General features: G+C 40.9%; 57 protein-coding genes (2 of these 57 cut by a window edge). 20 read left to right on the top strand and 37 right to left on the bottom strand.

Annotated elements, in window-relative coordinates:
* Window positions 1-383: the end of a histone deacetylase gene (locus L3V41_RS11450; protein ID WP_237127759.1), read on the top strand. 526 nt of this gene lie to the left of the window's left edge; 383 of the gene's 909 nt are visible here — the last part of the coding sequence; its start codon lies beyond the left edge, outside the window; it ends in the stop codon at window positions 381-383.
* Window positions 384-463: 80 nt separating this feature from the next.
* Here L3V41_RS11450 and cyoE read toward each other — a convergent pair whose 3' ends face one another.
* From cyoE to L3V41_RS11480, 6 genes are all read right to left on the bottom strand, one after another.
* Entirely contained in the window at window positions 464-1,348 is an 885-nt protein-coding gene (gene cyoE / locus L3V41_RS11455) for a heme o synthase (RefSeq protein ID WP_193988424.1), read from the bottom strand.
* Between the two features lie 142 nt (window positions 1,349-1,490).
* Window positions 1,491-1,850 carry a cytochrome o ubiquinol oxidase subunit IV gene (gene cyoD, locus L3V41_RS11460; protein ID WP_237114882.1) on the bottom strand — a complete coding sequence of 120 codons (360 nt, stop codon included), beginning with the start codon at window positions 1,848-1,850 and terminating at the stop codon, window positions 1,491-1,493.
* Window positions 1,850-2,485: a cytochrome o ubiquinol oxidase subunit III gene (gene cyoC, locus L3V41_RS11465; RefSeq protein WP_193988422.1), complete on the bottom strand. Its 636-nt coding sequence runs from the start codon at window positions 2,483-2,485 to the stop codon at window positions 1,850-1,852. The genes cyoD and cyoC overlap by 1 nt, the downstream gene beginning before the upstream one ends.
* The gene (gene cyoB / locus L3V41_RS11470) at window positions 2,482-4,470 is read right to left on the bottom strand and encodes a cytochrome o ubiquinol oxidase subunit I (protein WP_193988421.1); all 1,989 of its coding nucleotides are present in this window, start codon (window positions 4,468-4,470) and stop codon (window positions 2,482-2,484) included. The genes cyoC and cyoB overlap by 4 nt, the downstream gene beginning before the upstream one ends.
* Before the next feature lie 2 nt (window positions 4,471-4,472).
* Window positions 4,473-5,387, bottom strand: coding sequence for a ubiquinol oxidase subunit II (cyoA, locus tag L3V41_RS11475; RefSeq protein WP_130151029.1), 915 nt, complete (start codon window positions 5,385-5,387; stop codon window positions 4,473-4,475).
* A gap of 237 nt (window positions 5,388-5,624) precedes the next feature.
* Complete coding sequence (locus tag L3V41_RS11480) at window positions 5,625-6,044, bottom strand: hypothetical protein (protein WP_130151028.1); 420 nt, start codon at window positions 6,042-6,044, stop codon at window positions 5,625-5,627.
* 498 nt (window positions 6,045-6,542) lie between these two features.
* Between L3V41_RS11480 and L3V41_RS11485 the strand changes: the two genes are divergently transcribed.
* Both L3V41_RS11485 and L3V41_RS11490 read left to right on the top strand, forming a co-directional pair.
* Window positions 6,543-9,596: an Ig-like domain-containing protein gene (locus tag L3V41_RS11485; RefSeq protein WP_193988420.1), complete on the top strand. Its 3,054-nt coding sequence runs from the start codon at window positions 6,543-6,545 to the stop codon at window positions 9,594-9,596.
* 232 nt (window positions 9,597-9,828) lie between these two features.
* The gene (locus tag L3V41_RS11490; protein ID WP_237127761.1) at window positions 9,829-11,181 is read left to right on the top strand and encodes a M14 metallopeptidase family protein; all 1,353 of its coding nucleotides are present in this window, start codon (window positions 9,829-9,831) and stop codon (window positions 11,179-11,181) included.
* Window positions 11,182-11,220: 39 nt separating this feature from the next.
* Here the strand turns inward: L3V41_RS11490 and nqrM are convergent, their stop codons facing one another.
* From nqrM to L3V41_RS11545, 11 genes are all read right to left on the bottom strand, one after another.
* On the bottom strand, window positions 11,221-11,433 hold the full coding sequence (nqrM, locus tag L3V41_RS11495; protein WP_055020649.1) for a (Na+)-NQR maturation NqrM: 213 nt from the start codon (window positions 11,431-11,433) through the stop codon (window positions 11,221-11,223).
* A 79-nt stretch (window positions 11,434-11,512) separates the two neighbouring features.
* A complete protein-coding gene (locus tag L3V41_RS11500; RefSeq protein WP_237127762.1) occupies window positions 11,513-12,544 on the bottom strand; it encodes an FAD:protein FMN transferase in 1,032 nt (343 codons plus the stop codon).
* A gap of 111 nt (window positions 12,545-12,655) precedes the next feature.
* The gene (nqrF, locus tag L3V41_RS11505) at window positions 12,656-13,882 is read right to left on the bottom strand and encodes an NADH:ubiquinone reductase (Na(+)-transporting) subunit F (RefSeq protein ID WP_062570265.1); all 1,227 of its coding nucleotides are present in this window, start codon (window positions 13,880-13,882) and stop codon (window positions 12,656-12,658) included.
* Between the two features lie 19 nt (window positions 13,883-13,901).
* Window positions 13,902-14,510, bottom strand: a complete 609-nt coding sequence (gene nqrE, locus L3V41_RS11510) for an NADH:ubiquinone reductase (Na(+)-transporting) subunit E (RefSeq protein WP_016708692.1) — start codon at window positions 14,508-14,510, stop codon at window positions 13,902-13,904.
* Between the two features lie 10 nt (window positions 14,511-14,520).
* Window positions 14,521-15,153 carry an NADH:ubiquinone reductase (Na(+)-transporting) subunit D gene (locus L3V41_RS11515; RefSeq protein ID WP_054554281.1) on the bottom strand — a complete coding sequence of 211 codons (633 nt, stop codon included), beginning with the start codon at window positions 15,151-15,153 and terminating at the stop codon, window positions 14,521-14,523.
* Window positions 15,153-15,905 (bottom strand): Na(+)-translocating NADH-quinone reductase subunit C, encoded by a 753-nt coding sequence (locus L3V41_RS11520; RefSeq protein WP_062570264.1) that lies wholly within the window; start codon window positions 15,903-15,905, stop codon window positions 15,153-15,155. Before L3V41_RS11520 ends, L3V41_RS11515 begins: the two co-directional genes overlap by 1 nt.
* Window positions 15,898-17,100, bottom strand: coding sequence for an NADH:ubiquinone reductase (Na(+)-transporting) subunit B (locus L3V41_RS11525; protein ID WP_062570263.1), 1,203 nt, complete (start codon window positions 17,098-17,100; stop codon window positions 15,898-15,900). The genes L3V41_RS11520 and L3V41_RS11525 overlap by 8 nt, the downstream gene beginning before the upstream one ends.
* A gap of 4 nt (window positions 17,101-17,104) precedes the next feature.
* Window positions 17,105-18,448, bottom strand: coding sequence for a Na(+)-translocating NADH-quinone reductase subunit A (locus L3V41_RS11530; RefSeq protein ID WP_062570782.1), 1,344 nt, complete (start codon window positions 18,446-18,448; stop codon window positions 17,105-17,107).
* A gap of 349 nt (window positions 18,449-18,797) precedes the next feature.
* Window positions 18,798-19,991 carry an enoyl-ACP reductase FabV gene (gene fabV / locus L3V41_RS11535; protein WP_130151022.1) on the bottom strand — a complete coding sequence of 398 codons (1,194 nt, stop codon included), beginning with the start codon at window positions 19,989-19,991 and terminating at the stop codon, window positions 18,798-18,800.
* Between the two features lie 110 nt (window positions 19,992-20,101).
* Window positions 20,102-20,413 carry a BolA/IbaG family iron-sulfur metabolism protein gene (locus L3V41_RS11540; protein WP_062570261.1) on the bottom strand — a complete coding sequence of 104 codons (312 nt, stop codon included), beginning with the start codon at window positions 20,411-20,413 and terminating at the stop codon, window positions 20,102-20,104.
* Between the two features lie 73 nt (window positions 20,414-20,486).
* A complete protein-coding gene (locus L3V41_RS11545; protein WP_237114880.1) occupies window positions 20,487-21,074 on the bottom strand; it encodes an alpha-ketoglutarate-dependent dioxygenase AlkB in 588 nt (195 codons plus the stop codon).
* Window positions 21,075-21,116: 42 nt separating this feature from the next.
* Here L3V41_RS11545 and L3V41_RS11550 point away from each other — a divergent pair, with 42 nt between their 5' ends.
* Genes L3V41_RS11550 through L3V41_RS11565 form a run of 4 tightly spaced genes read left to right on the top strand, consistent with a single transcriptional unit; the run spans window position 21,117 to window position 24,860 of the window.
* Window positions 21,117-22,250 carry a methyltransferase gene (locus tag L3V41_RS11550; RefSeq protein WP_237127790.1) on the top strand — a complete coding sequence of 378 codons (1,134 nt, stop codon included), beginning with the start codon at window positions 21,117-21,119 and terminating at the stop codon, window positions 22,248-22,250.
* A 13-nt stretch (window positions 22,251-22,263) separates the two neighbouring features.
* A complete protein-coding gene (locus L3V41_RS11555; RefSeq protein ID WP_237114879.1) occupies window positions 22,264-22,815 on the top strand; it encodes a YajG family lipoprotein in 552 nt (183 codons plus the stop codon).
* A 2-nt stretch (window positions 22,816-22,817) separates the two neighbouring features.
* Complete coding sequence (locus tag L3V41_RS11560; RefSeq protein WP_062570258.1) at window positions 22,818-23,438, top strand: peptidylprolyl isomerase; 621 nt, start codon at window positions 22,818-22,820, stop codon at window positions 23,436-23,438.
* A 42-nt stretch (window positions 23,439-23,480) separates the two neighbouring features.
* Complete coding sequence (locus L3V41_RS11565; protein ID WP_237127763.1) at window positions 23,481-24,860, top strand: MFS transporter; 1,380 nt, start codon at window positions 23,481-23,483, stop codon at window positions 24,858-24,860.
* Window positions 24,861-24,964: 104 nt separating this feature from the next.
* Here L3V41_RS11565 and L3V41_RS11570 read toward each other — a convergent pair whose 3' ends face one another.
* Together L3V41_RS11570 and erpA are read right to left on the bottom strand one after the other, a co-directional pair.
* The gene (locus tag L3V41_RS11570; RefSeq protein ID WP_054562310.1) at window positions 24,965-25,204 is read right to left on the bottom strand and encodes a helix-turn-helix transcriptional regulator; all 240 of its coding nucleotides are present in this window, start codon (window positions 25,202-25,204) and stop codon (window positions 24,965-24,967) included.
* Window positions 25,205-25,922: 718 nt separating this feature from the next.
* Window positions 25,923-26,261: an iron-sulfur cluster insertion protein ErpA gene (gene erpA, locus L3V41_RS11575; protein WP_062570256.1), complete on the bottom strand. Its 339-nt coding sequence runs from the start codon at window positions 26,259-26,261 to the stop codon at window positions 25,923-25,925.
* Between the two features lie 178 nt (window positions 26,262-26,439).
* Here erpA and L3V41_RS11580 point away from each other — a divergent pair, with 178 nt between their 5' ends.
* From L3V41_RS11580 to L3V41_RS20010, 6 genes are all read left to right on the top strand, one after another.
* Window positions 26,440-28,821, top strand: a complete 2,382-nt coding sequence (locus tag L3V41_RS11580) for a diguanylate cyclase (RefSeq protein WP_193988415.1) — start codon at window positions 26,440-26,442, stop codon at window positions 28,819-28,821.
* 102 nt (window positions 28,822-28,923) lie between these two features.
* Window positions 28,924-30,606, top strand: a complete 1,683-nt coding sequence (locus L3V41_RS11585; RefSeq protein ID WP_062570254.1) for a chloride channel protein — start codon at window positions 28,924-28,926, stop codon at window positions 30,604-30,606.
* A 21-nt stretch (window positions 30,607-30,627) separates the two neighbouring features.
* Window positions 30,628-31,062, top strand: coding sequence for a CopD family protein (locus L3V41_RS11590; RefSeq protein WP_062570253.1), 435 nt, complete (start codon window positions 30,628-30,630; stop codon window positions 31,060-31,062).
* A gap of 104 nt (window positions 31,063-31,166) precedes the next feature.
* Window positions 31,167-32,183 (top strand): aspartate carbamoyltransferase, encoded by a 1,017-nt coding sequence (locus L3V41_RS11595; RefSeq protein ID WP_062570252.1) that lies wholly within the window; start codon window positions 31,167-31,169, stop codon window positions 32,181-32,183.
* A gap of 72 nt (window positions 32,184-32,255) precedes the next feature.
* Window positions 32,256-33,536 (top strand): glutamate-1-semialdehyde 2,1-aminomutase, encoded by a 1,281-nt coding sequence (gene hemL / locus L3V41_RS11600; protein ID WP_237114877.1) that lies wholly within the window; start codon window positions 32,256-32,258, stop codon window positions 33,534-33,536.
* A gap of 99 nt (window positions 33,537-33,635) precedes the next feature.
* Window positions 33,636-35,495, top strand: a complete 1,860-nt coding sequence (locus L3V41_RS20010; RefSeq protein WP_193988413.1) for a methyl-accepting chemotaxis protein — start codon at window positions 33,636-33,638, stop codon at window positions 35,493-35,495.
* Here the strand turns inward: L3V41_RS20010 and mrcB are convergent.
* The 5 genes from mrcB to L3V41_RS11630 all read right to left on the bottom strand — a co-directional run bounded on the left by mrcB (window position 35,458) and on the right by L3V41_RS11630 (window position 41,328).
* Complete coding sequence (mrcB, locus tag L3V41_RS11610) at window positions 35,458-37,782, bottom strand: penicillin-binding protein 1B (RefSeq protein WP_130151011.1); 2,325 nt, start codon at window positions 37,780-37,782, stop codon at window positions 35,458-35,460. The two genes, L3V41_RS20010 and mrcB, sit on opposite strands and share 38 nt — an antisense overlap.
* Window positions 37,783-37,867: 85 nt before the next feature.
* Window positions 37,868-38,029 carry a YqaE/Pmp3 family membrane protein gene (locus L3V41_RS11615; RefSeq protein ID WP_083515349.1) on the bottom strand — a complete coding sequence of 54 codons (162 nt, stop codon included), beginning with the start codon at window positions 38,027-38,029 and terminating at the stop codon, window positions 37,868-37,870.
* A 160-nt stretch (window positions 38,030-38,189) separates the two neighbouring features.
* Window positions 38,190-39,419, bottom strand: a complete 1,230-nt coding sequence (locus L3V41_RS11620; protein WP_062570248.1) for an ammonium transporter — start codon at window positions 39,417-39,419, stop codon at window positions 38,190-38,192.
* Between the two features lie 9 nt (window positions 39,420-39,428).
* The gene (locus tag L3V41_RS11625; RefSeq protein ID WP_054554260.1) at window positions 39,429-39,767 is read right to left on the bottom strand and encodes a P-II family nitrogen regulator; all 339 of its coding nucleotides are present in this window, start codon (window positions 39,765-39,767) and stop codon (window positions 39,429-39,431) included.
* Window positions 39,768-40,098: 331 nt separating this feature from the next.
* Window positions 40,099-41,328: a response regulator gene (locus tag L3V41_RS11630; protein WP_062570247.1), complete on the bottom strand. Its 1,230-nt coding sequence runs from the start codon at window positions 41,326-41,328 to the stop codon at window positions 40,099-40,101.
* Between the two features lie 241 nt (window positions 41,329-41,569).
* On the opposite strand from L3V41_RS11630, the gene L3V41_RS11635 reads away from it, so the two are divergent.
* From L3V41_RS11635 to serA, 5 genes are all read left to right on the top strand, one after another.
* Window positions 41,570-43,087: a carboxypeptidase gene (locus L3V41_RS11635; RefSeq protein WP_237127764.1), complete on the top strand. Its 1,518-nt coding sequence runs from the start codon at window positions 41,570-41,572 to the stop codon at window positions 43,085-43,087.
* Window positions 43,088-43,203: 116 nt separating this feature from the next.
* Window positions 43,204-43,767: a hypothetical protein gene (locus L3V41_RS11640; RefSeq protein WP_062570245.1), complete on the top strand. Its 564-nt coding sequence runs from the start codon at window positions 43,204-43,206 to the stop codon at window positions 43,765-43,767.
* A gap of 13 nt (window positions 43,768-43,780) precedes the next feature.
* Window positions 43,781-44,377: a 5-formyltetrahydrofolate cyclo-ligase gene (locus L3V41_RS11645; RefSeq protein ID WP_062570244.1), complete on the top strand. Its 597-nt coding sequence runs from the start codon at window positions 43,781-43,783 to the stop codon at window positions 44,375-44,377.
* A gap of 54 nt (window positions 44,378-44,431) precedes the next feature.
* Window positions 44,432-45,085, top strand: coding sequence for a ribose-5-phosphate isomerase RpiA (gene rpiA / locus L3V41_RS11650; protein WP_062570243.1), 654 nt, complete (start codon window positions 44,432-44,434; stop codon window positions 45,083-45,085).
* Window positions 45,086-45,099: 14 nt separating this feature from the next.
* Window positions 45,100-46,329 (top strand): phosphoglycerate dehydrogenase, encoded by a 1,230-nt coding sequence (gene serA, locus L3V41_RS11655; RefSeq protein ID WP_130151005.1) that lies wholly within the window; start codon window positions 45,100-45,102, stop codon window positions 46,327-46,329.
* Between the two features lie 242 nt (window positions 46,330-46,571).
* On the opposite strand, the gene L3V41_RS11660 is transcribed toward serA, so the two are convergent.
* From L3V41_RS11660 to yaaA, 5 genes are all read right to left on the bottom strand, one after another.
* Window positions 46,572-47,048, bottom strand: coding sequence for a hypothetical protein (locus L3V41_RS11660; RefSeq protein WP_237127765.1), 477 nt, complete (start codon window positions 47,046-47,048; stop codon window positions 46,572-46,574).
* 153 nt (window positions 47,049-47,201) lie between these two features.
* Window positions 47,202-47,489 carry a type II toxin-antitoxin system RelE/ParE family toxin gene (locus tag L3V41_RS11665; RefSeq protein ID WP_193988407.1) on the bottom strand — a complete coding sequence of 96 codons (288 nt, stop codon included), beginning with the start codon at window positions 47,487-47,489 and terminating at the stop codon, window positions 47,202-47,204.
* Window positions 47,476-47,733, bottom strand: coding sequence for a type II toxin-antitoxin system ParD family antitoxin (locus L3V41_RS11670; RefSeq protein WP_062566698.1), 258 nt, complete (start codon window positions 47,731-47,733; stop codon window positions 47,476-47,478). Before L3V41_RS11670 ends, L3V41_RS11665 begins: the two co-directional genes overlap by 14 nt.
* 157 nt (window positions 47,734-47,890) lie before the next feature.
* Entirely contained in the window at window positions 47,891-48,826 is a 936-nt protein-coding gene (locus L3V41_RS11675; RefSeq protein WP_237127769.1) for a mechanosensitive ion channel family protein, read from the bottom strand.
* Window positions 48,827-48,954: 128 nt separating this feature from the next.
* Window positions 48,955-49,734: a peroxide stress protein YaaA gene (yaaA, locus tag L3V41_RS11680; protein WP_062570235.1), complete on the bottom strand. Its 780-nt coding sequence runs from the start codon at window positions 49,732-49,734 to the stop codon at window positions 48,955-48,957.
* Window positions 49,735-49,956: 222 nt separating this feature from the next.
* On the opposite strand from yaaA, the gene tal reads away from it, so the two are divergent.
* Window positions 49,957-50,907 (top strand): transaldolase, encoded by a 951-nt coding sequence (tal, locus tag L3V41_RS11685; RefSeq protein ID WP_237127770.1) that lies wholly within the window; start codon window positions 49,957-49,959, stop codon window positions 50,905-50,907.
* Between the two features lie 187 nt (window positions 50,908-51,094).
* Entirely contained in the window at window positions 51,095-51,286 is a 192-nt protein-coding gene (locus L3V41_RS11690; protein WP_062570233.1) for a DUF3545 family protein, read from the top strand.
* A gap of 34 nt (window positions 51,287-51,320) precedes the next feature.
* Here L3V41_RS11690 and ung read toward each other — a convergent pair whose 3' ends face one another.
* The 8 genes in view from ung to L3V41_RS11730 are tightly spaced (at most 9 nt apart) and all read right to left on the bottom strand, a layout consistent with a single transcriptional unit that may run on beyond the window.
* Window positions 51,321-51,995 carry a uracil-DNA glycosylase gene (gene ung / locus L3V41_RS11695; RefSeq protein ID WP_193988405.1) on the bottom strand — a complete coding sequence of 225 codons (675 nt, stop codon included), beginning with the start codon at window positions 51,993-51,995 and terminating at the stop codon, window positions 51,321-51,323.
* On the bottom strand, window positions 51,992-52,849 hold the full coding sequence (locus tag L3V41_RS11700; protein WP_193988404.1) for a cobalamin-binding protein: 858 nt from the start codon (window positions 52,847-52,849) through the stop codon (window positions 51,992-51,994). The genes ung and L3V41_RS11700 overlap by 4 nt, the downstream gene beginning before the upstream one ends.
* Window position 52,850: 1 nt before the next feature.
* Window positions 52,851-53,450, bottom strand: coding sequence for a cob(I)yrinic acid a,c-diamide adenosyltransferase (gene cobO / locus L3V41_RS11705; RefSeq protein ID WP_237127771.1), 600 nt, complete (start codon window positions 53,448-53,450; stop codon window positions 52,851-52,853).
* Window positions 53,451-53,459: 9 nt separating this feature from the next.
* Complete coding sequence (locus tag L3V41_RS11710; protein WP_237127772.1) at window positions 53,460-54,944, bottom strand: cobyric acid synthase; 1,485 nt, start codon at window positions 54,942-54,944, stop codon at window positions 53,460-53,462.
* Window positions 54,941-55,471, bottom strand: a complete 531-nt coding sequence (cobU, locus tag L3V41_RS11715) for a bifunctional adenosylcobinamide kinase/adenosylcobinamide-phosphate guanylyltransferase (protein WP_193988401.1) — start codon at window positions 55,469-55,471, stop codon at window positions 54,941-54,943. Before cobU ends, L3V41_RS11710 begins: the two co-directional genes overlap by 4 nt.
* Window positions 55,468-56,274 carry an adenosylcobinamide-GDP ribazoletransferase gene (locus tag L3V41_RS11720; protein ID WP_237127774.1) on the bottom strand — a complete coding sequence of 269 codons (807 nt, stop codon included), beginning with the start codon at window positions 56,272-56,274 and terminating at the stop codon, window positions 55,468-55,470. The genes cobU and L3V41_RS11720 overlap by 4 nt, the downstream gene beginning before the upstream one ends.
* Before the next feature lies 1 nt (window position 56,275).
* The gene (gene cobT, locus L3V41_RS11725) at window positions 56,276-57,337 is read right to left on the bottom strand and encodes a nicotinate-nucleotide--dimethylbenzimidazole phosphoribosyltransferase (RefSeq protein WP_237127775.1); all 1,062 of its coding nucleotides are present in this window, start codon (window positions 57,335-57,337) and stop codon (window positions 56,276-56,278) included.
* A gap of 3 nt (window positions 57,338-57,340) precedes the next feature.
* Window positions 57,341-57,671: the 3' portion of an iron ABC transporter permease gene (locus L3V41_RS11730; RefSeq protein ID WP_237127776.1), read on the bottom strand. It continues 659 nt past the right edge of the window; only the last 331 of its 990 coding nucleotides appear in the window; its start codon lies off the right edge, out of view; the stop codon is at window positions 57,341-57,343.

A 57,671-nucleotide genomic window follows, 5' to 3' on the forward strand; every position in this document is an offset into this window, starting at 1 on the left:
CCTATGCCTATACCTGCTCTATCCACTGCGAAAAGAATTTTCCGTTTCGCAAGTCAGCCAGCGATTTAGACATAGGATTAGCACCCAATGCGGCGGATAGTGAATACTTAGGCGTTGTTGACGATACTCTGAGTTATTTATTAAACACCCTTAACCCAGATTTAGTGCTTTATGATGCAGGTGTTGATGTATGGCAAGAGGATGGCTTAGGAAAACTTGATATAAGCTGGAAAGGGATAGAGCGACGCGATCATTTAGTCCTTAAGCGTTGCCTAGAGCGCAATGTACCTGTCGCAACGGTAATTGGTGGTGGCTATGACAAAGATCACCATCGTCTTGCCGCTCGCCATGGCATAGTGGTAGAGCAAGCTGCACGCTTTTAAACAATAACAAAAAAAGGCCCGGTGGAGAAAAGAACCGGGCCTTTGCTACTGTAACATTGGGATATGTTAGCAACTTTTTTCTAAGTTAAAACAAGTAGCTGTGGAGCTACCGAATGGTAATCTAAAGCCATCGCTATACTCAAAACCGTGATGTTTACAATTGAAAAAGCAAACACTTGGCGCGCCCAGCCGCTTACATCAATATTGCGACGATAGCCACGGAGCGCCATTAGCAACCACCAAAAACTCGTTGTACAAGCCACAGCCATAAAAGCTAAACCTGTATAACCACTAATGGTTAATAACATCACAACCAACGCATACACGGCGATATATAAAACAATGTGATGCTTTGCCTTCTCAATCCCTTGCGCTACAGGTAGCACAGGAATTCTGGCCGCTTGGTAGTCGTTATAACGAAAGATTGCAATTGCATATGAATGAGGCATTTGCCATAAACTAAACATTACCAATAAAATCACAGCACCAGCATCAAACTGCCCAGTTACCGCACAATAGCCCACCACAGGTGGAACTGCGCCCGATAAACTCCCTACAAAGGTGCCGTACACAGAACGACGCTTCATATATAAGCTGTACACACCGACGTAAATGACGTAACCAAACGTAGCAAATAAGAGTGCCACTACGTTGGTATACACTGCTAATAATGTGAAACCAAAAACACCAAGCACGATGCCATGTGTCATAGCCGCCTTTGCTGACATTTCGCCAGTGACTGTGACGCGTTTGCGAGTGCGCGCCATAGCAACATCAATATCACGATCAATGACATTATTGATTGCGCATCCAGATGCTACGACTAAAGATAACCCTAGCAAGGTCGCGACCATTAACCATGGGTCAACATCACCACGAGAGGCTAGCAAGAATCCTCCCGCGACGGAGATTAAGTTGCCCATGATAATGCCAGGTTTAGTGACATTTAAATAACGTCGAAACACTTCCTCGACTCCTCTAATATTTCGCACAAACGCAAAATTACGAAAGAAACTAGCTAGTAACAGACTGTAAGAACTGGAGACACAACCTCAAACTAACCAGCTCCTTTCGTAAACTCTTTAATCAATTACAAAGTAATTGTTATTAGTACATCATCATGGCGTTCGATTCGTAGATGATCCACACCGACAAACCAACCACCATTACGATAATGATAGCGCTGAAGATAAATGACAATGAGCTGGCCTTGCCGTCTTCAGTTTTAAAACTTAAATGCAAGAAGTACTTTAAATGCACCCAAATTTGCACAACAGCCATCGTTACAATGCACCATACGGTGGCTGGTTTTGAAAACGACCCACTAATTACAGCCCAAAATGGAATAGCCGTTAAAACCACTGACAGTAGAAAGCCAACTAAATAGTCTTTGATACTGCCATGTGATTGCGCGTTATGTGCGTGTACTTCTAGATTATTAATGACATGTGATTCACTGTGACTCATTACATTGCTCCCATTAAATAAACAACGGTAAATACACAGATCCACACCACATCTAAGAAATGCCAGAATAAGCTTAAACAACTTAGGCGTGTCACTGTTTGCGGGTTTAAACCACGACGTAAAACTTCGATCATCATGATTGTCATCCAAATCAAACCTGCCGTCACATGCAGACCGTGTAAGCCCACTAAAGAGAAAAACGAGGTTAAAAAGGCGCTTTGTTGTGGGCCATTACCGTGCGCAATTAGGTGATGGAATTCATATACTTCCATACCAATAAATACGGCACCAAAGGCAAACGTGACCAGCAACCAAGTTAACGTAGCGGCCTTCTTCTGCGAATGCGCAGAGATCATCGCAAAACCAAAGGTAATACTACTAAGTAGGAGTGCCGCGGTTTCAACCGCAACAAAATCAAGTTCAAAAATATCTTTGCCAGACACGCCACCGGCTGTGTTCATAAACAGTACGGCATAGGTTGCAAAGAAAGAAGCAAACAATAAGCAGTCGGTCATTAAGTACAACCAAAAACCGAAAACCGTGTTGCCACCCGTATCGTGATGCTCATGGTCATGTGCATCAACATGACCTTGAGTATTATCTAAGGTGTTTAAATCAGCAGTGATAGAACTCATGCATTCACCCCTTTAGTCGCGGCGGTATTGTGCGCCGTTTCAAGTTCAACAATTTCATCTGGTTGCACGTAGTAATCAACATCCGCCGTATAACAACGTTTGATAAATACCGCGATAGCGCCCAGTAAACCAAAGGCTGCAAGCCACCAAATATGCCAAATCATGGCAAAACAGAAAGTTGTTAAAGCTGCGCTCATTAATACACCTGCCGATGTATTTTTTGGCATGTGAATTGGGCTATAAGAGGCTTCTTGCTTGTAAGCTAGGCCTTTTTCTTTCATGTCAGTCCATGCATCAATGTCATCAACATGGGGGATTTTTGCAAAGTTATAGTACTGCGGAGGTGAAGCAGATGCCCACTCTAGGGTATGACCGTTCCACGGATCGCCCGTTGTATCGTCAAGTTGCTCGCGGTTTTTGAAGCTCACCACAAGTTGTACTACTTGGAACAAGATACCGAACATAATGATCACCGCACCGCCAGCTGCAATGTATAACCAGATGTTCCAATCAGGGTTGTTTGTGTGGTTTAAGCGACGTGTCATACCTAAGAAACCAAGTACGTATAACGGCATAAATGCTACGAAGAAACCAATTAACCAACACCAGAAAGATCTTCTGCCCCAGCTTTCATCAAGTTTGAAGCCCATTGCTTTAGGGAACCAAAATGCAAAACCAGCTAAATAACCAAACACTGCGCCACCAATAATGGTGTTATGGAAGTGAGCGATTAAGAATAAGCTATTGTGTAATACGTAGTCAGCACCTGGAATGGCAAGTAACACACCGGTCATACCGCCGATAGTGAAAGTCACCATGAAACCTAAAGTCCAAAGAACTGGCACCGTAATACGTAAACGACCACGATACATAGTGAATAACCAGTTGAAGAGTTTCACACCCGTCGGTACTGCAATGACCATGGTCATCACACCAAAGAAGGCATTCACATTAGCGCTTGAGCCCATAGTAAAGAAGTGGTGAAGCCAAACGATGAACCCTAAAATAGAAATCGCACCGCTTGCGTAAACCATCGACTTATAACCAAACAGGCGTTTACCAGCAAACGTTGAGATAACTTCTGAGAAAATACCAAACGCAGGTAAGATCAGAATGTAAACTTCAGGGTGACCCCATGCCCAGAATAAGTTGATGTACATCATCGCATTACCACCTAATTCATTCGTGAAGAAGTGGAAATCGAGATAACGATCAAGCGTTAGCATTGCCAGTACAGCAGTTAAAATTGGGAACGATGCTGCAATTAAGATATTTGCCCACGTACAAGCCCACGTAAAAATAGGCATTTTCATTAATGTCATGCCTGGTGCACGCATTTTGAATACAGTCGCTAAGAAGTTTACTGATGTTAATAAGGTACCCAAACCGGATATTTGCAAGGCCCAGATATAATAATCGACCCCCACACCCGGACTAAACGACAGCTCAGATAATGGCGGATAAGCAACCCAACCCGTTTTAGCAAATTCACCGAAAAACAGTGAAATATTAATGAGTATCGCACCACCAGCAGTTAACCAAAAACTTAGATTATTCAAAAATGGGAATGCAACATCACGGGCACCAATTTGCAGCGGTAAAATGATGTTCATTAAACCAATCATGAACGGCATCGCCATAAAGATGATCATAATCACCCCGTGTGCCGTAAAAATTTGGTCGTAATGTTCAGGTGGTAAGTAACCACTTGCACCGCCGGTAGCCATCGCTAATTGCAGTCGCATCATAATGGCATCCGCGAAACCACGGAAAAGCATGATAAGCGCAAGAATGATGTACATCACACCTAAGCGCTTATGATCAATTGAGGTGATCCAGTCGTGCCAAAGCACGCCCCATTTTTTATATTTTGTTACTAAGCCTGCCACTAGCAAGCCTAAGACAGCAACCACCGTCATGGTAACCATGATAATTGGTTCATGAAACGGGATTGCGTCTAATGTTAATTTACCTAACAACGACATGATTATTCCTCGTCCTCGCTATGCCCTTTATGAGCTGAGTGCTCTGGCATTGCGTGTTGCATTGCACCGTGTGAGCCATGCGCTTGCATATATTTCATTACGATTGAATGGAACATATCTTTATCAACACTGGCGTAGTATTTAACTGGGTCGTACTCACTTGGCTTAGCAAGTTCAACATAGGTCTGTTTAGTAAGCGCAGAGCCTGTATTTTTAACCTTATTTACCCATGCATCGAAATCAGCTTGGGTTGGGGTAGCAATGGCATTAAACTTCATACCCGTGAAACCAGCACCGCTGTAATTTGCAGAGAAACCTTTAAAAGTTCCTGGTTCATCAGCTATCAAGTGAAGTTTGGTTTCCATGCCTGCCATTGAGTAAATTTGGCTACCAAGCTGAGGTATGAAAAACGAATTCATGGTGCTTTCTGAGGTGATCTTGTATTGAACAGGCACGTTAGCCGGAAAAACCAACTCATTCACTGTTGCAATGCCTTGCTCTGGGTAAATAAATAACCATTTCCAGTTTAAAGACACCACTTCTACAGTAAGGTGCTCACCCTTCCCTTCAAGTGGTTTATAAGGGTCAAGATCTTGCGTTGATTGCCAAGTGATCACACCTAAAATAACCACAATAATAATCGGAATGGTCCATACAACCGCTTCAATCTTGTTTGAGTGAGCCCACTTAGGAGCATAAATTTCTTGGTCTCGTCCATCACGGTATTTCCATGCAAAATAAATTGTCATGGCAATAACTGGGATTACAACAATCAGCATTAATACCGTCGCTACGATAATTAAATACTTTTCGTCAGCCCCAATTTGACCTTTTGGATCAAGTACCCCGCCTTTACAGCCAGACAAAGCCAGCACTAAAGACGCTAGAGCAATATTACAAAGGTTACGAATTGACAAAGGAATATCCTACAACCTAAAAGTTAACACTTGTCGATAAGTACACGACGCTTCTCTGTAGCAAAAAACGGCCACAGACATCCCCAGCCAAGTAACGAGCACAGAAAATCGGCACGCTAAAATGTGGGAATAATTAGGTTAGCTGACTGAAATTTGGACGCAGAAGGCCCACTAGGTGCTTAGTAAAGACAACTTAGTAAACGACTAAAATGGCTGAACTTAAGCAACAAAGCTTATTTACAGACAACCATTTACACGAGGAGGAGCACGACAGCCATGAGCGCTGTGTACTACTAAAGACTTTATCGTTTCACGCGCTGCGAAGGCCGCTTTACGTAAAATGACACCTGCACGACGCGCAGGGAAGAAATGGAAGACCAACCAGCATAAACCAATAAGTAACTGGCAAGACACCACTGGGTAAGCTAAAAAGCTCAACACATTAAGTAATGGTGCTTCGTACAGAGCCCCTTCACTTAATAAACTTCTTAGCCCGTGAGCATCTTCTAATGTACCGTTGATTAGCATGGCTGAATTAATCAGCAGCAAAGCTAAAACAGACATTAGTTCTTTACCAGCAAAAAACGCACGCGCAGCCAATTGCAATCTAGCTAAACTAGACTGTTTGACACCTTGTGACTGATTAATTGCTCGCAAAACTCACGCCTTTTAAAACTTTCACCACATTTAAGGTAGTTGCTCTACCCTATTTTTTAATGCGGTAACATGATCTTCATCAATAAAGTTTCAGTAATTACTGAAATTTCGATGTGGAGTATAACAAAGTCAACTTATCATACAAGAAAAAATTAACAGCGGTCAGTTAACCAGCATTTAATTAAGCTATAAAAAAATGTAAATAACCAATACTAACTTAGATAACCACCTAAAAAATTAGAGGATTTTATATTACAAAGTGAAATAGATAGGAAAGAAATTGTATAAAAACTTCTTAATACTGCAAGGTAATGCAGCTTGAGACAACTGTGTATCAGTACTCAAACCCAGAAGCATTCTAAATAATATCACTTTTTTATTTTTCATTCCCTAATTCAGTTACGCAGCATAATAAAGTATGTTAATTTACTATTACCTCTTGTTGTTGATATACAAGGGTCCAAAACAAAAACGCGAAACTATTTTTAAGGGAATAATATGAAGTTTGCTATTACATCGACACTTCTCAGCTTGATGTTAACCACTCAATCATCATACGCCGACGTAGAAAAAATGAAGCATTTTTCAAGCTTTGATGATTTAAGTAATGTTAGAGTGATCGATATTGATAATGATTCGAATAAAGATATCATTGCAATGATTAATGATGATAGCCAAAGGTTGTATATTATTAGTATCATCGGCAATGATGAAACTGTCAACACGCCAGTAACCAATGCAATAGAGTTTGAGAGCGAAGGAGAATCAATTGCTTCGTTTGAAATTTATTACGATAAAAGTTCAGATAATCACTTTGCTATTATTATTAGCGATCAACGCAACGCACACCTTGTAAATTTAACTGCTAGAAAATATGTAAAAAAGATCCCAAATATAACTGCTGATAACGTTAAATTTAAAGACATAGATAACGATGGCAATATTGAGGTTATGCTAATAAATGAAAGCACTATGTATACGCTAGATATGCATAGCCTCGAAACAAAAGCGCACTACACCCTGCCACATTATGAGTTTACTGTCGGAAAGTTTACCAATCATCTGCTCAATGAAATGCTGACATGGGACGGCGAAATCTACCAAATTCAAGGCAGTGATGTAAAAAAAGTTGGCGAGCTACCCGTAACAAGCAGATACTTATTTGCCAAAGATTTAAATAATGATGGCATGGATGAAGCTGTAGGTGAAAAGTGTACTATCGATGTAAATGAAAACAGCGTTATTTGGCCTTTGGAGAGTACGCTAGAAGATTGTAATCAAGATAATGATTTTTTAAAATACACTAGTAGATCGCCTTACTACAACAACGACCTTTATCAAGATTATACAGCCATTGATAACAATGCCGAGATGTACAGTGATTCGAATCGTAGGACTCACTTTAACTATTTCTATAACTATTTAACAAGAGAAGAAGAAGTCATTGGCAGGAGCGTCACAACACAGGATGGAGGCGATTATCAACCTAATATTCTTCATTATATCTATGAATATTTAGACTTGTATGGCGATGAGCAAAAAGAAACAATTGAGCAAATACAGAGACTCAATGTTAAAGAAGTGAGATTCGGAGAGGTAACTGAACTCGGCTTTAACGGCAATGCTTATTTAGCCATGCAAAATGAAGAGATAAAGATTATTGAAGAGTATAGACAGCTTATTATTACCACAGGTTCGAAGTGGGATCCTGCCTATTTAACAAGTTATACAATATTAAATAGTATTTCTCCTGTCACACAAACTGAATCATGGTCAAAAAGTGTAACTAAAGAGCTTTATGCTTCTGAAGTAGATAAAGTTTCCATAATACCTTTTGGTAGAAACACCGATAATAAAATTGTGTACTCGACTCTAGGTGAGCAGTGGAATCCCGGTATTAGTAAACACTATATATTGAACATGGATGGGTCTAATCATATCGAACAACCTTTTATTGGCTATTTCAAGCTATTGGGTGATATTGACGGTGACGGAAACCAAGAATACCTCTACCAATATTCAGACTGGTATTATGCTGATCAGTCAAAACCATTTGAAGTCAGAGAGTTATACAGTGACAACATAAAATATACGATTTCACTTATCGGTGAGCCTCAACTTGATATATCAGAATTACTAACGACAATTGACTTTGACGGTGATGGTATTAAAGAACTTGTGTTCGAGCATCTAGGAACTAACAAGCAGACAGCCGTCTATAACTTTGTTAAAGACACCCACTCATTACTTGATTTAGGTGATATCCAATCACTTGATACTTTTACGTATAATAATAACGAGCAATTGTATACAACAACTCAGGACGGGGCTTTAGTATCTATTTCCGCCCAAGGAAACAAACAAGAAGTGGCTAACTTCTGTGCATCATCAAAATTAATTGCTGTTGAGCAACACCTTAGTGGCCAACTTCATATCGCCTGCGAAAATGAACTAGGTGTCTTTAATTTGGCAAATGCACAATATAATAAGCTGGTTACTCTTGATGTGGCCGCTACACATTCAGATATTGAAATAGTTAACGAAAAGACCTATTGGCTAATAACACACTCAAATGGCAGAGAACTATTTAAAATCGGCGAAAAAACAGAGCAACCTTATCAACTTAGTGTAACTGAATTTAACACCAATAAGTTCACGCCTGTTGAGTTTAAAGCATTGAGTGAAAAAGATTCCTTCAACTATCGCTTTTATATTTCAAAGGCACCTAGCAAAGGCAATATTACATTTACCGATAGGGCTCTTGGCCACTTTAGTTACACTCCCACAACTGGCGAAGTTGGCCTAGACCAATTTGAGCTTTCTATGTCTATAGGCGGAAGGGCCACTGAAAGTGTGTCGGTTTCAGTCAATATTGATGGAACACCTCTTGTCATTGAGCCTAATCCAATTTCTGCTCATTGGCGCACGCCACTGAGCGAAACTCTCTCCTTATCAGGTGCAGGTGAAAACAGTAATCTTCAACTTAACGTAAAGGTACAGCCAGCATCAGGCGAGTTTGTGTTTAGTAATAATGCAACGGGTGAGTTTACCTATACACCATTAATCTCAACGTTAGAACCAGCTAATTTTGTCGTTAATATAAGCAACGAGATTGGTTTAAATATTGATAAAATGATTACAATAAATCATACCAATACATCCCCACAGACACAGGCTCTGGAATTAATCATCAATCAATCTGAAGCAGCTCAATTCGAACTATTAGCCCAAGATGCAGATTCAGATCCACTTACTTATGAGCTTGTATCTGAGCCAAGCATAGGTTCAGTAACATTAGACAACATCAGTGGAATCGTATCATATACGCCGCAAACTAATACAAGCTACGAAACTAGCTTTCAGTACCGCGTTTTTGATGGTATGAGCTACTCTGAGCCAAGTACAGTTACTATAACCACTAAAGCCGATGATACAGACGATAATGGCGAAGAAACAAAAGAAAAAAGCGGGGGCAGTATGCCCTTCTATATTCTTTCATTACTTGCCATTGTGGGACTGCTGCGTAAATCGAAGTTTTCTTTCACTGTATAAACTTAGCAACTCCAACCTTTACTTGCTCTTGGGAAATATTCCAAGAGCAAGATTCAATAATAGCGCCTCTATTCTGTGTGCTTCTATAAAAAATCAACTAAAGACGCGCGCCGCTAAGTACCCCAAAGTTAAAAAGAATAAAAACAAGAAGATAAGGTTGAACAAAAGTTAGCCAAACGAATGCAAATATAATATTCTTAGCATTAAAACAAAAAGGAATAAAGGATATCTTATGCGGGGCTGTATACTTGCCATGACTTTGCTAATCAGTACACCAATAATTGCCACTGAAATTGAAAATAACGAGGTTGATGGTTTTGATAAAGCAGCGATTAATCTCACAGATATAAAACCTGTTTTAAACCGCATAGCCAAGCATCCTGCAATTACACTACAGCAACTCGGTAGATCGTACCACAGTCAACCCATTTACGCTCTTGATATAGGCTCTGGCACCACAAAAGTGATGATGTGGAGTCAAATGCATGGTGATGAAAACACGGCAACCGCTGCACTTATGGATTTTCTTGATTTTATAACTTTGCCCGAAAACGCTAACTGGCTACAAAACTGGCAAGACAAACTAACGCTCAGGATTATTCCCATGATTAATCCTGACGGTGCCAAAGCTCAAACGCGTCACAATGCACAAGGTATTGATCTAAACCGTGATGCAAAAGCATTGAGGACCCCAGAGGGGCAAACACTCATGCGTGCCGCTAAGGAGTTTAAACCTGACTTTGGCTTTAACTTGCATGATCAGAACGCGTATTACGGTGCAGGAAAAAAAGGGAATCAAGCTACTATTTCTGTACTCGCCCCTGCCTATAATGATGCAAGAGAGATTAATACTAGCCGTGGCGAAGCCATGCAGCTTATCGCTCACTTAGCTAAAACAATTGAGACAATGATCCCAGGGCACCTAGCAAAGTATAACGACAGTTACTCGTATCGAAGCTTTGGTGATACATTTTCCGAAATGGGTATTCGCACTATATTAATTGAATCAGGTGCTTACCCGAACGACCCTCATCGCCAAGTTGCGCGAAAAGTAAATCGTGTACTTTATAAAGAGATAATCGATACACTACAAAATGGCACGTGGAAAGCAGCCAGCATTAACCAATACAATGCAATTCCTTTTAATGCTAGTAATAACTGGGTCGATCTACTTATTGATGATGTGAATGTACAGAGCCATTACGGTGATTACAAAATAGATATAGCCATTAATAACAAAGGTAATGCACCACGTATCAAAGAGCTGGGAGATATAAGTAGCATTCGCCGTGGCTACACTCAAATAGATGCCAACAAGCTCGTTTATAACCCAGGTAAAGGTTTTTCTTTAACAGAACCAATTAAGCTTAATAAGAGGCATTATAAAGAGCTATTAAAGCAAGGTTATAGCTGCTTTTCAGGGGATTTCGCGAAACTAGATAACCGTTCCCACTGGCCAGTTTACCGGTGCCAAGGCGCATTTGATTCACAACCTAAATTGCACGCCTCAGCGGCATTCTTACTTTACCAAGGACAAACCATAAAATACGCAGTACTAGGTTCAGAACTCATAAAACTCAATTAATAAACATTAAAAAAGCGCCTAAAGGCGCTTTTTTTGTGGTTAAAGAATTTGATTCTCTTTCCAGACTTGTTCTTTTGCCATGCGCTTTTTGCGCTTGTCACACGGGTCGTCGCAGTCGCAGGCTTTGTCGATACCAACAGCACCTAGGCCGCCACAACTACTGGCCATAGATTTCTTTTGCACAATCATACCAACAGCCATCGCTGCCACAATTAAAATAAGTAGACCAAATGTAAGAAGAAAAAGTGACATTGCTTTGCCCCTATTGTTCAGCAATAAAAATGAGCCCAACCTGTTGGGCTGTATGCATTATAAACTGCTTCTTGCCCTGCTACAAATAAGGTTTAAAAGCAGGGCTTGAATAAGTGACTAAGCCATTGTCTGACTTACCAATTAAATATACCGGCAGGCTATGTTCTTCAGCATATTTTTGGGCACGATCCATCCCCATAACTGTCAATGCTGTTGCTAAACCATCAGCCGTCATTGCTGAAGGATGCAATACTGTGACCGACACTAAGTCATGACGACTCGGCATACCTGTTACAGGATCAATTAAGTGACTATATGTCACACCATCCATTTCATAAAAAATTCTGTAGTCACCTGATGTGGCAATACCATTGGTACCTGGTTCAATCACTTTATGTACTTTGCGCACGCCAGGCTCTGCATCTGGCTGCTCAATTGCAATTTTCCACGTGATGTTGTCTGGCTTAATACCCGATACACGTAGCTCACCACCTATCTCAACCATATAATTTGTTAAGCCGTGGCTTTCAATAACCTCTGCAACTTTATCTATGCCATAGCCTTTTGCCGTAGCCGAAAACGACAGTTCTAAACCGTCTATCGTTTTCATAAGGCCTGAATCTGTTAATTCAAGCTTATCAACACCAATCTTTTCAATCATCGCCGCTAAGGCTTCATCAGTCGGGCGTTTAGTCGGCTTTTTATCTGGACCAAAGCCCCATAAGTCAATAAGTGGCCCCATTGTCACATCAAGGGTTTTTGTTGATTCACCAAGGCGAATTGACTCAGCCACAACCTTACGGAAATCATCACTAATCGGCATAACCTGCCCTGCTGGTAACTGGTTGAACTGGTTAATTTCTGAATCAGCAATGTAAGTCGACATAGATTGGTTTACATCTTTGAGTGCTTGCTTAATTTCAGAATGTAAATCAGCCCCTTCTAGTTTAGAAGGTTCAGCAAATACCTTGATGTGATAAGTCGTTCCCATGGTTTTGCCTTCGAAATAATGCTCCTCAGCTTTATCTGCTTGGCTACAACCTGCCACGAGTAAAGTAATAGTTAGTAAAAAAAAGGCCATCAAGCCTTGGCGATAAAACACTCTATTCATAGCACTCACCTTTAAAATACCGTGACGTTGATATAAAAATAAAAAAGCCTCGTAACACTAAGTGCTACGAGGCCTGTATTCTAACCAAAACTTATTGTTTTGTGTATGGTGTTAGCCACCGAAGTCATCTAATAAGATGTTTTCGTCTTCTACACCTAAGTCTTTAAGCATGTTGATAACAGCCGCGTTCATCATTGGAGGACCACACATGTAGAACTCACAATCTTCTGGCGCTTCATGATCTTTCAAGTAGTTTTCATAAAGTACGTTATGGATGAAGCCTGTGTAACCTTCCCAGTTATCTTCTGGTTGTGGATCAGACAGTGCTGTGTGCCATACGAAGTTATCGTTTTCTGCTGCTAAGCCGTCGAAATCTTCTACGTAGAACATTTCACGCTTAGAACGCGCACCATACCAGAAGCTCATCTTACGCTTAGAATTTAAACGCTTAAGTTGGTCAAATATATGTGAACGCATTGGTGCCATACCTGCACCACCACCTACGAATACCATTTCTGCATCAGTGTCTTTCGCGAAGAACTCACCGAATGGACCAGAGATAGTCACTTTATCACCTTCTTTTAGTGACCAAATGTACGAAGACATTTTACCACATGGAAGGCTTAGGTCTCTTGGCGGCGGCGTAGCGATACGCACGTTAAGCATGATGATGCCTTCTTCTTCTGGGTAGTTAGCCATTGAGTAAGCACGAATTGTTTCGTCGTCTACTTTAGACTCCAGATCGAAGAAACCGAAGTGGTTCCAGTCGCCACGATACTCTTCTGGAATATCGAAATCAGCGTATTTAACATGGTGTGCTGGTGCTTCAATTTGAATATAACCACCGGCACGGAAAGGTACTGACTCGCCATCAGGAATTTGTAATTTAAGTTCCTTGATGAAGGTTGCCTTGTTATCGTTAGAGATAACAGTACAGTCCCACTTCTTAACACCGAAAATTGACTCTTCAAGTTCAATTTCCATGTCGTTCTTAACATTTACCTGACACGCTAAACGGCAGCCTTCACGCGCTTCACCTTTAGAGATGTGATCAAGTTCTGTTGGTAAGATATCGCCGCCACCTTCTTTGATGTGTACACGACACTGACCACAAGAGCCACCGCCACCACATGCAGATGAAACGAAGATACCTGAATCAGCTAGCGCGCCTAATAGCTTGCTACCTGCTGATGTTTTAATAGCTTTATCTGGGTCGCCATTAATTCCGATGATGATATCGCCGCTTGCTACTAATTTAGATTTAGCACCAATGATAACTAAAACTAAAATAACAACGATAGCGATGAAAACACCAACGCCTAAGAAAATCTCATTCATGATTTATCCTCGCTACCTATTAAAGTGAAATACCAGAGAATGACATAAAGCCAAGACCCATAAGACCAACAGTGATGAAAGTAATACCTAAACCACGTAAGCCATCAGGAACGTCTGAATACTTCATTTTTTCACGGATACCAGCAAGTAAAGTAATTGCTAGTGCCCAGCCCACACCTGAACCGATACCATAAACAACAGACTCACCGAAGTTATAGTTACGCTCAACCATGAAAGATACCGCACCGAAGATCGCACAGTTAACTGTGATAAGTGGTAAGAAGATACCTAACGCGTTGTAAAGTGCAGGGAAGAACTTATCTAATGCCATTTCAAGAATTTGTACCAATGCTGCAATAACACCGATAAATGTCAAGAAACGTAAGAAGCTAAGGTCTGCTTCTGGGTAGCCAAGCCACTCTAATGCACCTGGTGCAAGAACAGCGTGATAAACCAAGTTATTTACTGGTACTGAGATACCTAGTACCACGATAACTGCCACACCTAGGCCGATTGACGTTGTTACTTTCTTTGATACCGCAAGGAAAGTACACATACCTAGGAAGAAGGCTAAAGCCAAGTTTTCAATGAAAACCGCTTTTACAAATAAACTAATATAATGTTCCACTGCTCGCCCCTTACGCTTTTGCTTCTACTTGGTCTTTCTTGAAGGTACGAAGTACCCAGATGAATAAACCAATAATGAAGAATGCACTCGGTGGTAAAATCAATAGACCCATTGGTTGATACCAGCCACCGTTTTGTACAAGTGGGATAATATCAACACCGAATAGTGAACCTTTACCGAATAACTCACGGATGAAACCAACAGTTAGTAGTACTACTGAGTAGCCTAAACCGTTACCGATACCGTCTAAGAAAGACATTAACGGTGGTGACTTCATTGCGTATGCTTCAGCACGCCCCATTACGATACAGTTAGTAATGATTAGACCAACGAATACTGAAAGCTCTTTTGCCGTTGCATAAGAAAATGCTTGCAATACTTGGTCAACCACGATTACTAATGATGCAATAATCGTCATTTGCACGATAATACGCACAGATGATGGGATGTGGTTACGAATTGACGAAATAAACAAGCTTGAGAATGCTGTTACAAGTGTCAATGCGATTGACATGATAAGTGCATTTTTTAAGCTTGATGTTACCGCTAGCGCAGAACAAATACCAAGTACTTGTAGTGCGATTGGGTTATTTGCGAATACCGGACCAAATAGGACCGACTTCATTTCTTTAGTATCAGCCATTATTTCAACGCTCCTTCACGTACTTTCGCAAGGAAAGGACCAAAGCCGTTTTCGCCAGTCCAGAAGTCAACTGTATGATCAACACCATTTGAAGTTAATGTTGCGCCAGAAAGACCATCGATTTGATGTTCATTGCTTGCACCACTTTTCACGATGTTGATTGGTAACTCTTTACCTTGCCATTTAGCAGTCCACTGTGGATTTTGAATTTCACCACCTAGACCTGGCGTTTCGTTGTGCTTGAAGAAATTGATGTTCTTAACAGTTTCACCATCACTCTCAAGCGCTAAGAAGCCATACATTACACCCCAAAGGCCATAACCTTGGATAGGGAGAATGATTGCGTCAGTAGAACCATCTGCTTTTTTCGAGATATAAACAGGTGAATTCTTAGTCATGCGTTGAATACCCGCGATGTCTTTAATTCCCTCTTCTTTCAACGCAAAGCTACGCGCTTGGTCGAATTTAGTTTTCTCGAAATCAAATGAGTTAGGATCTGCGCCTTCAACAAATTCACCAGTATCCATATCTACAACGCGCGCTTCAATTTTGCCATTGAAAGTCTCTGATACAGAGCCTTCAACGTCAATGTCAGCTGCCGCTAGGATATTACGTTGAATATCTTGAGTTTTGTTAGCTTGCTGTAAAGGACGAAGCTGAACTGAAGCAAACGATACGATGACTGCACACACTAAACATAGTGCAACAACAACGGTTAGCGTTTTGCCGATTGATTCGTTATTACTAGACATTACGTGCCAACCTCCGCTTGATATTAGCTTGCACTACAAAGTGATCGAATAATGGTGCAAATAAGTTAGCAAATAAGATTGCTAGCATCATACCTTCTGGGAATGCCGGGTTAACAACACGGATCATTACAACCATAAAGCCGATTAACGCACCGTAAGCGAACTTACCTTTGTCAGTGAATGATGCAGATACTGGGTCTGTTGCCATAAAGAACATACCAAATGCAAAACCACCAAGCACTAAGTGCCAGTGCCAAGGCATCGCAAATACTGCGTTAGTTTCAGAACCAACTGTATTTAGTAAGAATGCCGTTGCAACCATACCTAGGAATACACCTAGCACGATACGCCATGAAGCAATACGCACATAAATCAGGAATAAACCACCGATTAATAATGCTAATGTTGACGTTTCACCTACAGAACCTTGAATGAAACCGTAGAACGCATTCCACCATAGTTCCATGTTGCTGTAATCAAGTGAACCAACGAACGCTTGGCCTAGCATAGTTGCGCCAGAGAATGAATCTACCGCAGTCCATACTGTGTCACCTGAAATTTGCGCAGGGTATGCGAAGAATAAGAACGCACGACCAGCAAGCGCAGGGTTAAGGAAGTTACGACCTGTACCACCAAAGATTTCTTTAGCGATTACAACACCAAACGTAATACCTAATGCAACTTGCCATAAAGGAATTGTTGCCGGCAGAATGAGTGCGAATAGTACAGATGTTACGAAGAAACCTTCATTTACTTCGTGCTTACGCACAGAAGCGAATAGTACTTCCCAGAAACCACCTACAGCAAACGTTACTGCGTATATTGGTAGGAAGAAGCAGGCCCCGTAAAACATTTTCGCGCCCCAACCAGAGTCAGCAGTTAATTCACCGCCAAATAATTGGAACAGACCAACTTGCCATGTGTTTGCTAATTCAAAACCTTGTGCTAATGCACCCGCGGCCTGATGACCGATGTTGAACATACCAAAGAACATTGCAGGGAACGTTGCCATCCACACTAAAATCATCATACGTTTTAGGTCGATGTTATCGCGAACGTGTGTTTTGCCTTTATTTACATAACCAGGCGTGTAGAAAATAGTCGCAGCAGCTTCGTAAAGCGCATACCACTTTTCATGTTTACCACCCGGTTCAAAATGCGGCTCAATATCTTCTAGAAATTTCTTTAAACCCATCTCTCTAGCCTTCCTTCTCGATCGTAGTCAAGCAATCGCGCAGGATTGAACCGTACTCGTATTTACCTGGACAAACGAAAGTACATAACGCTAAATCTTCTTCATCAAGCTCTAGCGCACCTAACGAAATTGCACCATCAAGATCACGTGCGATTAAATCACGTAATAATAGTGTAGGTAAGATGTCTAAAGGCATAACACGCTCATAGCTACCAATTGGTACCATGGCACGGTTCGAACCACCTGTAGAGGTCGTCATGTTAAATAGACGGCTCGGAGTCAGGTGAGATAAGAAGGTACGTGTTACAGAGAACTTATTAGCACCAGGTGCAATCCAACCAAAGAATTCTTTTTCGCGACCTTCAAGTAATACAGATACTTGAACATGGTAACGACCTAAGAAAGCATGTGGACCTTGTGAAGTAGCGCCTGACAGCACAGAACCAGAAATTACACGGTTATCACCGTCTTCTAATTCGCCAGCAACTAAATCATCTAATGATGCACCTAATTGAGTTTTCACTAAGCGTGGGTTTTTAACACGCGGACCAGCAAGCGAAACAACACGGTCTGTGAAGATTTCACCTGTCAGGAATAAGTTACCAAACGCAATAACGTCTTGGTAGCCTAAGTGCCAAACCTGTTTGCTAGCAGAAACGGGGTCTAAATGATGAATGTGTGTACCAACAAGGCCAGCCGGGTGTTTGCCACCAAACTCATGTACTTCTACTTGAGGGATTGATGAACTAGGCACTTGACTACCAGCTTGTTTACAAACAAATACTTTGCCGTCAGTTAAACGAGATACCACAGCTAAACCGGCTTCAAATGCTGGAGTGTTTTCAGCAATGATGACTGCAGGATCTGCAGCTAGCGGGTTAGTGTCGATAGCCGTTACAAAGATAGAGCTAGGATTTGCATCCAAAGCAGCTACTCTGCTGAATGGGCGAGCACGTAGTGCTGTCCATTGACCTGACTGAACTAGTACTTCTTTCACTTTTTCACGGTCTAAGCTTGAAAGCTCGTCGGCCTTGAAAGAGTCAAAGGTGATTTGCTCACTGCCATTAACTTCAATAACAACAGATTGCAGCACACGTTTAGCACCACGATTAATTTCTTTAACTACCCCAGAAGCTGGTGCAGTAAATAAGACGCCTGGGTTCTTTTTGTCTTCAAAAAGTACCTGGCCTTTTTTGACTTGGTCATCCACACGAACATGCATGGTTGGACGCATACCAATAAATTCTTCACCTAGCACAGCTACACGTTTGACGGCAGAACCATCATGAATAACTTGCTGAGGTGCGCCCTCTATGGGTAAATCCAGACCTTTTTTTATGTTGATCATACGCACTTGCATTACATTAACGGAAAGAAACTGAAAAATCGTACCAACCACGTCGCTTCTTGATATGCTCAAGTTAAGTTCTTAGTGTCTAAAAACAGCTTGTTTCACACCCAAACAAGCAACGCAGTAAACTCCTCACATATATTGCCCGAATTTTAACATCAATCAGGGTGACTATGCGAGAGCAAATATGAAATTTATACGACTGATGTGGTTATTTAGACTACAAAAAACCATTTGAATTAATTTCAATATAGACCAAAGTGCTATTGATGCCGTTTTATTTTCTCTTAAAAACAAAAAAGCCGCTTAAAAAAGCGACTTTTCCAAAACCAGCGTTATTTAATCACTAGTCAATCAGCTGTGAAATCGCCACATCAGGATTCACATCTTGCTCGTAATCTACGCTATCAATACCAAAACCGAATAAACGTAAAAACTCATTGTGGTAACCCACATAATCCGTTAATTCGTCAATGGTGTCTGTGTCTACCGTATCCCACACTTTTTGAACACGAGCTTGAACATCGTCTTCTAACTCTTTGTAGTTTTGGAATAAATGACCGCCGTCATCGAAACGTGGCGTTTCGCCGTAAAGGTTTTCAGTGAATAGCGCATGGATTTGTTCAATCGTACCTTCATATGTACCGTCTGCTTTCATTACTTTGAATAACGCAGAGATATATAAAGGCATGATAGGAATTGCTGAACTTGCCTGTGTCACAACTGCATTTAATGAAGAAACATACGCTTCACCATTTAAGCCTTTTGTAGATTCTTTGATTGCTTGTGTTGCGCGATCAAGGTCTTCTTTTGCTTTACCAATCGTTGCGTGACCGTAAATTGGCCATGTTAACTCTTTACCAATGTAGGTATAAGCCGTTGTTTTGAAGTTATCAGCAAGGACATCGGCTGCTTTTAATGCATCAATCCACATTTCCCAATCTTCACCGCCCATTACTTTAATTGTATTGTCGATGTCTTCTTGGCTTGCCGCTTCAACGGTTACTTCATCAATCACACGCTTAGACGTATTTAAGTTTTTCGTTGTGATATCTGAGCCAATTGGCTTAAGCGTTGATGAGTATGTCTCACCTGTATTTGGGTCAGTACGACGAGGAGACGCTAAGCTGTAGATAACTAAATCAATTTTACCTAAGTCAGCTTTAATCGTATCAATTGCTTTTTGCTTGATTTCATTAGAAAACGCATCGCCATTGATATTTTTAGACCATAAACCCGCTTCTTCAGCAGCTGCTTGGAATGCCGCAGTATTATACCAACCTGCTGAGCCTGTTTTACGCTCGCTACCTTCTTTTTCAAAGAAGATGCCTAAAGTCTTAGCGCCACCACCGAATGCAGCTGTAATACGCGATGCCAAACCATAACCAGTAGAGGCACCAATCACTAATACATTTTTAGGCGCATTGCTCAGTGGCCCCTGTGCTTTCACATAATTAATTTGTTCTTGTACATGCTCAGCACACCCTACTGGATGCGCGTTAGTGCAGATAAATCCACGAATTTTAGGCTTAATGACCATTGATCATCCTATATCTATCACAATAAAAATTAGCGCTAGTTTAAAGGCTAATAGTTAAAATACAGGTCTGATCAGTAATATAAGTATAAATTACTAATCAAACCATACGATTAATCGAACTTTGAACCACCCAAACATGTTGGTGATTCAGGAGCCTGCCCTTGCTGTGCAGAAAACTCATCGGGCGTAAAAGTATGAATCGCCAATGCATGTATATGATTAGCTAATTCATCTTGTAATAATTCATTAATTTGACGGTGGCGTGCAAGTAAACGCTTACCAGCGAACTCTTCGCTCACCACAATTACCTTAAAGTGTGATTCTGTGCCACGACTATGCATATGGCTTTCATTAACAACATTTAGGTGCTTACATTCAATACCCGCTGCGAGCTTTTCCTCAATTTGTTGTTGCATTGACATGTGTCATAGACCTTTAATAGCAAAATAATTGGTCGTCACTATATCAAGGGGATGACTCATTTTACCAATAATTTTATATTATCGAGCGAAAGGTTAAATTAATACGGGGATGCATTAGCTTTTGCTGCTTTGGCAAGCTGTGTTGATAGTCACGTTGACTAAAGCCATTCATTATTAAGCAGCTACCACTTTGCAGCAAGATACTCTGTTTTTCATTACTGTGTTTGTGCTTAATTTTAAATACCCGCTCAGCCCCCAGTGAAATAGACGCAATAGTCGGCTGCTCACCAAGCTCTTTTTCATCATCACTATGCCATCCCATACAATCTTGACCGTCACGATATAAATTTACCAACAACGCATTAAATGGAATGCGTAATTGTTGGGATAAGCGCTTTCGCATTGCATCAAGCACCTCAGGCCAAGGTTCAACCACAAGCTGTGTGCCTGAATAAGCATAGTTAATCTGCTCATCAGCGATAAAGCACTGCAAACGAGGAATAGGATGGGTTTTACCAAAAACAGTGATATTGGGCTGTTGCCAATTTAAATGTTGCTGTAAAAAATAAAACAAATCGAGACTTTTTTGAGCACTCAACGCTTTCTGTTGATAATAAAACCCTTCAGGTAAATGATTAGGCTTGGCGTTTGGCTGTTGCATGTTAGAATTTACCCATACTTAAATACTTACCCTAAAACCATGATGACCACCCAAGTACAACTCGGCGATAATACCTATACCCTAGAACGTTTTCCATTAGATCAAAAAAATCGCAGCCTACAAGCTTGGGACTCTGCCGATGAGTACCTTGTCACTTATGTACGGGAGCATCATGCGCAGGCAAATTTAATCCTGATTTTAAATGACAGCTTTGGTGCATTGGCTTGTGCGTTTAATCAATTAACCACTTATTCAGTTAATGATTCGTATATTAGTCATCAAGCAACATATTACAATTTACAAGCAAATGGCTTAGAAACAAGCTCATTGACGCAATTAAACTCTTTAGAGGCATTACCAAACAAGGTTGATTTAGTGATCTTAAAAGTGCCACGAAATTTAGGCTATTTACAACATCAACTTGCTGCAATCAGTGCCGCGCTACCTAAAGATGTTGACATAATTGCAGCAGGCAAAACCAAAGATATTCATAACTCGACAATTAAAGCGTTTAGCCAATTCATTGGCGAAACATCAACAAGTTTAGCCGTTAAGAAATCTCGCTTAATCATCAGTAAAACGAGCCAACTCAATAAACAAGCTGCATTTCCTGTAAGCTGGCCACTTGAAGGCAGTGAGTTTGAGATTCAAAATCACGCCAATGTTTTCTCTCGTGATTCTTTAGATATTGGCGCTCGCTTTTTCTTTAACTACTTGCCACAAACCAGTAAAGCACGCCACATCATTGATTTGGGCTGTGGCAATGGCGTGATTGGACTGATGACACTCAAACGCTGCCCCAAAGCACATGTCACCTTTGTTGATGAATCATACATGGCAGTTGAATCTGCACGCCTAAATATACAAAGTAATTTACCTGAGCAATTAGCTAACTGTGAATTTATTCAAAATGATTGTTTAACAGATTTTGAGCCGCAAAGTGCAGATCTTGTTTTGTGCAACCCCCCTTTTCATCAAGCGCAAGCTGTGACCGATCACATTGCTTGGCAGATGTTTAAACAAGCTAAGCAGGCACTTAAACAAGGTGGTGAATTAAGAATAATAGGTAATCGTCACCTCGATTATCATGAAAAACTAAAACGCATGTTCGGCAACTGTAAACTATTGGGTTCAAATAAAAAGTTTGTTGTTTTAAGTGCAAAAAAGACAACTTAATGGAGCAATATAAATGAAAAAAATACTTCTTTTAAGCATGTTAGTTGCGCTAACAGCGTGTAGTAACCAACCTAACCAACTGATCTTAAACCCTGTTTATAAAGGCGGTAAGGTTGCATCCATCAATGCAAATATCAGTACTAGCGTCATTGATTTGCGTGGTGATAATGTAACCCTAAAAATTATTGAATCAGATAAAGTAAAAACATTGGCAAGTCCAGGCCTGACTGAATCGGTAAAAAGCACTCTTGATAGCGCCCTTAGCCGAAATGGTGCCAGTATCTCTAACCTTGCGACAACACGCTTTGAATTAGATATTCATGCATTACAAGCGATCGTCACCGAAAAAATGATGACACACACGAGTCATGCCAATATTGAGCTGGGTATTCGCGTAATAAGAAGTAACAGTAACTTTAGTAAAGTTTACCGTGGTAGTGCAAACCTTGAAGGGCCATTAAGACACGATAGAGCAAAAATTGAGAGTCAGCTTAATAAGTTGACTGAACAACTAATTACCCGCATTGTATCTGACCCAGAATTAATCGCTTATTTGGAAGGTTAACTATGAAGCGCATTTTTATACTTAGTTTTATCTTACTGTTCAGCCAGAACACCTTCAGTGCAACTGAGGGTAAGTTCATCCAAAAAGACAACATGTTTCCTCGTGTCGAAATTGTCACCACACTCGGTAGCATCATAGTAGAAATGGACCGCTCTCGCGCCCCTATCACAGTCAACAACTTCTTAACTTATGTCGCTGATGGTAGCTACAAAGGGAGTGTATTTCATCGTGTAGAACGTGATGAAGACAACGAACGAGATTTCGTTATTCAAGGCGGTGGCTACGATAAAGATTACGATGGCCTACACGAGTACGATCCTATTTTTAATGAGAGCGGGAATGGTTTAAAAAATGATATGTATAGTATCGCCATGGCTTATCAAGACAGACAACCACACTCAGGGACACGCCAATTCTTTTTTAATATGGATGACAATGATCATTTAAACCCCGGTCGTGACTGGGGATTTGCTGTATTTGGCATGGTTATGGATGGCTATGAAACACTGGATAAAATTATGCGTGTGGAAACGGCTTATAACGAAAAAATAGGTTACAGCTTCGTACCCAAAACGCCTGTGGTTATCTTAAATGTAAAAATGATTGAACCCACTGCACTATAAAAATAACAAGCGAGCTCATCGCCCCACTCATATGGCAGTACTATGACAAAGACGCTTTCTGTTTCAGAGTATTTTTCGTACTTTAAAGACAAACGCTTAATCAATATTTTTCTGTTTGGGATCAGCAGTGGCTTTCCGTGGGTACTCATTGGTTCTGTCATGTCTGCGTGGCTAAAAGATGAAGGCCTCAGCCGAAGTATGATCGGCCTATTTGGCATTGTATTTGGGGCGTACAGTATTAACTTTTTATGGTCACCTTTGGTTGACCGCGTAAAACTGCCAATTTTATTTAACTGGCTTGGTCAGCGCCGCAGCTGGATTTTACTATGCCAATCAATAATTTTTATAGGCACCTTTTCACTTGCAGGGCTCGATATCAAAGCGAACCTTTGGTTTGCCGCCGCGCTGTGCTTAGTCATTGCGGTTGCCTCTGCGACTCAAGACATCGCCATTGATGCGTTTCGTATCGATACTTTAAGTGAAAATGAAAGCCATAAAGCCACGGCGGCTGCAGCCATGGCAACATCAGGTTGGTGGAGTGGTTATGCTTTGCTAGGGGCACTCCCCTTCTACATGGCTGATATCCCCTCTATTGATTGGCCCCAAGTTTACTTTTTCTTATCCGTTATCATGTTGCTATTAATGGGTAGTGTACTTTGGGCAAAAGAGCCCGAATCAAATCGTGAAGTTATTCAGGCTGAACTTGAGTCTACCTATCAGCAAAAGCTTGCCGGTGTAGAACAAACGCGATTTGCAAAAGTAATTGCTTGGTTAGCGGTCACCGTGTTTGATCCATTTAGAACCTTTTTTGCACGCAATGGTGTAAAAACAGCGCTCGCACTTTTAGCGTTTATCTTCCTATTTAAAATTGGCGAAGCCTTTCTTGGCCGAATGTCGATTGTGTTTTATAAAGAAGTGGGCTTTAGCAACAGTGATATTGCCACCTTCTCAAAAGTAGGCACTGCGATTCTTACCATCGCTTTTACTTTCGTCGGGAGCCTATTCAATCAACGCTACGGTATCGTAAAAGGCTTATTCATTAGCGGCATTGCTATGGCAGCATCTAACCTTGCATTTGCTTGGATTGCGATTGCAGGCCCTAAATTAAGCCTCTATGCTTTTGCAATTATCATTGACGGCTTTACACAGGCTTGGTCACTGGTGGCAATGGTCGCCTTTATTTCTATGCTATGTGATCGCGCCTTTAGCGCAACTCATTATGCACTTTTAGCGTCACTTGGAAACTTAGGCAGAACACTCTTGTCCAGTTACAGTGGTGTTGTGATAGATGATTGGCTTTTAGGTAACTGGGCACTGTTTTTTGTACTAACAGCACTCATGGTTATCCCTTCGCTGGTATTTTTATTCTTAATCCGCCACAAACTTTATGCGTTAGAGAACAATTATCACCGAGATAATTAACAAAAAATGTAAAGGTGTAATTGAAATAGACAGAAAAGTGAGGATGACTGTTTAGTGCATCCATGCACTAATTGTATTACTAAAAATGTATTAGTAACAGCAAATTAAGCGTCTTTTAATAGATTAAGACCTTCGTATGGGTCTACTTCCAAAGCATCACAGTAACGCATAAATTCAATAACGTCTAAACGACGTTCTTGGTTTTCAATTTTACCAATGAATGAATGTGGCGTTCCTAAAACTTGAGCAAGGCTGCGCATTGTATGGCCTTTCTCATGGCGTTTTGTTTTAAGCCATTTCGTTAGTTTTGAGTTTTCTTCAGAAGAAACTGTTTTACCCATCATAAAAATACATCTCCTACTAGATGATTTAAGTTAATTAATTAAGAGTGAAATTTTGCCCGTCTCACTCTTGGATACATTATATACTAATAATTTTTTCTGTGAATTAATAATTATACAAATGTCCACGTTTCAGGTATAGACTGCTTTGCTTAGCAAGTCTAGTTTTAAAGCTAAAATTAAAGCAGATGCTCTATTATTAGTTGCTTAACTGTACCAAAAAATCGATCAATTGGAACCGTGTTAACTATAAATATAGCTTTTAAAATTGCATACTTATGCTTAAAGTGTACGTAAATACTGAAAAAGGCTAGAAAATGTTTCGAATATTATTTTTGTTGCCAATTGTACTGTGTGTCATCTGGTACCTATTTCTAAAGCAAAATCGTATACCTATTAAGCAAGGCAAACGAGGATTTATCTATATTTTAATCGCCTCAGCACTGGTATTAGGGTTTTTCCTGTTAATGATTCAGGTTACCCAAAGCTAGTAGCGCTAACATTTATAATAACTACTTGGTGAATGGTACTTATTAACGAAGCTCAGCTTCGCGGTATAATCATATACGAAAGGCAAGCGTTTCTATTAACGCTGTTTTCATTTTCAAAATTTTTTCTAAACGAAAAGCCATTGCTAAGATCAGCACTAAGAATAAAGGCAGGATGATGTAGAAATTAAAGCAATAAAAAAGCCATATCACATGGCTTTTCATAAAATCCGTTAAACGCTGAAGCTAGCTCCGCAACCACAGGTTGTGGTAGCGTTGGGGTTGTTTACAAAAAAGCGTGCCCCTTCGAGTCCTTCGGTGTAATCGACCGTTCCATCAACGAGGTATTGAATACTCATAGGGTCAATCACTAAGGTAACGCCATTTTTTACAATTTCTAAATCGCCAGGGTTGGCCTTTTCATCAAAGGTAAAACCATATTGAAAACCCGAACATCCACCACCTGTCACATAAACACGTAGTTTTAGATCTGGATTCTCTTCTTCTTCAATTAACTGTTTAACGCGAACAGCAGCTGCATCACTGAACTTAATTGGCAACTCTTCAGACATACCAAACCCCTCAAAATCTATAATGCTGTAATTATCTAATACCCGAGTATTTTAATCAAGTATCGACATAGACTCATAAGTATTTGCAAGTACGTATTAGCCAAGTCATTTGCATTGAACTAAGTTTAATTTATACAACTTTTTAATTAATTAAAGTAAGCGGTGAGAGAGTATCACAGTGTTTGACCATTTAAGGCTTCATTTTATTAGCTCTGACTTAAATAGTGCGCAAATAATCCCCGCACAATATGATACTTTGCTTGTCATAGCCTCAGTACTTACCGCCGTATTCGCCTCTTATATTTCTTTTTTACTATCGGCACGAATCAAAAGTTCTCACCTTAAAAATGAAAGCTTGGTATGGACTGTAATGGCAGCCTGCTTTTTGGGTATCGGTATTTGGGGTATGCACTTTATCGGTATGCTTGCTTATACATTACCGATAAATGTAGAGTACAACACCACAATAACCTTAGTATCTGTACTGCCAAGTGTGTTTGCCAGTTATATTGTACTTTCAACTTCACTCAGTCATATAAAAGGGCTTATTTTTCGAAGCGTTCTAATGGGAGCAGGAATTGGCAGTATGCACTTTGTCGGTATGATGGCAATGATGATGCCCGCTCATATGGCTTATGAGCCAAAGCTGTTTTCATTATCAATTTTTGTGGCAATCATTCTTTCTGGCATTGCCCTAAAAATAAATGACCTCAGACAAGCCCAAAAAATACATCAAGTACGCATGAATATGTTAGTGGCTATTGTGATGGGTAGTGCTATTTCAGGTATGCATTACATCGGTATGATTGCTATGTCGGTCTATGCAACCGAGCAAACCGTTTATACTACGAGTCACGATAGCTCAACGCTGGCTCAGCTTGTCATTTCTGTACTACTGGCGTTAAGTCTTTTAGTACTGAGTGTAGTAGAGCTTAGAGCAAGAAGCTTACTTTCCGCTAAACTAAAAGCCGTACTGAATACTGTGCAAGATGTCGTTATTAGCTTTGATAACACGGGTATCATCGAGTTTGCTAACCCTGCTGTTTTGCCTGTTTTTGGCTATAAGCCTAATGAATTAATCGGTAAGCATATTTATACGCTCATCCCTGATAAATCAACCGAACTTGAGCTAATCTTAAATACCTCATCAACGACATCCCAGCAATCAAGTTGCTTTTGTAAAAGCAGGTTATTAAATGCTCATAGAGCGAACCAAAACTCATTTCCAATTACCATGACAATCAGCTCTATAGGTAACAAGGAGATAGGCCCATACGTTGCCACGATTAAAGATTTGAGTGATATCCACAATCAAGAAGCATTTACTCAAACCATATTCGATAACCTACCTATTATGTTGTTTGTAAAAGAAGCTGAGCACTTAACATTTAGCCACGTAAATAAGGCCGGCGAGCAACTCTTAGGGAAAACTAAAGAACAACTGATCGGCCTTAACGACTTTGACATTTTTAATGATGAAGATGCGCTTGGTTATGCGCAAACAGACCGTGATGTGCTTGCAAGTAACGATATTCTGACACTGGATGAAAAGCCTATTACAATTGACGGCCGAACTCACTACCTTCGTACCCGTAAACTCCCTATTAAAGATAGCCATGGTAAAGCACAGTACCTGCTCGATGTTTCAGAGGATATAACAGAGCTTAAGCAAGCCAAAACAGAGCTTGATAATTTACATCAAAGAATGTCAATGGCCGCCGATGCAGCCCAAATAGGAATTTGGGAGTGGAACTTTGAAAGCAACGAACTTATTTGGGATGATTGGATGCATACCTTATTTGAGATCCCCAAATCTCAGTTTAATGGTAATTATGCCGCATGGGCTAATACGCTTCATCCTGATGAATACGAAGCCGTGACAAACAAACTCAAACTAGCAGTTCTCAATAACGAGGATTTTCATGCCGAATTTCAAATTGTTCTCCCCAGCGGGCAAGTACGCTTCATAAATGCCGATGGTAGAATCTACGGAAATAGGATGATTGGTGTTAATTTTGATATCACCAAACGGGTTTTAGCAGAGCAAAAGATCAGACAGCTTGCCCAAACAGATCACCTCACAGGTTTAGCTAACCGCAGTGCACTAAGTAAATTCCTTAAGCATGAGTTTGCTCGTGTAGAGCGAACAGGAACAAAAGTAGCTTGCTTATACTTTGACCTTGATAAATTTAAACCCATTAACGATACCTATGGCCATTTGATGGGTGACTTTGTGCTTGTAGAAATCGCAAAACGATTGCAAGAAACCGCACGAAAAACAGATTGTACGGCGCGTATCGGTGGTGATGAATTTGTTGTTGTGATAACGGATGTTGAAAATAAAGAACATATAAAGCGTGCTCTAACGCGGTTAATTAATGCGATAGAAGCGCCGATAATCAGTGAAGTGGGTATGTTAAACATAAGTGCAAGTGTGGGTTATGCAGTCTATCCTGATAATGCTAAGTCTCTCGACGAACTTCTTAAAAAAGCCGACGAGCAAATGTATAAGCAAAAGCGAGATTGCTCGCTTAAAACAACAAGAATAAAAACCCAGTGACTCTGTGCACTTGTTTAAAGCAGATAATTTTGCAAAATCACAAGGACTTAGTGAATTTGATTTGCTAAACTTGCGTCTCTAAAGTGCTGTGAGGAAAAATGCATGTGGCTTGAAACGCTGAGGCGTCGTCTAGCAAAGCCTAAAACATCTGTGCAATTGTGCTTACTAGGAGTTTGCGCAGGATTAATTGCGGCAGTACTGATTATATTATTCCGCCTCACAATTATGTTTTTTCAAAGTCTTTTTTTGGAAAAGCCCGATGACTTCTCTACCTTAGACACACTAGAGCGTGTACTTCTCCCGATTGGTGCTGCCTTAGTCATCGCTTTATTTGCAGCACTAACAGGTTTTAAGCATTACCGTTTAGGTATTCCTTTCGTTATCCACCGGATAAAAAAGCATTATGGTCATATGCCACTGTATAACACGGTCAATCAATTTGTTGGTGGTGCGCTCGCTTTAATCAGTGGTTTTTCTGTTGGCCGAGAAGGTCCTTCTGTGCATATGGGCGCAACCGGTGCAAGCTTGTTAGCAGATAAACTACATTTACCCCATAATGCCATGCGCACACTCAGCGGTTGTGGTGTGGCTGCAGGCATTGCCGCCTCGTTTAATACCCCGCTTGCTGCCGTTATTTTTGTAATGGAAGTAGTACTGAGAGAATACAAAGTACATATTTTTGTGCCTATTATGCTCGCAGCGGTTACAGGCGCCTTAGCCACTCAATTTGTCTTTGGTGACGCATCTGAACTTGCACTTATCACTATGAACCCTCTAAGTGGCTGGCACTATCCTTTTTTAATTATTTTTGGCATGGCGCTAGGCGCAGTCGCTTATGCATTTAATCAAAATTTAATGTTGATTATTCGTACCTTTAAACCGCTAAGTATGTTTCCTCGCTTATTACTCGCAGGCTTAATTGCAGGGCTAATTGCCTATATGGTGCCTCATGCAATGGGCTCTGGTATGAGTGCCATCACCATTGCCATTGAATCCCCTGATGATGTGCAATTTTTAACAACGATTTTAATCGCTAAATTACTTGCCACACTCTTTGCTATTGGTCTAGGGATCCCCGGCGGTATTATTGGCCCCGTGATTGGTTTGGGCGTATTAATGGGTACCTTAATGGCATTTTTTGCTCAATTTATTAGCCCAGGAACAGATATTGCGGGCACCTATAGCATGCTTGGCATGGCAGGCTTATTAGCGGCCACCCTGCACGCCCCTCTTGCAGCACTAACAACGGTAATGGAGCTAACATCCAGTCCTGAAATTATTGTTCCTGCCATGTTAGTTATTTCTTCTGCGTATGTTACTGCTCTGCAATTTTTTGGCAATCGTTCTATCTTTATGCAGCAACTAGACTTTCAAGGGCTTGAATATCAAATATCCCCTGCAACCGAAGCATTACAGAAGGTTGGAGTGATGGAAGAAATGGATGAACAATTTAAACTGCTATACAGCGACGATAAAGAACAAATAAAAGAGTCATTAGACGCTTTAGATAGTCAAACGCCATTGATTGTTCATGATGATGAAAATGGCTATCGCCTTGCAGAGTATGACTTAAGCCTAATGTCTGACCAAAGTAGTAATATAAAGTATGTCAGTTTGAATGGTTTAAGTAGCCAAGCAACACTTGCCGATGCATTTGATCTATTAAAAGATAAACGAAGTGGTGCTGTATATATTTATAACCTACTGGATAACCAGCAAATTATGGGGCTTTTGCGTTGGGATCAAATCAGGCATATTCTTACCATACGTAACAGCTTGCTATAACAACTAAAAATGGACACAACAATGAGCGCGCTATTAGTTTACAAAACCTTTCATGTATTTTTTATGATTGCTTGGTTTGCGGGGATTTTTTATCTTCCTCGCTTGTTTGTATACCACGCAATGAGTGAAGAAAAAGCCTGCAACTCGATGCTAAAAGTAATGGAACGCCGTTTACTGTTTTTTGTGACACCGTTTGCCGTTTTAACACTCGTGTTTGGCGTACTGACCATTTTTGAATATGGTCGAGATTGGTTTAGATACAGCATGTGGCTGCACTACAAACTCGTGTTAGTGATTATTCTTTATATCTATCATGGCTACTGTTTCAAATTACTGGCTGACTTTAAACATGATCGTAATACTCGCAGTGATCGTTTTTATCGTATTTTTAATGAAGTCCCAGTACTTATTCTATTAGCAATAGTTGCACTCGCTATTATCAAACCTAGCTTATAATTTGCTGCGGTGTACGCTAAAAATTTGCTATAGTACGGCGCAAATTTATGCGGCCTCCTATACAGAGAGCCGGCGCCTTAATAAATGTAATTAGGAACAACCCCATGTTAAGTTTCCAAGGTGAAAATATTCTGTCGGTTAATCAACTTGACCGCGATTGTATTGAACGTATTTTTGCAGTTGCTAAAAAAATGGAGCCTTATGCTAAAAAGCAAAAGCGCACCAATGTATTAGAAGGCGCAATTTTAGCAAACTTATTCTTTGAACCAAGTACACGTACTCGCGTAAGCTTTGGTACAGCATTTAACTTACTGGGTGGTTTAGTTCGCGAAACAACAGGCATGCAAAGCTCAGCTTTAGCCAAAGGCGAATCTCTTTATGACACCGCACGCGTTATCTCAGCGTATGCTGATGCCGTTGCAATGCGTCATCCTGATTCAGGATCAGTTGCAGAGTTTGCAACCGGTTGTGATGTACCTGTCATCAATGGTGGTGACGGCGCAAATGAACACCCAACCCAAGCCTTACTTGACTTACTAACCATTGAACGTGAACTTTCTCGCTTCAACCAAGGTATCGACGGTATGCATATTGCCCTAGTGGGCGATTTAAAATATGGCCGTACTGTGCACTCTTTATCTAAATTACTGTGTCATTATAAAGACGTTAAGTTCTCTATGGTGGCACCAGATGGTTTACAGATGCCGGACTACATTTTAGATGCTGTTGATAACGCAGGTCATAAAATTCAAGTAGTGAATAAAATGGAAGGCAACTTAGCGGCAGATATTGTTTATCAAACCCGTATCCAGGAAGAGCGCTTCCCTTCACAAGAAGAAGCTAACAAATATCGCGGTGGTTTTCGTATCAGCCAAGCAATTTACAATGCACACTGTAAGCCAAACTCAGTACTGATGCACCCACTGCCTCGTGACAGCCGTTTAGAAGCAAACGAGCTAGATAACGATTTAAATAGCAACGACAACCTAGCCATTTTCCGCCAAGTACAAAACGGTGTGTTAATTCGCATGGCGTTGTTTGCTCTAACCTTAGATGTTGCCGACAAAGTTGAGCAATATGAAGTCGACGTGCCTTGGTTTAGCCGTAAGCGTAATAGCTAATACGCTTCATTTTGGGCTCTTTGAGCCCTTGCAAACCAACTCATTTAACGTGACAACCCAATAGGACTATTCATGACAATTAGCCAAGACCTTTTTAATCGCGCGCAAGAATCAATCCCAGGCGGTGTTAACTCACCAGTTCGTGCCTTCAATGGCGTTGGCGGTACTCCTTTATTCATCACTAAAGCAGAAGGTCCTTTTACCTTTGATGCTGATGGCAACCGCTACATTGATTACGTTGGTTCATGGGGACCCATGATCATGGGGCATAACCACCCTGCTATTAAACAAGCAGTCTTAGAAGCCGTTGAAAATGGCCTAAGCTATGGTGCGCCAACTGAAACTGAAATCCTCATGGCCGAAAAAGTAAAAGAACTGGTACCATCAATCGAAAAAGTACGTATGGTAAGCTCAGGTACTGAAGCGACAATGAGTGCAATTCGCTTAGCGCGTGGCTTCACTGGCCGTGACAAAATCTTAAAATTTGAAGGCTGTTACCACGGCCATGCAGATTCACTCCTAGTTAAAGCAGGCTCAGGTGCGCTGACTATGGGCGTACCGAACTCACCAGGTATTCCTGAAGATTTTGCTAAACACACATTAACTGTGTCATTTAACAACCTTGATGAAGTAAAAGCCATTTTTGCCAAATACGCTGACGAAATCGCTTGTATCATCGTTGAGCCAGTTGCTGGCAACATGAACTGTATTCCTCCTGTACCTGGCTTCTTAGAAGGTTTGCGTGAAGTGTGTGATGAATACAAATCAGTGCTTATTTTTGATGAAGTAATGACAGGTTTCCGTGTTGCTTTAGGCGGCGCGCAAGCGTACTACAACATCAAACCAGACCTAACGTGTTTGGGTAAAGTAATCGGTGGCGGTATGCCTGTGGGTGCGTTTGGTGGTAAAAAAGAAATCATGGATTACATCGCACCAGTCGGGCCGGTTTACCAAGCGGGCACATTATCAGGTAACCCTATTGCCATGGCTGCAGGCTTAAAATCTTTAGAGCTTTTAAGTGCTGAAGGCTTACACGATCAATTAGAAGCAAAGAGCAAAGCAATTTGTGAAGGCTTTGAAGCCGCTGCGAAAAAAGCTGGCATTGCACTTACAACAAACTACGCAGGTGGTATGTACGGCTTCTTCTTTACTGACAAAGAAAAAGTAACTAGCTACCAACAAGCCACTGAGTGTGATTTAGAGCGCTTCAAAAAGTTCTTCCACTTAATGCTTGAAGAAGGTGTTTACCTTGCTCCTTCAGCATTCGAAGCAGGCTTTGTATGTGCAGAGCATTCAGAGCAAGAAATTAGCGACACCATAGCAGCGGCAGAACGCGCCTTTGCGAAGCTATAAAATATAATTAGAAAAAAAAGCCCGTAAGGGCTTTTTTTATGAATAAAAACAACGTAACCACAGGTCTACTCCTAATATAATTTCTAACTGGGTGTATCTGTGAATAATCTAATTAAACCTGCTGTTTTCTTAATGAGACAATTAAGTTACAAAGCAAAAATGTCGCTAATGTTTGGCATTTTAATTTTTCCTCTTTGTTTAAGTTTATTTTTTTTACTAAGCGTTCTAAGTAAAGGAATTGAAATATCACAAAAACAAAATCAAGGGGTCCAAATATATCCTCAATTACTCGCTAATTTACTCACTGCAAATCAAGCTGATAATATCAGTATTGCCCAACAAGCGGGTTTTGCGAATACAGCCACTGATGACGACAACATTTTAGAGATAGTCTCGATTGAGTCACAGCTTGCTATTGTAAACGAGCTCAGTAGTAGCTACTTAAATCGTACATTAGTGACCGCTCTACCGCCTCTTATCACACATTTAAATAAAACCATACAAAGTGCAGAAACCGTTTTATCTAGCGGGCAGTTTTCACCGAGTACATTTATTACTTTATCAAACCAAGTTAAAGCTCTGCCGCAGTTAGAGTCACAGTTTTTAATGAGTTTGAATACATCTTTAACTGCAAACGAGAAACTTAAAAACACCCTAACAGAACCCGCAACGCAACTTTCAAGCAGTATTAATGCGCTTTTTCTAGCATTAAACCAAGATCTACTCGAGCCAGATGAAATTGCGCTTACACAGCAGCAGCTTGCAAATTTAAAAGTAAATATTAACAGTAAGATTAATCACTTTATTAGCAACAGTGAGCCAGCTTTATCATTGATGATCTTAACGCAATTAAAACAGCAACGTATGACCCGTGTTGTGGTTATCATTGCCGCTTTAATCAGCCTATTTATAGCAAGTTATTTGATGATGGGGTTTTACCGCTCATTAGTTGATACTTTAAAGCAGTTTTCTAACGCAGCAACAGAGGCTGCAACAGGTAATTTAGGCGTGCGATTAGATTTAAAAGGCAAAGACGAGCTCAACTCAATAAGCTTACTATTCAATGATTTACTAAAATCGTTTACGGCGCTTATCAAAAATGCTCAAAAAACCACTCACTCAGTAAGAAGTACCACTCAGCACGTATTTGAAAGCCGCAATAAAACAACCAATGATGTTACTGAGCAGCAACAAAGCATTAGCGCTATTAATGACTCGCTAGATAACATGAGCCAATCGGCAGAGCATGTTGAAAAAACAGCCTCGCATGCTGTTTTTCTCGCTAATAGTGCCGCCAAACAGGTCCAAAACAGCGCAAAAAATAGTGAGGAGTTAGCGCAACATATCGCACAGTTACAACAAGAGTTTAACCAAGGGTTAAAAGCGCTGGATTCATTAGCGCAAGACACCTCAAATATTAGCCAAGTAAGCAAAGGAATTAGCGACATAGCTGAACAAACAAATCTTTTAGCCTTAAATGCTGCAATCGAAGCTGCAAGAGCCGGCGAGCAAGGACGAGGGTTTGCTGTTGTCGCTGATGAGGTTAGAACATTGGCAGGGCGAACTCAGCTACAAACAAAGGAAATACACGATATTATCGCTTCATTACAAAATGCATTGCAGTTAACACAGCAGAAAATGCAGCAAAGTGTCGAAAAAATGGAGCAAGGGGCAGCATCCGCTAACCAAACAAAAGCAAGTTTAGTTGAAGCCGTAAATACGATGGATGAAATCAGTCAACATGGTGAACAAATCGCGCAGTTAGTTGCTGAGCAAACGAGTGCAACACAAGATGCTTTAAATGATGCCAAGCGGGTAAGCTGTTTAGCCGAAGAGACGCTTAAATCATCAAAAAATGCCTCAGCAAGCGCACACGATTTAACCGCGCTTGCTGAGCAACTTAACGATGCAATGAAAGCATTTAGCGTCGACAACTCGGACGAGGCTCAAACTCACTAGCTCGAATAGGCAGTTGCACCACTTTGCCGCAGCCAGGTGGTGCTTGCAGACCTGTTTCTTCATTTATGAACGCCCAGCGAATAGAAGCTGGGCGAGTATCTGCAATGGCTTCAGGGTTAAGTGGTTTTAGATAACGAATATAGGTTTCTAACGCACCAACACTCCCCGTTAGGCCGGTATTTTTATTATCGTCTCGACCAATCCAAGCAACGGTAACTGTATTTTGGTCAAAACCTGCAAACCAGCTATCTCGTAAGTCATTACTTGTGCCCGTTTTACCCGCTAACTGAATCGATGGAAAGTGGGCATTTAAACGTTTTGCTGTGCCATCTTTAGTTACTCGCTTCATCGCATATTTAGTCATATAAACTGATGCTTCATCAAATCGCTTTTGTGACTCAACATTATGCTTATAAAGTACTTTACCTACTGAATCAGTCAGTGCAGAAATTGATGTTAGTTCACGATACTGTCCGTCAGCAGCAAGTGTTGTATAAAGTTGAGCGACCTCAAAGCTAGACAACTCCAATGCCCCAAGTAGCAGTGATGGGTATTCATCGATGCTTCCTTCAACTCCTAATCGCTTCAAGGTCGTTGCGACAGTGTCGACCCCTACATCTAACCCAGTATTTACCGCAGGTATATTGATACTATTACTAAATGCTTTATAAAGCGGCATCATGCCTCTAAATTGCCTATCAAAATTCTCTGGCTGCCATATTTTTCCTTGCTCATTCGTTACTCTTAGAGGAGAGTCATCAACCAAAGATGCAAGGTTAAACTTGCCGCTTTCAAAGGCACTCAAATAAACAGCAGGTTTTACTAATGAGCCTATATTACGCTTGGTATCTAATACTCGATTAAAACCAAAATAGCGAACATCACGACCGGCAACTAAGGCTGAGACGCCACCTTTTTCAACGTTAACCGAGATCATAGCGGCTTCTAATTCTTCGGTTTTAGGACGTCTTTCAAGGTAAGGTAAGCTTGCCTCAACCGATTTTTCCATTGCAGTTTGTTTTTGTAAGTCGAAATAAGTAAAGACACGCACACCAGCATCCAATACTTGCTGGTCAGGTAACAAACGCTTTAATTCGCGATTAACTAACTCTAAATAACCAGGATACGACTTCTGTAGGCTATCTTTCATAGGTGAAATATCAATTGGACGCTTTAACGATGCGCGATACTCACGTGTATTTATTAAGTTATTTTCGACCATTAAGCGCAGTACTAAATCGCGACGCTCCATCGCACGTTCACTGTAACGGCGTGGGTTGTAGTACGATGGGCCTTTAACCATAGCAACCAGTAACGCAATTTGGTCATACTCTAGCTCGTCCACAGGTTTAGAAAAGTAGAATTCAGCGGCAAGCCCCATACCGTGAACACCCTGATTGTATGATTGCCCTAGGTATACTTCATTTAAGTAGGCTTCTAAAATTTCATCTTTGCTATAGCGGTAGTCTAATATCAATGCGATAAGTGCTTCATTAAACTTACGTACAAGAGAGCGTTCACGTGTTAAATAAATATTTTTAGCGAGCTGTTGTGTTAAGGTACTTCCACCCTGCACTGTTCTTCCCGCTTTAATATTGCTGTATAGGGCACGCATAATAGACCATACCGACACACCGTGGTGCTGATAAAAATCTCTGTCTTCAACCACCAGCAAGGTGTCTTTTAACATTGCAGGAAACTTATCAAGCGGCACAAACTCACGATCTTGATTCGAATCATTACCAATTCGCGCAATTTGCACAGGCTCCAAACGCGCAGAATTTAAGCGTCGACCGAATTTATCCTTAATAGTTGCTAATTTTTTCCCTGAAAAACGAAGCTCAATAACACGAGCATCTTCGAGCCCATCGTAAAATTCAAATTCGCGGCGATACACTTTAATACTGTTAGATGACTTAACATACTGCCCTGTACGACTAAGCTTATTAACTGAAGAGTAGTTTAATCTGTTAAGCTCCCAAAGAACTTCTTGTTGTGATAAAAACTGCCCAGGGTAAAAGCTCATTGCTCGCGCGTATACCTGCGCAGGTAACTGCCACTTATTGCCCTCAAATTGACGCGTTATTTTTGCATCTAAATAAATAAGATACAGCACCATCGCAATCACAACAGCTAAGGATAACTTCCAAAAAATTGACCACGTTTTACGAAAAATACGCGACTTTACTGTCGTATTCGAAGAGGTTTTGCGTTTTTTAGTGGTTCGTTTCGTGGACGCCGTTTTCTTTGCTGGCGTTTTTTTAGCAGGAGTTTTTTTATCAGCCATTGAGTTCGCTATTGGTCAGTTAATTTTACAGGTGTAATCAGCCGCAATTCTATCACCTGTAAAATTAACAGTCACTTAAACTCGATTAGCGGGTACATAACCAAAGCGAGTGAATAACCGCAGGTATAAAAAATATAAAGCATAAAATAATATTAATAACCAAATCTTTACCAACACCGGCTTTTAAAAACACAGCCACAGGTGGTAAAAACAATGACAAAATAATTAATAACAGTTTGTTATCCATAGTATTCCCTTGTTGATTAAGTTATTTGAGCATAGTCAATATTGTTGAAATCGCCTATAAGAAAACACTTATTTTGAATGCAAAAAAGCCCTACCTGAGTAGAGCTTTGATTTGAACACACAATGATTATTGTATGTGCGTGCTGAAGCACGCACTAAAATTAGTTACTGCGAACTGATACAAACTCAGGGTAAGCATCAATGCCACAGTCATGTTGATCCATACCGTTTAATTCTTCTTCTTCGGTAACACGGATACCCATGGTATTTTTCAGAATTGCCCACACGATTGATGACGCAATGAACACAAACCCTAAGATACACACTAAGCCAATTAATTGATTAACGAAGGTTGCATCTGAGTTTGAAAGTGGTACTAGCATGATACCTAAAGCACCACATACACCGTGTACAGAAATAGCACCGACAGGGTCATCGATTTTTGCTTTATCAAGTGCAACAATACTAAATACAACCAGTGAACCGCCGAGTAGACCTAATAGACAAGCAAGTAATGGTGTGGGTGATGCTGGCTCAGCCGTAATAGTGACAAGGCCTGCTAACGCACCGTTTAGTACCATAGTTAAATCAGCTTTCCCCCAAAGCACTTTACATACGAACAGTGCTGCAATAGCACCACATGCCGCTGCTGCGTTAGTGTTTAAGAAGATTTTACCCACTGCTGTTGCATTTTCAGCGTCAGAAACAAGCAGCTGTGAACCACCGTTAAAGCCAAACCACCCCATCCAAAGGATTAATGTGCCTAATGTGGCAAGTGGTAAGTTAGAACCAGGAATTGGGTAAATTTCACCGTTTTTACCGTATTTACCTTTACGAGCACCAAGGAAAAGTACACCTGCTAGCGCAGCCGCAGCACCTGCCCCGTGAACAATTGCAGAACCTGCAAAGTCAACAAAGCCCATTTCAGATAAAAAGCCTGCGCCCCAAGTCCAATAGCCTTCAATCGGGTAAATAAAACCTGTCATAACAACAGTAAAGATCAAAAATGCCCATAACTTCATACGCTCAGCAACAGCACCAGATACAATAGACATAGCCGTAGCTACAAATACAACTTGGAAGAAGAAATCAGACTCTAATGAGTGATTTGCATCAGCTGCTTGCGTACCAATTAACGCACCAAAAGAAGGAACAAAACCGCCTTCAGCGTTATCAACATACATGATGTTATAACCCACAAGTAAGAACATGGTGCAGGCGATCGAGAAAAGTGCTACGTTTTTAGTCAGTATTTCTGTTGTATTTTTTGCACGAACTAAACCCGCCTCTAGCATCGCAAAACCGGCAGCCATCCACATGACTAAAACACCCGACATCAAAAAGTAAAAAGTGTCGAGTGAGAACTTCAACTCTACAATCGTGTTTTCCATAAATCCCCCTTAAATTGCTTCTTCATCAAGTTCGCCGGTACGAATACGGACGATTTGGTCTAGGTCGTAAACAAAAATTTTGCCGTCACCAATTTTGCCTGTTGAAGCAATTTTCGTGATGGTTTCAACAACGCGTTGACAATTTTCGCTACGAGTTGCAATTTCAAGTTTAATTTTAGGAATAAAATCGACTTGGTATTCAGCTCCACGGTATAGCTCAGTATGACCACGTTGGCGGCCAAAGCCTTTAACGTCGACAACTGTCATCCCCTCAATGCCTAAATCAGCCAGTGCTTCACGCACATCATCAAGTTTGAATGGCTTTATTATTGCACTAATCATTTTCATAGTGGCCCCCTTCGGACGCTTATTGTTATCCTGTTGGCTTTAACAATCCAACCTTTGTGCCACTATTTTTTATTATTTATTTTCAACTGGTTAAATACAATTAGTCACTTACAAACAAAAAAAATGCACCACAAGGGTGCATTTTTTTAACAATTAACCAGCACTGGTGCAATTCAAGCAATTAAACCTTGATTATAGCAAAGCAAAAATCTCGTTACTTAGTTATACTTGGTTATTGCTTTGCATCCATGAAGTCGTAAAGCAATTATTTTTCAATCGGCTAGCAACAGCTTTAATCCCTTAAATAATTAAGTATTATTGCGTATTGATACTATAAACGGACCACGCAGTTACGTTGTTGCTGTTTAGCTTGATATAAAGCTTTATCAGCTAAGCGCATTGCGGCTGTGAGTGAGACATGTTGAAATGCGGTCATGCCAATACTCATGGTGAGTGAATAAGGTTCGCCATTAATTGAAAACTGGTGCTCCGCAAGTTGTTCCCTGAAACTATTTAACCTTGCTTCTGCTTTTTCAAGGTCCATGTTGTCTAACACAACTGCAAATTCTTCCCCACCAATGCGAGCAATTGTGAAGTCGTCGAACTTGGTTTTTAAAAAGGTGGTTACTTGCTTTAATGCATGATCACCCGCTTCGTGACCAAACTGATCATTAATCGTTTTGAAAAAATCAATATCGAGTAATGCCAGTACATTCTTTTGTTCTGTTTTCTTTAGGATTTTCTCAGCGTATTGATAAAAATAACGGCGATTATGAAGCCCGGTTAAGTGATCCCGGTATGCGCTTTCTTTAATGTCTGCGATTAGGGCAAGCTGTTCCATCGTCTGCATTACACGGCAATGAAACTCTTCATTCATAAATGGCTTAGTCAAAAAGTCATTAGCGCCGTACTTGATAAAACGTGCCGACAAACCGTGCTTACCTGCACCTGATAAACCTATAATAGCTAAGTCATCACGGCCTCGAAAATTACGCACCGCTTTAACAAGCTCAAAGCCATCCATCGTTGGCATTGCATAGTCTGTGAGTAGCAGCTTAATTTCAGGGTCATCTTTGAGCATTTGCAATGCTTGCTCACCATCGTGGGCATCACTTACATTAAAAAGCTGCTTTTCTAACATTTGCTTCATCAAGGTGCGACTTAATACCGAATCATCGGCAACAAGTGCCTTTGAACCATGGTTTCTAAGTAGTTGTGCAACAAGCTTAATAGCATAGTGGTATGAGTCACGATTATCTTTAACAACATAATCAACCACACCAAGTTCTAGCATTTGTTGACGAATGTATTCATCAATTTTAGACGTTAACACAACGGTAGGAATATTCTTTGATAAGGTGTATTTAGCCACTTCACCGTTCATCGCATCGGGCAGTGTTAAGTCGACTAAAGCGAGGGTGTAGTCATGCTCAGCGATTAAATCTATGCCCTCTTGCAAAGACCAAGCAAAGTCGACATCCACATCTAAATAGTGGGCAGATAAGTGGCGTAACACTTGCTGTACTACTTTACTGTCTTCAACAACTAACACTCTTTGCATTGCAACTTCTCTTTTCTATGCAGATGTACACAAATTACCAACATGCCAAATATACGTTATTTTTTAATCTAGCTAAATGATTAAGCAAAATATCTTTATTAAAAAGTACTTTTTAGTAATTAACCACGCAGTTTAGAGAATCTTCCTATTTAACAGCTATTATTGGTCACTAGTCTCAATAGTTTGTCTTCAAGCGAGCTTTTCTCTTTAATAGCAGCAACTCGAATAATAAGGAATCAACATGAAACTAGTTAGTTTTATTGGCTTGTCAGTAACAGCCCTAACACTGACCTTCAGCACCCCCAGCTTTGCTGATAATGAACGACGCATAGACGTTGACAGCAGTGTTGTTACAGAACATAAAGCACGTATTAACGGTGAGCGCTTCTCTTATACTGCAACAACAGGCACCCAACCAGTTTGGGATGAGCAAGGTAATGCGGTTGCAACGCTGCAATATACTTATTATACCCGCGATAAAGTAGACGATAGAACAAAACGTCCACTGGTTTTTTCATTTAATGGCGGCCCTGGCTCTGCGTCAGTGTGGATGCACCTTGCTTATACTGGACCACGTGTATTAAAAATTGATGACGAAGGCTACCCAGTTCAACCTTATGGCGTAAAAGATAATCCTTACTCAATTTTAGACGTGGCTGATATTGTTTATATCAACCCCGTAAACACGGGTTACTCTCGCGTTCTTGAAAACGATAAAGGAGAGTTACCAAGTAAAGCTGACCAACAAAAAATGTTTTTTGGTGTAAACGCCGACATCAAATATTTGGCTGAGTGGTTAAATACCTTTGTGTCGCGCAACGAGCGTTGGCGCTCACCTAAGTTCTTAATTGGTGAAAGCTATGGTACAACTCGCGTTTCAGGCCTTGCTCACGAATTACAAAACCGCCAGTGGATGTATATCAACGGTGTTATTTTAGTATCACCAACTGAAATTGGTATTAAACGCGAAGGCCCGGTAGAAGCAGCAAATCGCCTACCTTACTTTGCCGCAACGGCTTGGTACCACAAAGCCCTCAGTGCAGACTTACAAGCAAAAGACTTAGATGAGTTACTGCCTGAAGTTGAAGAGTTTACCGTTAATAAGTTCTTACCAGCGATAGCTAAAGGTGGCTTCTTAGCTGCCGATGAAAAACGCGCAATCATCAAGCAAGCAGCAAAATACGCAGGCTTATCTGAAAAGTTTGTTGAACAAAACAACCTTGATATTCCTACTAATTTCTTCTGGAAAGAACTATTACGCGAGCGCGGTCAAACAGTGGGTCGCTTAGATTCTCGTTATTTAGGTATTGATAAACGTGATGCAGGTGAGTCACCTGATTACTGGGCAGAGCTTACCTCATGGTTACACTCATTCACGCCAGCAATTAACTATTACCTACGTGAAGAGCTTAACTACAAAACAGATATCAAATACAACCTATTTGGTAATGTTCACCCTTGGGATCGTACTGGTAATAACACAGGTGAAAATTTACGTTTAGCGATGGCGCAAAACCCATACTTAAACGTGATGATCCAATCAGGTTACTACGATGGTGCAACCAATTACTTTGATGCTAAATACACAATGTGGCAATTAGACCCAAGCGGCAAAATGAAAGACCGCCTAAGCTTTAAAGGCTACCGCAGTGGCCACATGATGTATTTACGTCATGCTGATCTTGAATCATCAAATAATGATTTACGTGAGTTTATCCTTAAATCACTACCAGCTGAAGGCAAAGCAGCTAAGTACTAACTAGACGATGACTCATTTATAAAGAAAAAGCCCGTTTTATACGGGCTTTTGTTTATCCACTAATCTATTTGGGTATATACTCAAGTCATTGATTTAAGGAATTGGATAATCACAACATGGCTGAAAAATTTCGTGTGATGTTTGCAGGGCTAGAAGCCGGTGTTGATCAAGCACACGCTACTGAGCAACTTGCAGCAAAATTAAAAACAAATACAGATAAAGTAGCCACTCTTTTTGAACATAAACCACTCTTTGCACCTAGCGAACAAGAAAAAGCATTAAAGCAAGCAAAGCTGTTGGCAAGCGTGGGGATTAAAGCAAAGCTCCAGCCAGTAAATCAAAACCAAGTTAATCAACAAACGAATGCAAGTCTTGAGGCTAAACAACGTGATGAACGCATTTTTGATGCCTTAGATTACATTACAAGTAGCCTCATTCGCCTTGAAGAAAAGCTTGATGATCTAGAACAGCGTTTGCCTGAAAGTGAGAGTACCAATCCACAAGATAACGAAGATAGCTGGCAAGAAGATGACTTACTGCTGGAAGAAGAGTTAACAGAGCCCGTTAAAAAACGCTCTAATACATTACTTTATTCACTCATCGCCATGGTGATTTTGTTACTAGCTATTCTTGGCGTTGTAGAGCTTTTTCCTGAGTTTTTCTCTTTTTTAGAAAGTTAACACCTATATTGACATGAGCAACACGCGAGCAGAAATTAGACAATCCATTCGAAAAAAGCGCAATTCACTGACTGTTGAGCAACAAAAAAATGCAGCAATTGCGCTGAAAGTGAATTTTACTCAACACTTAAAATCACTAAAAACCACTAAAAACGCCCACATCGGTATTTATTTCAGTAATGATGGCGAATTAGACACCTCATTGTTAATTAAAGAATTATGGATGCAAGAACAGCATTTATACCTGCCTATAATTCACCCCTTCAATGGCACAACTTTGTACTTTCAGAGGTATGAAGAAAATTCACCCATGACAGCAAACCGCTATGGTATCTTGGAGCCCAAGTTGAATTGCAGTCAAATATGTCCTTTAGACAAGCTTGATATTTTACTTATGCCATTAGTGGCATTTGATGATCAAGGTAACCGTTTAGGAATGGGCGGTGGGTTTTATGACAAAACGTTGGCACGGTATTACCAAGAAAACTGGCAAAAACCGATTTTGATAGGCCTTGCCCATCAATGTCAGCATGTTTCAGCATTGCCGATTGAATCGTGGGATGTACCGTTAAAACATATTATAACCCCAGAGAAAATCTACCAATGGTAAGCAAACTATTTGTATACTATGGGCCCTCTCTGACAGCTAACTGAGCACATAATTATGACGCAAGATGAATTAAAAAAAGCCGCTGCCTGGGCAGCACTCGAGTTTGTAAATGAAAACACCATAGTGGGTGTAGGTACAGGCTCAACAGTCAATCATTTTATTGATGCACTGGGTACCGTAAAAGACACCCTTGTTGGTGCGGTTTCAAGCTCTGAGGCTTCAACTGAAAAGCTAAAAGCACTGGGTATTGAAGTATTCGAGCTTAACGAGGTATCAAGTCTTGATGTGTATGTTGATGGTGCAGACGAAATCAACCCACACAACGAAATGATCAAAGGCGGTGGTGCAGCGCTGACACGTGAAAAAATCGTTTCAGCAGTCGCAAAACAATTTGTTTGTATTGTTGACGAATCTAAAGAAGTTGCAACATTAGGGGCTTTTCCACTGCCGGTTGAAGTGATCCCGATGGCACGCAGCTATGTAGCTCGTGAACTCGTAAAACTAGGTGGTGACCCGGTTTACCGTGAAGGTGTTGTAACAGATAACGGTAACGTTATTTTAGACGTACACAATTTAGATATCAGCAATGCCAAAGAATTAGAACTAACAATCAACCAGATTGTGGGTGTAGTAACAAACGGCTTATTTGCCCATCGCGGTGCAGATAAAGTCATTATCGGCACCAAAAATGGGCCGCAAATCAAGTAAATAGGAATGAGGATATGAGTAAGGTATCGTTAGCAAAAGACAAAATTAAAATTCTCTTGCTGGAAGGCGTGCATCAAAGTGCTGTAGAAACGCTTAAGCGTAATGGCTATAGTAATATTGATTACGTAAAAACCTCCTTACCTGAAGACGAGCTTATTGAGCGCATTAAAGATGTGCACTTTGTAGGGCTTCGTTCTCGCACTCATATTAATGAAGCGGTATTAGAAGCAGCTGATAAGCTCGTGGCAATCGGCTGCTTCTGTATCGGTACTAACCAAGTCGATCTGCAAGGTGCCCGTGAGCGTGGTATTGCGGTATTTAACGCACCATTCTCAAACACTCGTTCTGTTGCAGAATTAGTACTAGGTGAAATTTTATTACTCCTTCGCGGTATTCCAGAACGTAATGCTCTCGCGCACCGTGGCGGTTGGTTAAAATCTGCCAACGGTTCATTTGAAGCCCGTGGTAAAACATTAGGTATTATCGGTTACGGCCACATTGGTACACAGCTAGGGATCATGGCTGAAAACATCGGTATGAACGTTGAGTTTTACGATATTGAAGACAAGCTAACACTGGGTAATGCAACACAAGTTCATAACCTCACTCAGTTATTACAGCGTGCCGATGTGATTAGCTTACACGTACCAGAAACACCGCAAACGAAGAACCTTATTGGTATGGCAGAGCTTGAAGTAATGAAGCAAGGCGCCATCTTGATCAATGCGTCTCGCGGTACGGTTGTTGATATCGATGCACTAGCAGAATCACTACGTGATAAAAAGCTAAGCGGCGCAGCAATCGACGTGTTCCCTGTCGAACCAAAATCAAATGATGAAGAATTTGTATCACCATTGCGCGAGTTCGATAACGTAATTTTGACTCCACATATTGGTGGTTCAACACAAGAAGCGCAAGAAAATATCGGTATTGAAGTAGCAGGTAAACTCGCTAAATACTCTGATAATGGTTCAACCATAACTGCGGTTAACTTCCCTGAAGTATCACTGCCTGAGCTTGCAAACCGTAGCCGCCTATTACACGTACACCACAACCGCCCAGGTGTTCTAACGCAAATTAACCAAGCGTTTGCACAGCACGGTATTAATATCGCTGCCCAGTACTTACAAACTGACGAAGCGATTGGTTACGTGGTCATCGATGTAGATACCGATCACTCTGAAGTAGCCCTTAAAGAACTAAGTGCCGTTGAAGGTACAATCAGAGCACGTATCCTTCACTAATCTTTGATATAACAAATAAATAAAAAGCGCAAACAGTTAAACTGCTTGCGCTTTTTTTTGTAGGACAAAAACTTTAACAAAGCTGTAAGCCTTAAGCTGTCAGCAATAAGCTGATTGTGCTCACCTGTTGTTAGAGTGCAATACTTTAATGTAGGCGTAAAATTTATTTCGCGCGAAAAGTTATGTCTAAGAAAGGCCACTACACTTTAACTAAATTAAACATGTAACTATTAGTATTTCACTTAATTTTTACTACTTAGATGCGCAAGAAACTCTTTTAACTTTACAAAACTACCAAGTCCTCGCTCACCGGTTTGAACTTCAGGCTCCCAAAAAGCTACAGCGGTATATTGATACAATGAGCTTTCCAGCATCCAAGTGTCTCCATCCACACCTCGCGTTTTATCTTTTGGAAACTCCAATGCTTTTTCAAGCATTAACAATAAGCTTGAATACTCACCTTCAGTTAACTCAACACTCTTCTCTGACTTAATGCCTTTCCAATTATAGCCACCAGACCCTTCATAAACTGTAGTTAATAGCTGATAAGGTCTCACACTTGTAACCTCATATATTAAAGGGTTTGAGAAAGTTGGAACAACTTTCAGTTTTAAAACGGGTTCCAGATAAAACCCAGGGTCAGTATATTCGATAGTGCTTTGTGTGGACTTACAGCCGACAAGCGAAATTAAAATCAAAAAAATTGAAAAATACTTCATACCCCAAAACGACTCCTTCGATCTGGATAGATTTGATAAAGCCACAACAAATAAATTAGCAGTCATAGAAAATCTATACGAGTTACTGAATTAAACAAAAAGCCTGTCGATATTTTGTTATGTCTGAAGTTAAATTGATTATACATTGCCAATTCAAAGATTAGCTTGAATGTCTTGCCTGCTTAATACTCTCATAATTTCTATATTACCACCTTGAATGCGAAAATAAATGCTATCAACACCACAAACAGTTCGTCGATAACCTTGCCTAATTTCATCGACTGCTGGTGCTAAATAAGGTTGCTTTGCCAATTGCTCAAAACGATCAAAAAACTTATAAATATAAGCATCAGCCTGATTTTCACCATATTGCTCCAAACCACGAAACCAAATTCGCTTCAAATCAACTTCGACTTGAATATTAAGTTTATAACTTCCCATCCTTACTCGCTTCTTCCTTGAAACTAGCTAACATTTGATTTGGTGATTTATCTGAGAGTCCACTTTTCTCTGCTTCAATCAATTTCATACGAATAGCTTCAATTTCAGAAGCTCGCATTTGCTCTTTTCTAATCAAATCTCTAAGTAACTCACTGTCACTCGCATAATTTCCTGAAGCGAGCTGTGCTTGCATCCATTTTTCTTGTTGGGCAGTCACAGTGATACTTTTTTTTACCATCGCCATAATTTACTCATCTTAAGCAGATCAAATCCAGATATAATCCTACTTTGTACTACTACAATCAAGCTTAGCTTATTGGTGCTGGTAATCAACTATACTTAACCTCCCCCCACCTCAAACACACTTCCCTGTGTAAATCACGCCGATGAGTCAGTAAATTTTACTCATCGGTTTGCGGTGCCTCAGCGTCTTTATCTTGGTGCTTTTCGCTTATCATGGCGTTTAATTTCTCGCCGCCTTTGATACCAAAATCTAAGGTGCGGATTGGGAATGGGATGGTCATGTCAGCTTCGCTTAGCGCGTTTCTAACTGCCACAACAGCCTTATGGCGAACGGTCATGAAATCCGCTTCACCTGGGTATTTAATCCAAAACCAAACCAGTAAGTTAACGCTGCTATCACCAAAGCTTTCGGCGTACACGGCGGTTTCTTCTTGTTTAATAACAAAATCAAACTCATTGATTTTTTTAACAATAACTTCTGCCGCTTGCTCGGGGTCGTCAGCATACGAAATACCCACAGGCACTTCGATACGACGCACACCTAATGTACTGTAATTACTGAGTATATTTCTAAACAGAATCTTGTTAGGCACCAAGATAAGTTGCCCATAAAAGTTTTCGATAAGAGTGTTTCTAAGGTTAATCGCCTTGACGGTACCAAACACACTTTCGGTGCGAATTACATCACCTGTTTTAAATGGTTTGCGAATACCCATAGCAATACCTGCTATAAGGTTCTCTGTCATATCCTGAAAGGCAAAACCAATGGCAAGGCCAACTATACCCGCACCCGCGAGTAATGAGGTGACAGTACCTCTAAGCCCCAAGAAATCAAGGGCTACAAATAAGCCTACACATAACACGATGACTTTTACTATCGATGACATTAAATCGGCTATTTGCGAAGACTCTAGCGAGCGGCGTAATAGCTTTCTGAGCATTGAACCAACAATACGCGCCAGCAATGAAAACACGATAGTGATTATTACTGCGACAATAAAGTTTGGAATATGGCTTATGATGATATCAACCCAGCCACCGAGTTTTTCTTCTATCAGCTTTTCAGCTTCACTTACTGACGGAATTTTTAACATTTTTATACCTTGTTGAATTAATTGCTCAACAAAGTATTTAGCAAAATGAACGCCATTTCTAATTTAGTATATTAAAACCATAAAAAAGCCGTGCTTAGCACGGCTCTTCTAATTCATTTTACTAAAAATTAGTTCTGCTCTTCGCGTAAGAAAACGGGCTCTAATTCTTTTGCTGTTGCATCGCTGCTGAAGTAATAACCTGCAACGGTGAAATCTTTTAAATCACTCAATTGGGTAACTTTATTTTCAATGATGTAACGCGCCATCATGCCGCGGGCCTTTTTCGCATAAAAGCTGATCACTTTATATTGGCCGTTTTTACAGTCCTTAAAGTGTGGCGTGATAATTTGTGCATTTAAGGCTTTTTTATCAACCGCTTTAAAATACTCATTAGAAGCAAGATTAACTAAATACTTGCTATCTTGCTCAGCAAGCACAGTATTAAGCTTTTCGGCAATCACGCTGCCCCAAAATTCATAGAGGTTTTTACCACGTGGATTTTCAAGCTTGGTGCCCATCTCAAGGCGATAAGCTTGCATTAAATCAAGTGGCTTCAGCACACCGTAAAGACCAGACAAAATACGTAAGTGAGATTGTGCATAATCTAGCTCTGAACTTGTCAATGTTGCAGCATCTAAACCACCATACACATCACCATTAAAAGCCAGCACTGCTTGTTTTGCGTTATCGGTAGTAAAAGGCTGTGACCACTCAGCGAAACGTGCCGCATTTAACCCCGCTAATTTATCGCTAATTTTCATCAAGCTACCAATTTGCGCTGGTGTTAAATCACGGCAAACTGACATTAACTCTTCGCTGTGCTCGAGTAATTCAGGCTGAGTGAATTTATCGGTCGTGGCTGGTGTTTCGTAATCTAAATTTTTTGCAGGTGAAATAACAGTGATCATAGTTAGCTATTGACTTGTAATTTGTTTGATGTCAATTTCAACATTAATTGAATCAAAATGCACGTTTTGTTTCATCCTGCCTTGATACACTGCATTTTTACACCGTAATGCCTTGGTTTTCTAAATTAAGGACATATAACCTATTAAACACTGTCATAGTGTTGCAGTATTAAGGCCGCTATAATGGATTTTCTTTTAACTTGCTTGGAATGAGGAAAGCAAATGACTTCAGCACTACAAAGGCTTAAACAGCATTCATCTATTGTTGCAGATACAGGTGATATCGAAGCTATCAAAAAGCACCAACCAGAAGATGCAACAACAAACCCATCTTTACTTTTAAAAGCCAGTGAAATTGAAGCGTATAAGCCTTATTTAGATAAAGCGTGGCAATACGCTAAAGAGACCGAGCAAGATGCAGCTAAACAACTTGAGTTAGCATGTGATTACTTCGCTGTATTAATCGGTAAAGAAATTAGCGAAATCGTACCGGGCTATATCTCAACAGAAGTAGACGCTCGTTTATCATTTGATACCCAAGCGACTATCGACAAAGCTCACACTTTACTGAGCCTTTACGAAAAAGAAGGCGTGAGCAAAGATAAAATTCTAATCAAAGTTGCATCAACGTGGGAAGGTATCAAAGCCGCAGAACAGCTTGAAAAAGAAGGCACTAAGTGTAACTTAACGCTGTTATTCTCTGAAGCACAAGCCCGCGCATGTGCCGATGCAAATGTATTTTTAATTTCACCATTCGTTGGCCGTATTCTAGATTGGCACGTTGCTAATGGCATGGAAAAACCAACTGATCCGCTAAAAGATCCTGGTGTGCAATCAGTACGTAGTATTTACGAATTCTACAAACGCCACGGTTACAAAACGGTTGTTATGGGCGCAAGCTTCCGTAACACAGGCGAGATCATCGCGCTTACAGGCTGTGATAAGTTAACGATTAGCCCTGCTCTTTTAGAAGAGTTAGGCCAATTAACTGATGCACAAGAGTACCTACTAGAGAGCGACTTTACTGTTGAAGAAAAACCAGCACCGCTAACTGAAAGCCAGTTCCGTTGGTTACACAACCAAGATGCTATGGCAACAGAGAAACTAGCTGAAGGTATCCGCTCGTTCGCTCAAGCTCAAATTGAATTAGAAGCTCGCTTTAAAGCGATGTAATTTGCACAACAGCATTTTTTTGAAACGCCACCGCTCGGTGGCGTTTTTGTTTCTAAAATAACTAAATCATTGATCTATTCATCTATCAATCACAGTTCTGTAACAGTATTGTCACTTTTTTATTCTATTTTTAAGCAGCCTGTGGTATAGGTATTTCCGAGGTTCAAAAAATCAATAGGAGAAGTTCATGGATAGCCTAGACGATATTTTAGAAATATTAGAAGGTCCTAATAAAACAAGAAAGACCTCTACAAAAAATAAGAAGAGAAAATGGCGTGAAATCGAAGCGTTAAAAGATAAGCATAGATTACGCAAAGAACTACAGGAGTTAGACTACTTTACAGACAGTATTGCTATTGATGAGCTAGACTTTTTGTAAATTCAAAGGCCCAATTGGGCCTTTTGCATTTCTGTTATAGAATTTGTGGTAAAGACCAATTTACTGGCGTTTTATTTTGATCGCTAAGTAGCTGGTTTGCTTTTGAAAAGTGCTGACAACCAAAAAAGCCACGGTGAGCAGAAAGCGGTGATGGATGCGGACCTTGAATCACATGATGACGCGAGGTATCAATATGTTTACCTTTTTTCTGAGCATGTGCGCCCCATAATATAAACACCACCCCCTCACAATGCTGATTGATAAACGCAATCACTGCATCGGTAAATTGCTCCCAGCCAAGGTGCTTATGAGAATGAGCCTGCCCTTGCTCGACCGTCAGTACGGTGTTAAGTAAAAACACACCTTGCTCGGCCCAACTTTGCAAATAGCCATGGTGAGGTACTTCAAAACCATCAATATCGGTTGCCAACTCTTTATACATATTTTTCAAAGAGGGAGGTAACTTTTTAACTTCAGGCAATACAGAAAAGCACAAACCATGGGCTTGGCCTTCTCCGTGGTAAGGATCTTGCCCTAAAATAACCACTTTGATTTCACTTAATGGTGTGGCATCAAAAGCTGAAAATACCTGTTCATCTTTTGGATAAACGCTAACGCCTGCTGCACGTCTATCTGCCACATATTGCAAGGTTTCTTGCATGTAGGGTTTAGCAAGCTCGTTATCTAAAAATGTTTGCCAATCGTTCATTTTGAAGCCTGTATTTGCTGACGAGAAACGTCTATTTTACCACACATATCAGTCAAACCATCAAGCATGCGGGTTGTAAAGCGGTGCAATAAATCTGCATTCACACTAATAAACTGGTTATGCTGCACCGCTGGCATTTCTGGCCATTGTCGCCAATCAATTTTAGGCTGAGGCTTTTTCGATTTTTCATCTGGGATAATGATGACTTCTGGCTCTGCTACCAATACATTTTCAATACTAATGCGCGGGTAGTCTGTATCGCTATTAGCAAACACATTATCCGCATGACAAATGGTTAATAGCTGATTGATCCAAGTATTTCCGCCAACTGTCATCATCGGCTCTGGCCATAATTGATAAAACACCGAAACGGTCGTTTTACCCTCTTGGGCTGCACGAATAGCACTCAGCTTAGCTTCAAACTCTTTAGCCACTTTATTTGCCTTTGTTTGCAAATGCGTAAGCGTGCCTAGTTTACGTAGTTCATCAGCAACATTATCAACCTGATTTGGGTTGCTGTACGCTACCGGAATGCCTAATTTTTCAATGTAAGCAAGATCGTCGGCTTTGTTGCCCGTTTTCCAAGCCAAAACAAGGTCTGGTTTTAACGACAACAGTTTTTCCATGTTGATGCCGTAATAACCGCCTACCCGTTCGATATCATTCGCTTGCTGAGGGAAGTCTGCATAATCAACGGTACCAACAATGCGCTCTCCTGCACCAATCGCAAATAGGTTTTCAACGATATGCGGTGCTAAAGCAACAATACGCTGAGGCTGTTTTATTTCATGAGCCTGAGCCAATGCTGGTAAATAAAATAAAACACCTAAGAGTGCAAACTTGATGGCCTTCATGTTAATAATCGAACCCTTTTTGCGCTTTTATTCCTGCATCAAAAGCGTGTTTTACATTTTTGACTTCACTGACTGTATCAGCTAAGTCGGTCAATTTTCGGTGCGCTCCACGCCCAGTAATAATCACCGATTGCATAGCAGGGCGAGAGCTAATTGCCTCTAGCACTTCATCTAAATCAATATAGCCGTAGGTGATCATGTAGGTTATTTCGTCTAGCATAACGAGGTTAATCGAGTCATCCTTCAGCATTCTTTTTGCTTCTTGCCATGTCACCTGCGCAGCAGCGGTATCTGACTCTTTGTTTTGTGTTTCCCAAGTAAAACCGGTGTTCATAATAACAAATTCAACCCCTGCTTTTTCCAATAGGTTACGCTCACCGCACTCCCAAGTCCCTTTAATAAACTGACACACAGCCGCTTTCATTCCGTGACCAACCGCACGTGCAACAGTACCAAACCCAGAAGTCGATTTACCCTTGCCATTGCCAGTTATAACCTGAAAAATACCCTGTTCTTTTTGTGCAGCAGCAATCCGTTCGTCGACTTTTTCTTTAACTTTTTGCTGGCGTTGTTGGTGCTTATCTTGATTCTGTTCGTTCATTATTGTTCCTTATGCCTCTAAATTGAAATTCTCATAAATATTGATGATTTGTTCAATATCGAGATTCTCTGCTACCACGTTTGCTAAACGGCTTAACTGCTGTTCACGGTTTAAATTAATATCAATGGGATTTATTTGGCTATTTGGTGCAAGCCAAGTTATTAGCTCAGATACGCCCTCAGGGGTATCGAACAAGCCATGTAAGTAAGTACCTGCTATTTGGTTATCATTACTAATAAAGCCATCTACTTTGAATCCACTTGGGTGATTATTAAAACTCAAAAATGGCTTTTCAAATGCCGGCCCTTGGCTTATCCCTGCGTGAATTTCATAACCTGAAATTGCTTTATCGCTATTGTTTAAATGAAGAGTGCCAGAGACTTGGCTTAGTACTTTTTGTTGCCCTAATTGGGTTTCAAAGTCAGCAAGCCTTAGTCCTTCTGCGCTACCTAAATTAGATTCAACAGCATGTGGATCAGCAAGGTAGTTACCTAACATCTGCAGCCCACCACATACTCCGAGCACTTTGCCACCATAGCGTAGATGACGTGTTATTTGTTTATGCCAACCTTCATTTTTTAAAAACGCTAAGTCGCTAAGTACATTTTTACTACCCGGAATAATAATCAGATCAACACTTGGAATAGCCTGAGTATGACGTACATACTGTAAATCGATTTCGGGTTGTAATCGCAAAGCATCAAAATCTGTGTGATTACTAATATGAGGGAGTAACGGCACTGCTATGCGTAATTGCGGTTTATCGACCTGATTAGTTATAGCAACGGCATCTTCAGCATCTAGTGCTAAGTCATGTAAATAAGGTAACACCCCAAGCACTGGCTTATTGGTGTATTGCTCTAACCAATCAAGGCCACCTTGCAATAACGCAATATCACCCCGAAAACGATTGATCACAAAGCCTTTTACTCGCGCTTGCTCTGATTCTGATAATAACGCTAATGTACCGACTAAATGGGCAAACACACCACCTTTGTCGATATCGGCAATAATGATCACTGGGCAATCTACCGCCTCGGCGTAGCCCATATTGGCAATGTCGTTTTCGCGCAGGTTAATTTCTGCAGGGCTCCCTGCTCCTTCAACAATAAGTAATTCAAAACGCTCACTTAAGCGCTGCTGCGAAGTAAGAACCGCATCCATCGCCACTTTTTTGTAGTCGTGATAACTGCCCGCTTCCATATTCGACAGCGCTTTACCATGAACAATGACCTGCGCCCCGGTATCGCTGTTAGGTTTTAATAAGATAGGGTTAAAATCGACTTCTGCGGGCACTTTTGCTGCTATAGCTTGTAGAGCTTGTGCTCGACCTATCTCGCCACCATCGGCGGTTACAGCGCTATTTAATGCCATATTTTGTGGCTTAAAGGGCGCAACCTTAACGCCTCGCTCAGCAAAGATCCGGCAAAGTGCTGCGACAAGAGTACTTTTACCTGCATCTGAGGTCGTGCCTTGCACCATTATTGTTTTCATGATTTTTCACTTTTTAAGGTTTGTGCAAGGCCTGCAATCACAAACTCAACACGTGTAACTTGCTGTGCTAAGGCTTGATGCAACCAGCCAGAATGATCAACAAACTGACGACTTAATTCACCGAGCGGCACAATACCATGACCTACTTCGTTACTAACAAAAATCACTTCACCAGGCAATTTTGCTTGCACATCAAGTAAGGCCGCTTTTTGCTCAAGCCAAAATGTTTCACCATGCTGGCATAAGCAATTACTCAACCACAGGGTTAAACAGTCCACTAAAATACAGTTTTCAGCTTGGCTATACTGTTGTAATGCTTTGGCTAAATACAAAGGCTCTTCAACAAGTTGCCAATGCTTAGCACGCTCTGCTTGATGCCTATTAATTCGGGCTGTCATTTCTTCATCACCTGCATTTGCTGTGGCAATGTAGATAAGCGGCTTGTTTGAATTTATTGCCTGCTGCTCAGCAAAACGGCTTTTACCGCTGCGCGCACCACCTAAAATTAAAGTATGTTGTTGGCTCATAATAAACTCACCAAGCAAAGGTAGGTAGCAAGCTCTGACACTTGCTGGGCTGCTCCTAAGCAATCACCGGTATAGCCAGATAACTGTTTTTCAAACCAGCGCTTTAATAGTAAACGAGTAACAAAAAGCACACTGACGAGTATTAATATTTGCCCTAGGGTGTAGCCAAAAAACAACCATGCAATTGCTAACACCGCACCGCCCGTTGCTAGCAGTATTTGATAACTTTGCGTGCTTAAATGCATCGCTATTGGTTTTACTTTAGATGTGGCGTCCTGACTTACATAGTCCATGTCTGCAATTAAACTTGTTGCGACAACACGGCTTAAGCTTTGCCCTAAAACAAGTGCAATAATCAGAGTACTGGTTACTTCACTAAGTGCGACGAGTGTTTGGTACTTAATTAATAAGGCCATCATTAACGCCGCAGCACCATAGGTACCTAAGCGACTATCTTTCATAATGCTCAGCTTATCTGCAACTTGCCAACCGCCACCAAAGCCATCCCACACATCAGCTAGACCATCTTCATGAAAGGCCCCTGTGATTACCAAGCTAAACGCCATAACTAACGCGACTGCAATGGCTACAGGGAATAACCAACTTAGCAGTAAAAAGCTCAGCGCTAAAAGTACACCTAATAACACTCCAACTAATGCAAAATAACGGCTGGCCTGATTGAGTGCCGTGCTCGATACCTCAAAGTTTAATTTAACGGGGATACGCGTTAGAAAACTAAGCGCCAGCAAAAATAACTGAAGCTGGCTTGGGGTCGTGTTTGAAGTGTGATGTTCAACGCTCATATCAAACTACTTGCTCAACATTAGCATCGGCAAAACTTGCCATGTCATTGTAAAACGCCAAAGATGCTTGCAGTAAAGGTAAGGCAAGCGCAGCCCCAGTGCCCTCTCCTAAACGTAAATCGAGCTGTAATAAAGGTGATGCATGCAAGGCATTGAGCATTATTTTGTGTCCTTGCTCATCAGAGACATGGGCAAATAACATGTAATCACGAGCGTTTGCATTAATACGAGTTGCAACAAGCGCCGCTGCGGTACAAATAAAGCCATCAACGATCACAGCCATACCAAGCTCAGCAGCAGCTAAAATGGCACCGGTGATCTGTACAATTTCAAACCCACCTAATGCCGCTAGCGTCATTAAAGGGTCGTCAAAATGGGCTTGATGTAATTGAAGGGCTTGCTCAACAACCTTGATTTTTTTAGCAATAACCTCGTCACTCACACCAGTGCCTTTACCAACACATTGGCTGGCAGGTAAAGACAACAAAGCAGCCATTAGTGCTGCAGCACTTGTGGTATTGCCAATGCCCATCTCACCAAAGGCGATGGTATTGCAGCCTTGCTCATAGAGTGAATGAACTCGCTGCTTGGCTAATTCAAACCCTTTTTCAACCTGATTAAGTGACATAGCCATTTCAGTATGCAGTGGTGCAGTGATTTCACCTAAACGCTGGTTATGCACACTTTTATCGTGTGCCGTAGTGAGTGTTCCAGCATCAACAACTTCTAGCTGCCAGCCAAGCTGGCGACAAAAAACATTGATCGCTGCACCTCCTGCTGCAAAGTTTGCCACCATTTGTGATGTAACACTGCTAGGAGCAATTGACACCCCTTGGCTTGCCACACCATGGTCGCCTGCAAATACAACCAAAGAGGGGGTTGAAATAACCGGTTTAAAGGCAACTAGTGCCTGCTCACTATCAAGCTGCTTTGAAAAAATAAGCGTTAATTGTTTAGCACAATTCTCAAGCTGACCTAAGGCACCAAGCGGCTTTGTTTTAAGGTCTATTTTTTGTTGAATAACAGCTGAAAATTGCTGGTTAATTGGCATGATATTAAACATCAGCTACCTGCTCTGTTTACGAAAGTAAAGTAAAAATAAAAAGAACACGCTACCGATAGCGGCTGTGATCACACCAACGGGTAGTTCTTGGTTATTCAATAGGGTTCGGCATAACACATCTACCCACACCATAAAAATACCACCGACCAAGGATGTCATAACTAAGTTATGGCTGCTGCCTTGCGGTGAAAAGTAGCGCACAATATGTGGGATCATCAGGCCGACAAAACCAACGCCCCCACACATGGCAACAAGCACTGCTGTAATTAATGAGCTTAGCAGCAGCATCATGATTCGAAAGCGCTGTACATGAATCCCCAAGGTCGCAGCACTT

The organism is Pseudoalteromonas sp. L21 (genome assembly GCF_021728035.1).
Taxonomy (GTDB): Bacteria; Pseudomonadota; Gammaproteobacteria; order Enterobacterales; family Alteromonadaceae; genus Pseudoalteromonas; species Pseudoalteromonas arabiensis.

Coding starts and splice junctions, on each gene's coding strand:
- cyoD (WP_237114882.1), bottom strand. CDS start 1,850: ATGAGTCACAGTGAATCACATGTCATTAATAATCTAGAAGTACACGCA.
- cyoC (WP_193988422.1), bottom strand. CDS start 2,485: ATGAGTTCTATCACTGCTGATTTAAACACCTTAGATAATACTCAAGGT.
- cyoB (WP_193988421.1), bottom strand. CDS start 4,470: ATGTCGTTGTTAGGTAAATTAACATTAGACGCAATCCCGTTTCATGAA.
- L3V41_RS11485 (WP_193988420.1), top strand. CDS start 6,543: ATGAAGTTTGCTATTACATCGACACTTCTCAGCTTGATGTTAACCACT.
- L3V41_RS11490 (WP_237127761.1), top strand. CDS start 9,829: ATGCGGGGCTGTATACTTGCCATGACTTTGCTAATCAGTACACCAATA.
- nqrM (WP_055020649.1), bottom strand. CDS start 11,433: ATGTCACTTTTTCTTCTTACATTTGGTCTACTTATTTTAATTGTGGCA.
- L3V41_RS11500 (WP_237127762.1), bottom strand. CDS start 12,544: ATGAATAGAGTGTTTTATCGCCAAGGCTTGATGGCCTTTTTTTTACTA.
- nqrF (WP_062570265.1), bottom strand. CDS start 13,882: ATGAATGAGATTTTCTTAGGCGTTGGTGTTTTCATCGCTATCGTTGTT.
- L3V41_RS11515 (WP_054554281.1), bottom strand. CDS start 15,153: ATGGCTGATACTAAAGAAATGAAGTCGGTCCTATTTGGTCCGGTATTC.
- L3V41_RS11520 (WP_062570264.1), bottom strand. CDS start 15,905: ATGTCTAGTAATAACGAATCAATCGGCAAAACGCTAACCGTTGTTGTT.
- L3V41_RS11525 (WP_062570263.1), bottom strand. CDS start 17,100: ATGGGTTTAAAGAAATTTCTAGAAGATATTGAGCCGCATTTTGAACCG.
- L3V41_RS11530 (WP_062570782.1), bottom strand. CDS start 18,448: ATGATCAACATAAAAAAAGGTCTGGATTTACCCATAGAGGGCGCACCT.
- fabV (WP_130151022.1), bottom strand. CDS start 19,991: ATGGTCATTAAGCCTAAAATTCGTGGATTTATCTGCACTAACGCGCAT.
- L3V41_RS11540 (WP_062570261.1), bottom strand. CDS start 20,413: ATGTCAATGCAACAACAAATTGAGGAAAAGCTCGCAGCGGGTATTGAA.
- L3V41_RS11545 (WP_237114880.1), bottom strand. CDS start 21,074: ATGCAACAGCCAAACGCCAAGCCTAATCATTTACCTGAAGGGTTTTAT.
- L3V41_RS11550 (WP_237127790.1), top strand. CDS start 21,117: ATGACCACCCAAGTACAACTCGGCGATAATACCTATACCCTAGAACGT.
- L3V41_RS11555 (WP_237114879.1), top strand. CDS start 22,264: ATGAAAAAAATACTTCTTTTAAGCATGTTAGTTGCGCTAACAGCGTGT.
- L3V41_RS11560 (WP_062570258.1), top strand. CDS start 22,818: ATGAAGCGCATTTTTATACTTAGTTTTATCTTACTGTTCAGCCAGAAC.
- L3V41_RS11565 (WP_237127763.1), top strand. CDS start 23,481: ATGACAAAGACGCTTTCTGTTTCAGAGTATTTTTCGTACTTTAAAGAC.
- L3V41_RS11570 (WP_054562310.1), bottom strand. CDS start 25,204: ATGATGGGTAAAACAGTTTCTTCTGAAGAAAACTCAAAACTAACGAAA.
- erpA (WP_062570256.1), bottom strand. CDS start 26,261: ATGTCTGAAGAGTTGCCAATTAAGTTCAGTGATGCAGCTGCTGTTCGC.
- L3V41_RS11585 (WP_062570254.1), top strand. CDS start 28,924: ATGTGGCTTGAAACGCTGAGGCGTCGTCTAGCAAAGCCTAAAACATCT.
- L3V41_RS11590 (WP_062570253.1), top strand. CDS start 30,628: ATGAGCGCGCTATTAGTTTACAAAACCTTTCATGTATTTTTTATGATT.
- L3V41_RS11595 (WP_062570252.1), top strand. CDS start 31,167: ATGTTAAGTTTCCAAGGTGAAAATATTCTGTCGGTTAATCAACTTGAC.
- hemL (WP_237114877.1), top strand. CDS start 32,256: ATGACAATTAGCCAAGACCTTTTTAATCGCGCGCAAGAATCAATCCCA.
- mrcB (WP_130151011.1), bottom strand. CDS start 37,782: ATGGCTGATAAAAAAACTCCTGCTAAAAAAACGCCAGCAAAGAAAACG.
- L3V41_RS11615 (WP_083515349.1), bottom strand. CDS start 38,029: ATGGATAACAAACTGTTATTAATTATTTTGTCATTGTTTTTACCACCT.
- L3V41_RS11620 (WP_062570248.1), bottom strand. CDS start 39,419: ATGGAAAACACGATTGTAGAGTTGAAGTTCTCACTCGACACTTTTTAC.
- L3V41_RS11625 (WP_054554260.1), bottom strand. CDS start 39,767: ATGAAAATGATTAGTGCAATAATAAAGCCATTCAAACTTGATGATGTG.
- L3V41_RS11630 (WP_062570247.1), bottom strand. CDS start 41,328: ATGCAAAGAGTGTTAGTTGTTGAAGACAGTAAAGTAGTACAGCAAGTG.
- L3V41_RS11635 (WP_237127764.1), top strand. CDS start 41,570: ATGAAACTAGTTAGTTTTATTGGCTTGTCAGTAACAGCCCTAACACTG.
- L3V41_RS11640 (WP_062570245.1), top strand. CDS start 43,204: ATGGCTGAAAAATTTCGTGTGATGTTTGCAGGGCTAGAAGCCGGTGTT.
- L3V41_RS11645 (WP_062570244.1), top strand. CDS start 43,781: ATGAGCAACACGCGAGCAGAAATTAGACAATCCATTCGAAAAAAGCGC.
- rpiA (WP_062570243.1), top strand. CDS start 44,432: ATGACGCAAGATGAATTAAAAAAAGCCGCTGCCTGGGCAGCACTCGAG.
- serA (WP_130151005.1), top strand. CDS start 45,100: ATGAGTAAGGTATCGTTAGCAAAAGACAAAATTAAAATTCTCTTGCTG.
- L3V41_RS11660 (WP_237127765.1), bottom strand. CDS start 47,048: ATGAAGTATTTTTCAATTTTTTTGATTTTAATTTCGCTTGTCGGCTGT.
- L3V41_RS11665 (WP_193988407.1), bottom strand. CDS start 47,489: ATGGGAAGTTATAAACTTAATATTCAAGTCGAAGTTGATTTGAAGCGA.
- L3V41_RS11670 (WP_062566698.1), bottom strand. CDS start 47,733: ATGGCGATGGTAAAAAAAAGTATCACTGTGACTGCCCAACAAGAAAAA.
- L3V41_RS11675 (WP_237127769.1), bottom strand. CDS start 48,826: ATGTTAAAAATTCCGTCAGTAAGTGAAGCTGAAAAGCTGATAGAAGAA.
- yaaA (WP_062570235.1), bottom strand. CDS start 49,734: ATGATCACTGTTATTTCACCTGCAAAAAATTTAGATTACGAAACACCA.
- tal (WP_237127770.1), top strand. CDS start 49,957: ATGACTTCAGCACTACAAAGGCTTAAACAGCATTCATCTATTGTTGCA.
- L3V41_RS11690 (WP_062570233.1), top strand. CDS start 51,095: ATGGATAGCCTAGACGATATTTTAGAAATATTAGAAGGTCCTAATAAA.
- ung (WP_193988405.1), bottom strand. CDS start 51,995: ATGAACGATTGGCAAACATTTTTAGATAACGAGCTTGCTAAACCCTAC.
- L3V41_RS11700 (WP_193988404.1), bottom strand. CDS start 52,849: ATGAAGGCCATCAAGTTTGCACTCTTAGGTGTTTTATTTTATTTACCA.
- cobO (WP_237127771.1), bottom strand. CDS start 53,450: ATGAACGAACAGAATCAAGATAAGCACCAACAACGCCAGCAAAAAGTT.
- L3V41_RS11710 (WP_237127772.1), bottom strand. CDS start 54,944: ATGAAAACAATAATGGTGCAAGGCACGACCTCAGATGCAGGTAAAAGT.
- cobU (WP_193988401.1), bottom strand. CDS start 55,471: ATGAGCCAACAACATACTTTAATTTTAGGTGGTGCGCGCAGCGGTAAA.
- L3V41_RS11720 (WP_237127774.1), bottom strand. CDS start 56,274: ATGAGCGTTGAACATCACACTTCAAACACGACCCCAAGCCAGCTTCAG.
- cobT (WP_237127775.1), bottom strand. CDS start 57,337: ATGTTTAATATCATGCCAATTAACCAGCAATTTTCAGCTGTTATTCAA.